The following is a 53,801-nucleotide window of genomic DNA, read 5'->3' on the forward strand; positions in this document are numbered from 1 at the left end:
CTCAATGCATCCACAGCCCGCATCCATGGCGAGGGTCATGTCGAAGCGGTCGAGCTTGCCGACGGCAGCCGCATCGAGGCCGATGCCGTGATCTTCGCCGCCGGCATCAGGCCCAACATTGCGCTCGCAAAGGACGCCGGCATCGCCGTCAATCGCGGCATCGTCGTCAACGATGAGATGCAGACGGCGTCACCAGATATCTACGCGCTCGGCGAATGCGCCGAGCATCGCGGCATCTGCTACGGCCTGGTCGAACCCGCCTACGAGCAGGCACGCGTGCTGGCGCGACACCTTGCCGGCCGTCCCGCGGCCTATCAGGGCAGCGTGGTCTCGACCAATCTGAAGGTGTCGGGCGTCAGCGTATTTTCCGCCGGCGACTTCATGGGCGGGGAGGGCAGCGAGAGCCTCGTGTTGTCAGACCGCAGGCGCGGCACCTACAAGAAGCTCGTCATCGCCGAGGGCCGGCTCACTGGCGCTCTGTTGATCGGCGATACCGTCGATGCGCTCTGGTATCTCGAACTGATCCGCAATCGCGAAAAGGTGGCGGCCATCCGCGCCGACATGATATTCGGCCGCGCGCTCGCGCGTCCCTCCAAAGCGGCTTGATAGAGGCGGCTTGATATGACGGCGATCGATCCCACGCTCCGCGCCACCAAGACGACCTGTCCGTATTGCGGCGTCGGCTGCGGCGTGCTGGCGACGCCAGACGGCAAGGGCGGCGCGGCGATCGCAGGCGATCCCGATCATCCTGCCAATTTCGGCCGGCTGTGCTCCAAGGGCTCGGCGCTCGGCGAGACCGTCGGGCTCGAAAGCCGGCTGCTCTATCCGATGATCCGCTGCAAGGGCGTGCTCGAACGCGTCGCCTGGAGCGATGCGCTCGATCACGTCGCCCACCGCATGAAGCACATCGTCGCGCGCGACGGCGCCGACGCGGTCGCATTCTATCTCTCGGGCCAACTGCTGACCGAGGACTATTACGTCGCCAACAAGCTGATGAAGGGCTTTGTCGGCACGGCCAACGTCGACACCAATTCGCGGCTCTGCATGTCGTCCTCGGTCGCCGGTCACCGCCGCGCCTTCGGCGCCGACACCGTACCCGGCTGCTACGAGGATCTCGACCAGGCCGATCTGCTGGTGTTCGTCGGCTCGAATGCCGCCTGGTGCCACCCCGTGCTGTTCCAGCGCATGTTGAAGAACCGTGGGGAGCGCGGCGCCCGCATGATCGTGATCGATCCGCGCCGCACCGACACCGCGACCGACGTCGATCTGTTCCTGGGTCTGAAGCCCGGCACCGACACGGCGCTGTTTTCCGGCCTGTTCGTTCACCTCGCCGACAATGGTGCGCTCGATCAGGACTACATCGCGCAAAACACGTCGGGCTTTGACGACGCTCTGGCGCGCGCCCGCAGCATTGCCGGCAGCGTCACCGCGACCGCACTGGCGACCGGCCTTTCCGAGCAGGACGTTGCCACCTTCTTCAAGATGTTCCGCGACACGCCCCGCGTCGTCACGCTGTACTCGCAAGGTGTCAACCAGTCGGCGCAGGGTACCGACAAGGTCAACGCGATCTTGAACTGCCATCTCGCAACGGGGCGCATCGGCAAGCCAGGTGCCTCGCCGTTTTCGCTCACCGGCCAGCCCAACGCGATGGGCGGCCGCGAGGTCGGCGGCCTCGCCAACCAGCTCGCCGCACACATGAACTTCACGCCGCCCGACATCGATCGCGTGCGGCGGTTCTGGAAAGCGCCGCGCATTGCCACCCATGAAGGGTTGAAGGCGGTGCAGCTGTTCGAAGCCATCAACCGCGGCGAGGTCAAGGCCCTCTGGGTGATGGGCACCAACCCCGCGGTCTCGCTGCCCGATGCCGACTTCGTGCGCGAGGCGCTGAAGAAGCTCGAGCTGTTCGTGGTCTCCGAGAACGTGCTCTCCAACGACACCGTCGAGGTCGGACCGCACGTGCTGCTGCCCGCGCTCGCCTGGGGCGAAAAGTCGGGCACCGTGACCAATTCCGAGCGCCGGATCTCGCGCCAGCGCTCGTTCCTGCCGGCGCCCGGCGAGGCGCGGCCGGACTGGTGGATCCTGAGCGAAACCGCAAAGCGCCTCGGCTTCGGCGACAGCTTTAATTACAAATCCGCAGCCGACATCTTTCGCGAGCACGCCGCGCTCTCCGCGTTCGAGAACGATGGCAGCCGCGACTTCGACATCGGCGCGCTGACCACGCTGTCGGATGAAGCCTTCGATGCCTTGAAGCCCGTGCAGTGGCCCGCACGCGAAGGAGAGGCGCCCGGCGAGCGCTTCTTCGCGGCGGGCGGGTTCTTCACCAATGACGGCAAGGGCCGCTTCGTCGCGCCGGAGATGCCGGCGCTGCGTGGCGAGACCGGACCGTCGCGGCCGCTGCGGCTCAACACCGGGCGCATCCGCGACCAGTGGCACACCATGACGCGCACGGGCCTCAGCCAGCGGCTCAGCGCGCATCTGCCCGAGCCGTTCGTCGAGATTCATCCCGATGACGCCAACAAATACAACGTCGTCCACGATGGCTATGCCCGCATCACCACCGACTACGGCCAGTGCACCCTCAAGGTCGTCGTCAGCGACCGGCAGCAGCGCGGCACGCTATTCGCGCCGATCCACTGGAGTGCGATGAACGCCTCGCACGGTCGCGTGGGGGCGCTGGTCGCACCGTTCACCGATCCGTTCTCGGGACAGCCGGAGTCCAAGGCGACACCGGCCGCGATCTCGCCCTATGAATACGTCTTCCGCGGCTTTGCGTTGTCGCGCAAGCAGCTGGAGCTGCCGCCGAACCTGATGTGGACCCGCGTCACTGTTGCCGGCGGCTTCGGCTATCTCTTCGCCGACAATGCGGATCTGTCGCGCTGGCCGGCCTGGCTCGAAGGCGTTGCCGGCGAGGACGTCGCCGACTATCGCGACTTCGGCGGCGGCGTTTATCGCGCAGCGTCGTTTGCGGGCGACCGCATCGAAACCTGCCTGTTCGTCGGCCCCGCGCATGACGCCGGCGACTGGGAGGTGGTGAAGAGCCTGTTCGTGGCCGACAATGTCACCGACGAGCAGCGGCGCATGCTGCTGTCCGGCAAGTCGAGCGAGGGCGCGGCTTCGACCGGCCCCGTCGTCTGCGCCTGCTTCGGCGTCGGCCGCGGCACCATCTGCGACACCATCGCCGCAGGCGCGCGCACGGCCGCCGAGATCGGCGCAAAGCTCAAGGCCGGCACCAATTGCGGCTCCTGTATCCCCGAGCTGAAGCGCCTGATCGCGACCACCGAGGTGGCACCGGCGATGCAGGCCAAGCGTGCGGGCGCGGCGGGGTAGGGGCGCTTTCTCGGTCGTCGCCGAATACTCCGCCGTCATCGCCCGGCTTGACCGGGCGATCCAGTACGCCGAGACGCCGGTGATCAAGCGGAGAGGCCACGGCGTACTGGATTCCCCGCCTTCGCGGGGAATGACAGCGAGGGCGGGGCGCTATGCCTCGGCCCAATCGACGTCCCCGCGATTGTGCCCTATGGTGCCGCGCTCTCCCATCAACAACGACAAAAAAACAATGATGTACCTGGAAACGCCGCCGCGCCTGATCGAGACCAGGCTCTTTTCCGCCATGCCAGACAAATTCCGCCGCAAAGGCGAGCGGACGGATTGGGCCGATGCCAACCGGCCGGGCGTGCCGACGGACTCCTTCATCGAAGGGCCGTCGTTCGACAGGGATGGCAATCTCTACATCGTCGACATTCCGTTCGGCCGGATCTTCCGCATTGCGCCCGACGGCGAGTGGTCGTTGGCGATTGAATATGAAGGCTGGCCGAACGGGCTGAAAATCGCGGCCGACGGCCGCATCCTGGTCGCCGACTACAGGCACGGCATCATGGAGTTCGACGCCAACGCGGGGCGCGTGGCGCCGGTGCTGACCTCGCGCAATTCGGAATCCTTCCGCGGCTGCAACGACCTGCATCTCGCGTCCAACGGCGATATCTATTTCACCGACCAGGGGCAGACCGGCCTGCATGACCCCAGCGGCCGTGTCTATCGCCTGACGCCAGGCGGCCGCCTGGATTGCCTGATCGACACCGGCATCAGTCCGAACGGTCTGGTGCTCGATCCAACCGAGACCGTGCTGTTCGTCGCGATGACGCGCGACAACGCGGTGTGGCGGTTGCCTTTCATGAAGGACGGCAGCGTGTCGAAGGTCGGCCGCTTCTGTTCGCTGTTCGGTACCAGCGGCCCCGATGGCTTGACCATGGATGCCAAGGGCCGTCTGTTCGTCGGCCACGCATCGCTCGGCCATGTCTTCGTGTTCGCGCCCAACGGCGAATTGATCGCGCGGGTGAAGTCGTGTGCCGGGCCGAACTGCACCAATGTCGCGATTGGTGGCGCGAACAAAGATCAGCTCTACATCACGGAATCTGCGACCGGTAGCGTACTGGTCGCTGACATCGGCGGATTGAACTCTTGAGCTCGATGGCGGTTGCCTGAGCGAACGAGTGGTATCGGAGCAAATATGAACACGAACCCCTTCGGCAAAACCGGCGCCAGCGTCTCTGTCATCGGGCAGGGCACCTGGTATCTCGACCACGGCGATCGCAAGCGCGCGATCGCGGCGCTTCAGCGCGGGCTCGATCTCGGCATGACCCACATCGACACTGCCGAGATGTATGGCGACGCCGAGCTCGTCATTGCCGATGCGATCGCGGGGCGACGCGACGAGGTGTTCCTCGTGTCAAAGGTGCTGCCGAGCAACGCCTCGCGCCGCGGAACCATCACCGCCTGTGAGCGCTCGCTGAAGCGGCTGAAGACGGATCGGCTCGACTGCTATCTGCTGCATTGGCGCGGCTCGTATCCGCTGGAGGACACTGTGGCCGCGTTCGAGGAACTGGTGAAGGCCGGCAAGATCAAATCCTGGGGTGTCTCCAATTTCGATGCCGATGATCTCGACGAGATGCTCGACGCTGCCGGCGAAGGCCGCATCGCCTGCAATCAGGTGCTCTATCATCTGAGGGAACGCGCGATCGAGCACGCGGTGATCCCGTGGTGCGAACAGCATGGTGTCGCCGTGGTCGCCTATTCGCCGTTCGGTCACGACGATTTTCCGGACGCGCGCAGCAAGGGCGGCGCCGTGCTGGCGCGCATCGCGGAGGCGCGTCGCGCGACGCCGCGCCAGGTCGCGCTGAGCTTCCTCACCCGTGCAACTACGGTGTTCGCGATCCCGAAGGCGTCGTCTTCGGAACACGCCGGTGAAAATGCCGCGGCCGGCGATCTCGTGCTGACGAAAGAGGAGATTGCGGCGCTCGATGCGGCGTTTCCACGCGGTCTGAAGCCGCGCGGTCCGCCCATGCTGTAGTGCACAAACGCCTATTCTTAATGGAGTCTTGACGCGCGCGGACGTGAGCGCATATCGGCATCCTGTTTTCGGAAGTTGTGAAAGCGGCGCAATTATCGTTTTTAACGATCATTCCCGATTCGCATTCCTAGGTTCCAGCCGTGACCCCGCCGCCCGCCGCAGCCGCAAGGCTCGACAGTATTCCCATGTCCATGCCGGAAAAGAAGCCGCAGGCGCGCCGCGCGCCGGCGCGCGTCGATCATCCCTTCAAGGGCATCGCGCTGGTGCTGCTGTCGACGATCTTTCTCGGCTGCTCCGATGTCACCGCGAAATATTTGTCGTCGAGCCTGCCGTCGATCGAGATCACCTGGATCCGCTTCGTAACGTTCGCGCTGATGTTCACGCCCGTAATGCTGCCGGGCTCGCCGCTTCATGCCATGCGCACCGAGCGCCTCGGCCTGCAGCTGATGCGCGGCGCGGCATTGCTCGGCTCTTCGCTGTTCTTCATCACCGGCCTGAGCTTCCTGCCGATCGCGGAAGCGTCCGCGACCGGGTTCGTCTCGCCACTGTTCGTCACCGCGCTCTCGATCGTGTTCCTGAGCGAGAAGGTGGGCATGCGCCGCTGGATCGCCACCGGGATCGGCTTGACGGGCGTGATGATCATCCTGCGCCCGGGCTCCAGCGCGTTTCACGCCGCCGCGTTCTTCCCGATCGTCTCGGCGTTCTGCTGGGCTGCGGCGCTGATCCTGACGCGCATGATGAGCGGGCGCGAAGCCGTCCTCACCACGATGGCCTATTCGGCGCTGACGGGCGTTGCGATCCTCTCTCTGATGGTACCGTTCGTCTGGGTCACGCCGACCTGGACCGCGATCGGGCTTGGCATCGTGATCGGCGTCGCCTCCACCGTCGGCCAGTGGATCATCGTCCTGGCCTATCGTTACGGCGATGCCTCGGTGCTGGCGCCGTTCTCCTACACGCAGTTGCTGTGGGTCAGCATTCTCGGCTTCTTCCTGTTCGGCGAAGTGCCTGATATCTGGACCGTCACCGGTGCAGCCTTCATCGTCGCCAGCGGCCTCTACATCGCCCATCGGGAGCGCATCCGTCGCGCCCAGCTCCTGATCATGGAAGAGCGTTCCCCGAACCCCTGACGCAAGTTCACGCGTCCGCTTCGTGCTATCAATGGCTCCAACAAGCCGGGAGGAGCCGAATGCGCGCTGCGATTTTCAGGAACGGTGAGATTGTCGTCGACCGGATGGCGGAGCCAAAGCCCGGCCCCGGCCAGGTGCTGGTCAAGACGCTCGCCTGCGGCATCTGCGGCTCCGACCTGCATGCGCGCCAGCACGCCCACCGCATGGTGGAGATGGCGCGGAAGACCGGCCGCAAGCCGATGGACCTCGCCCGCGACGTCGTGTTCGGCCATGAGTTCTGCTGCGAGATCGTCGATTTCGGCCCGGGCACTGTGCGCAAGCTCAAGCCGGGCACGCGCGTGTGCTCGCTGCCGGCCCTCGTGACGCCGCAGGGCATCGAGGGCATCGGCTATTCCAACGAAAATATTGGCGGCTATGCCGAGGCGATGCTACTGAGCGAAGCGCTGCTGCTCGAGGTACCCAACGGTCTCGCGCCGGAGCATGCCGCGCTCACCGAACCGCTCGCGGTCGGCGTTCACGCCGTCGCCAAGGCCAATATCCGAGGCGGCGAAGTGCCGCTCGTGATCGGCTGCGGCCCGGTCGGGCTCGCGGTGATTGCGGCGCTGAAGCTCAAGGGCCTGCATCCGATCGTCGCGGCCGACTATTCGCCGGCGCGGCGCGCGCTTGCGGCAAAACTCGGCGCCGATATCGTCGTGGATCCAAGGGTGTCGCAGCCCTATGCGATCTGGGCCGAGCATGCGCAAATGTCGGACGCGGAAAAGGCGGCGCGCCCGCCGTTCCAGGCGATGCTGCCCGCGCTGAAGCCCGCGATCATCTTCGAATGCGTCGGCGTGCCTGGTCTGTTGCAGCAGGTGTTCGAAGGCGCGCCGCGCGATGCCAGGATCGTCGTGGTCGGCGTCTGCATGGAGACCGACAGGAGCGAGCCCATGCTCGGCATCATGAAGGAGCTCAACGTTCAGTACGTGCTCGGCTACACGCCGGACGAATTCGCAGCTTCGCTGCGCCTGATCGCGGAAGGGAAGGTGGATGCGGCTGCGATGGTGACGGCCGAGATCGGCATCGATGGCGTCGCAAAGGCTTTCGCCGATCTCGCCAATCCTGAAGCGCACACCAAGATCATCGTGCAGCCGTGGCGATGATGCCTCACACCGGTAGCGCGATCGAATATTTCACCTGGCTGAGCGCGAAGCTCGACTCGATCGAGGCGATGCCGTCGAGCCGGGTCAGCTTGGTCTTGAGGAAGGTCTCGTAGGAGGCGAGGTCGGCTGCGACGACGCGCAAAAGATAGTCGCGGTTGCCGGTCATCAGGTAGCATTCCAGCACCTCGTCCCATTTCGAGATCGCGCGCGCGAAGCGGTTGAGGTCCTCCTCCTTCTGCCGCGCCAGCTTGATCGAGATGAAGACGCTGACATGCAGCCCCAGCGCCTTCTGGTCGACGGTCGCGATGTAGCGCGAGATGACGCCGCGTTCCTCGAGCAGTTTGACCCGGCGATGGCAGGGCGACACCGACAGCCCGACCTTATCGGCCAGCTCCTGCATGGTCAGCCGGCTGTCGTTCTGGAGGTAGCTGAGGATTTTTCGGTCGATGGCGTCGAGGGCGGGCATTGGGATGAACCTGTCGTTTTTACCGATCCGATTGGTAAGATATCCCAATATGGGCTGGTACTGCGCGAAAAATTGAGAAGTTTGGCGCTTCCGGCAGGGGTATCATCGGCACCTGTTTTCCGGGAGCATTGCCATGCCCGTTGATATCGCCCGCCTCGACACATTGACCGCGCTCGCCCGCAAGGCGCTGTGGCTGTCGTCATGGACCATCCATCACGCCAACCACGTCCGCGCGAACGCGGACGGCCTCAAGGTTGGGGGACATCAGGCCTCGTCGGCCTCGCTCGCAACCATCATGTCGGCGCTGTATTTCCACGTGCTGAAGCCCGAGGATCGCGTCGCGGTGAAGCCGCATGCGAGCCCGGTGTTCCACGCCATCCAGTATCTGTTCGGCCGGCAGAGCCGCGAGAAGCTGGAGAATTTCCGCGGCTTCAAGGGCGCGCAGTCCTATCCCTCGCGCACCAAGGACGTCGACGACGTCGATTTCTCCACGGGCTCGGTCGGCCTCGGCGTCGCGCAGACGCTGTTCGCCTCGCTGGTGCAGGACTACGTCAAGGCACATGGCTGGATGAAGGATCGCCGCGAAGGGCGGATGATTGCGCTGGTCGGCGACGCCGAGATGGACGAGGGCAACATCTTCGAGGCGCTGGCGGAAGGCTGGAAGCACGGCCTGCGCAACACCTGGTGGGTGGTCGACTACAACAGGCAGTCGCTGGACGCCGTCGTCCGCGAAGGCCTCTGGGAAAAGTTCGAGACCGTATTCCGCAATTTCGGCTGGGACGTGGTGATCGTGAAATACGGCCGCCTGATGCGCGAGGCCTTTGCCGAAGCTGGCGGCGAGGCGTTGAAGCGCTGGATCGACAATTGCCCGAACGCGCTCTACGCCGCCTTGTGTTTTCAGGGCGGCGCGGCGTTCCGCAAACATCTTCACGATGAGATCGGCGATCAGGGCCCCATCACCAAACTGATCGACAGGCGCGGCGACGACGAGCTGCTGGCGCTGATGTCGAACCTCGGCGGCCATGACATGGCGAGCATGCTGGACGCCTTCGAATCCATCGACCACGATCGCCCGGTCTGCTTCATCGCCTACACCATCAAGGGCGTCGGCCTGCCGTTCCAGGGCCACAAGGACAATCACGCCGGCCTGATGACGGTCGCGCAGATGGAGAAATATCGCGACAGCCAGAACATCCGGCCCGGACACGAGTGGGACAGATACGAGGGCCTCGCGCAAAGTTCCGCCGAGTTCGACGCCTTCCTTGCGCGCGTGCCGTTCAACCAGGACGGCCGCCGGCTCACCGCGCCTGTTATCGAGGTGCCGTCGCAGCTCGCCTTCAAGCCGGCGCCGCAGATGTCGACCCAGCAGGGTTTTGGGCTGGTGCTGAACGAGATCGCGCGCGGCGACAGCGAGCTTGCCAGGCGCATCGTGACGACGTCGCCTGACGTTACCGTCTCGACCAATCTCGGTCCGTGGGTGAACCGGCGCGGCCTGTTTGCGCGCGGCGAGAAGGCGGACTTATTCCGCAGCGAGAAAATTCCATCCACCTTCAACTGGGACTTCTCGCCCAAGGGCCAGCATCTCGAGCTCGGCATCGCAGAGATGAACCTGTTCATCATGCTCTCGGCGCTCGGCCTGTCGCACCAGATCAACGGCGAGCGGCTGCTGCCGGTCGGCACGCTCTACGATCCCTTCATCGAGCGCGGTCTCGATGCGCTGAACTATGCCTGCTACCAGGATGCACGCTTCATGGTGGCGGCAACGCCGTCGGGCATCACGCTGGCGCCCGAAGGCGGCGCGCACCAGTCGATCGCGACGCCCTTGATCGGCATGGCGCAGGACGGCCTCGCCTCGTTCGAGCCTGCCTTCGTCGACGAGCTCGCCGTGATCATGGGGTGGGGTTTCAACCATATGCAGCGCGATCCGGGCGAGGGCGGCTCGGTCTATTTGCGGCTCTCGACGCGCTCGATCGAGCAGGCGCAGCGGATCATGACGCCGGAGCTCGCGCAGGGCATCACCGACGGCGCCTATTGGCTGCGCAAGCCGGGCCCCAATGCCGAAGCCGTCATCGCCTATACCGGCGCCGTTGCGCCGGAAGCGATCGAGGCGACCGGCTTCATCGGCGAGAGCCGGCGCGACATCGGCCTGCTCGCGATCACGTCCGCGGATCGTCTGCATGCGGGGTGGACCGCCGCACGGAGATTGCGCCGTGATCGGCGCGGCGTGCAGCATCTCAGCCACATCGAAAAACTGCTCGCGCCGCTGCCGCGCGACTGCGGCATCGTGACCGTGATCGACGGACATCCGGCGGCGCTCGGCTGGCTCGGCAGCGTCCGTGGCCATCGCGTCGAGGCACTCGGCGTCGAGCAGTTCGGCCAGACCGGCACCATCGCCGATCTCTACCGCCACTACGGCATCGACGCCAACGCCATCATCGATGCGGCCGAAAGCCTCACCACCGGCGCGCCGGTGCTGCATCGGAAGATGGCGGTGTAGTTCGTCATCCCGGCCTAGCGCGCAATGGGCACTAGGCCGGGATGACATCGTGAGTGAGGCGAGACCTTGCCACCCCTCCGCCATCGGCTCATATAACCTCCGTCCGCCGCAATGCTGGCCCCGCATATGGCGGGTTCAATTGCCGGCGCTTTCGTGCAAGGATGCCTGCCGAAACGCCCCCTCCAAGCCCCCAAGAAGAGGTTCACTATGGTCAATCGCATGCAGTTCTACATCGACGGCGCCTGGGTCGATCCCGCCGTCAAGAAGTCCACCGCCGTGGTCAATCCGGCGACGGAAGAGGCGATGTACGAGGTTGCGCTGGGCTCCAAGGCCGACGTTGATAAAGCCGTTGCCGCCGCCAAGCGCGCGTTCGTGACGTTCTCGCAAACCAGCCGTGACGAGCGCGTCGCGCTGCTCTCGAAAGTCATCGAGATCTACAAGGGCCGCCTCAAGGAGATCGGCGCTGCGGTCTCCGACGAGATGGGCGCGCCGCTGCCGATGGCCGAAAAGCTCCAGGCCGGCGCCGGCCTTGGTCACCTCATGACCACGCTCGACGTGCTCAAGAACTATCATTTCGAGGAACCGGTCGGCACCGCCATGGTGCTGCGCGAGCCGGTCGGCGTGGTCGGCATGATCACGCCCTGGAACTGGCCGCTCAACCAGATCGCCTGCAAGGTCGCGCCCGCGCTCGCCGCCGGCTGCACCATGATCCTGAAGCCTTCGGAGTTCACCCCGACCTCGGCGCTGATCTTCGCGCAAATCCTGCATGAAGCCGGCGTGCCGAAGGGCGTATTCAATCTCGTCAACGGTCTCGGCCCCGAGGTCGGCGCCGCCATGAGCGAGCATCCCGACATCGACATGATCTCCTTCACCGGCTCGACCCGCGCCGGCATCGACGTGGCCAAGCGCGCCGCACCGACCGTGAAGCGCGTCAGCCAGGAACTCGGCGGCAAGTCGCCGAACGTCATTCTCGAAGGCGCCGACCTCACGAAGGCGGTGACCGGCGGCGTGATGCACATGTTCAACAACTCCGGCCAGTCCTGCAACGCGCCCTCGCGCATGATCGTGCCGGCCTCGAAGATGAAGGAAGTCGCCGCGATCGCGAAGGCGGTCGCCGACAAGACCAAGGCGGGCGATCCGCGCGCCGAAGGCACCACCATTGGTCCGGTGGTCAACCGCGGCCAGTGGGACAAGATCCAGGGCCTGATCAAGAAGGGCATCGATGAGGGCGCAACGCTCGTCGCCGGCGGCCCCGGCCTGCCCGAAGGCGTCAACAAGGGCTTCTATGTCCGTCCGACCATTTTCGCCGATGTCACCCCTGACATGACGATTGCGCGTGAAGAGATCTTCGGACCGGTGCTCACCATCATCGGCGCCAAGGACGAAGCCGAGGCCGTGCACATCGCCAACGACACGCCCTATGGGCTTGCCGGCTACGTCACGGGTGCTTCCGTCGAGGACGCCAAGCGCGTCGGCCGGCAGATCCGCGCCGGCAACGTCAATCTGCAGGGCGTGCCCAACGATCGCAGCGCACCGTTCGGCGGCTACAAGCAGTCCGGCAACGGCCGCGAGTGGGGCAAGTACGGCCTCGAGGACTTCCTAGAAGTGAAGGCAGTTGCGGGCTTCAACGCGGCGTAGGCTTTATCGCCTGAACCAACAAAACGCCGGAGCGGCCACCGCTCCGGCGTTTTTATTTTTTCGTAGCCCGCATGGAGCGAAGCGGAATGCGGGGACTGTCCCGGATTGCGCTTCGCTCCATCCGGGCTACGGGCTCGCAACGACGGAGGAAAAATTATCCCCCCACCGCGCCCTGCGTGTTCACATACAACGCGTAGATCGACTGGCTCGCCGCCATGAACAGGCGGTTGCGCCTGACGCCGCCGAAGCAGAGGTTGGCGCAACGTTCGGGCAGTGCGATGCGGCCGATCATGACGCCGTCGGGGGCGAACACCACCACGCCGTCGAGCTCGGGATCGCCCATGCCCCAGCCGCACCAGAGATTGCCGTCGATGTCGCAGCGCATGCCGTCCGGCGTGCCCGGGCCTGCGTCGATGAAGACGCGCTTGTTCGAGATCGTGGTGCCATCCGCCGAGACGTCATAGGCGAGGATCTTGCGGTTCGGCACGCCGCGCGATTCCACCACATAAAGAATTTTCTCGTCCGGCGAGAAGCACAGCCCGTTCGGACCCAGCACGCCTTCGGCGACGATGGTCGCATTACCGGTTGTGGGATCGAGCCGGTAGACATTCGGATCAATGTCCGGCTCGGCCTTGTAGCCCTCGTAATTGCCTAGCAGGCCGAAGGTTGGATCGGTGAACCAGACCGCGCCGTCGGACTTCACCACGACGTCGTTCGGCGAGTTGAGTTTATTGCCGCCGAACGAGTCCATCAGCACGGTGATGCTGCCGTCATATTCGGTGCGGGTCACGCGGCGCCCACCATGCTCGCAGGTGACGAGCCGACCCTGGCGATCCCTGGTGTTGCCGTTGGCGAAATTGGAGGGCTTGCGGAACACCGAGACTGCGCCGGTCTCCTCTTCCCATTTGACGATGCGCTGGTTCGGAATGTCGCTGCACAGGAGATAGCGACCATCGCCGAACCACACCGGACCCTCGGCCCAGCGCAGGCCGGTCGTCAGCCGCTCCACCGCCGAGAGTTTTAGCCAGTATTTTTCGAAGCGGGGATCGAGTGCCTTTATCGCCGGATCGGGATAGTAGCTCGCCGGCCGCCAGCCTGGCCGCTCCTGGGGATGGGACGATGCCTCATTCATGTCGGTTCTCTCGTTTCGTTCCCTCTGGACAATCCTGCTATCATTAGAGACATGTGACCGCAAATTGGTTGCCAAAGGCGAGGAAAGACATGCCGCGTATCTTGATGACGGGAGCTTCGGGCGGGATCGGAACGCGCCTGCGGAAACTGCTGCCGCCGATCTATCCGGACCTGCTGCTCTCTGATATCCGCCCGCCGAAGGACCTCGGCGCGAACGAGGAATTCAAGGCGGCGGATCTCTCTGACCTGGCGCAGTGCGAGGCGATCTGCGAGGGCGTCGACGGCATCATCCATTTCGGCGGCTATTCGGTCGAAGGTCCCTGGAACGACATCCTCCAGGCCAACATCATCGGCGGCTACAATCTGTTCGAGGCAGCGTATCGCAAGGGCGTCAAGCGCGTGGTGTTCGCCTCCTCGAACCATGCCGTCGGATTCTATCCGCGCCACCACAAGATCGGCACCGATGTGACCCCGCGCCCCGACGGCCGCTATGGCGTCAGCAAGGTGTTCGGCGAAGCGGTCGGCGCGCTCTATGCCGACAAGCATGGCCTGAAGGTGACTTGCCTTCGCATTGGCAATTTCGGCGACGTGCCGCTGGACCTTCGCCGGATCTCGATCTGGCTGAAGCCGGAAGATCTGGTGCAGCTCTGCCAGATCGGGCTCGAGCATCCCGACATTCATTTCGAGATCTTCTACGGCGTGTCCCTGAACGAGCGTGCCTGGTGGGACAACCACCGCGCCTACGAGTTCGGCTACCGTCCGACGGGGCGCTCCGAGGACCACGTGGCGCATGCGATGGCAGAGCAGGCCAAGCTGAAGCCCGATCCGATCGGCGATCACTATCAGGGCGGCGCGTTCTGCAGCAACGAGTTCGACGGCGACACAAGCCGCATCATCGATTGGAATAAGCGGTAGGAGCGCATTCGCAAATCTAGGGCGTCGGAAACGACGCCCTAGACAACGCGTTTGCCGGCCTGGGCCGCGATGGGCCGCTGCACAAAGTACATCAGGATCAGGGAAATCACCGCCGTCGTCACGACGACGTATCCCAGCCGGTCGAAGTGCCGGAGCGTACCGTCGGGATCCTGCGCGATCAGCGCGGCGGCGAGCACGGAGCCGAGCCCGCCGGAGAGCTGCTGCAGCGACGCGCCGACCGCGCTGAAGGAGCCGCGTTGCGCCGGCTCGGGGATTGCGGAAATCAGCGCCTGCGATGGGATCATGCGGGAGAAGATGCCGACGAACATCAGGACGTTGACCAGGATCGCGACCGTCAGGCTCACCTCGCCGAGATGGGTGTAGATCAGCACCATGACGATGGACATCGCGCTGCCGAAGACGAAGGTCGGGTATTTGCCGAAGGCATCGCTCGCGCGTCCCACCAGCGGGCCGATGACAATGCTGAACAGCCCGGAGACGAGATAGATCGTCGGCAGATGCACGATGTCGATGCCGAGATTGTGCACGGTGTAGGCGCTGCCGAACGGCATCAGCATGTAGCCGCCGGTCGCCAGCAGGGTCGTCACCGAGAACGCCATCCAATAACGCGGCTGAGAGACCGTTGCGATCAGATGCCGGAACGGGTTTCGATCCTGCTTCAGCCCGAGATGGCCGTTCACCGGCTTCATCAGGAGCATCACGGCGATCATCCCGATCACCGACAGGCCGACCAGCGCGCCGAACGCGACGTGCCAGTTCCACTGGTTGGCGAGGAAAAGGCCGGCTGGGATGCCCAGCACCTGGCTTGCAGCGAAGGCGGTTTGCACGAAACCCATGACGCGGCCGCGCAATTGCAGCGTGAACAGATCGGTGACGATGGCGAGCACGACCGAGCCGATCACGCCGCCGAACAGGCCGGTCACGATCCGCCCCAGCAGCAACAGATGATAGTTGGGCGCGATCGCGCACAGCGCCGTGCCGAGGGTGAAGCCGGCGTAGAAGAACAACAGCAGCCGTTTGCGGTCGAACCGGTCGGCGAAGCCGGCCGCCAGGATGCCGGAAATTCCCGCGCTGAACGCATAGGCCGAGACCGCCACGCCGAACTGAGCGGCCGAAATATCGAGCGCCGGCATCATGATGGCGCCGAGCGGCGACATGATCATGAAATCGATGATGATCGTGAACTGGACCAGCGCCAGCAGCGCAACGAGGATCGTCTGGTAGCGCGTAAAGCCGCGGGATCGCTCCTGCGGCTCGACGATCGGCTCGGTCAGGGTTTGTTCGGTCATGGCATTTCATTCGGGAGGGAATACGGGGAAGAACGTGCGATTCGCGGCTGGACGCCGGTCCTATCTATTTCCGACGGCGCGCTATTTCGATAGGTTGACAAACGGTTTTGATGTCCATCACGACGCGGTGGCCCCCGGTTCATTGAGGACGAGCGCATGCGGGGGCCGAGCTTTGGCTTGGCCGCCCTGCCCATTGATCCAGGTCAACCTTGCCTTCGGCATTTGGTTCTCGATCTGCGCGATCGCATTTCGGCAGCCGGTGCCGCGATCACGGTTCGATTGCGGCGGCGAGAGTCAGAACAATGAAAATCAAATTGCCAGCCGTCGTACTGCTCGCGCTGATCATGTCGGCCCCGGCGCGAGCCGCGATGCTCAGCGACGCCGAGGCGACGTTTCTCGACCAGCTCGTCACCGCGTCCGCGGTGCTCGAACAACGATGCGTCGGCTACGAGGTCAATGGTGCCGGCAGTGTCCAGCTCGGCGCCCGACTTCTCGGCAGCACGGATGCCGCGATGGCGATGATCGACGCCTATGCGGCAGCCATCAAGGCCCGCGACGGCGAAAACTACGATGCCGGTAAATTCCGCATCGAGGTGTCCGACGCGGCCGCCAAAACGTTCAGGCGCATCCGAGCGCAGTTGATCAACGACCCGAAAGCGGCCTGCGCCGACTATGGTGATACCAGCGTGGAGCGCGGCCTGCTAAGACGGTACTGAACCTGCGACTTGGCTTGCCATGGCCTGACGGGCGCACGCGCTAGCGCTCGGCCTCACCCGCAATCCGCGCCAGATAATCCTTCTTGCTGAACTGCATATGATCGACGCAGAGCTGGGCCAGCGCCCAGCTGTCGCGGCCTTTCAACAGCTCGATCATCAGCTCGTGCTGGCGCCGTGATTGCGCCAGGCCGTCTCGGTCGGCGAGATTCTTGGCGCGCATCGGCAGCGTCAGGTTCATGTAGTCCTGCAGCGAGCGCACCAGATACGGATTTCCGCAGGCCGAGAACAGCGCGAGGTGGAAGGCGTCATTGGCTTCATGGATGCCACGCAGGTCCTGCAAATCCGCTCGCGCGCAATATTGCCGCTGCAATGCGGAGAGCTCGTCGATCAGGCCTTGCTGTGCGGGCAGGGGGATCATCAGCGCCGCCTGCCGGGTCAGCATCTCCCGGACCTCGTAGATCTGCCGGACCTCTTCGGCCGAATAGAACCGCACGGTGGCGCCGACATTCTTCTCACGGCGGACGATGCCGCGGCGCTCGGCATCCACCAGCGCCTGGCGCACGAAGTGCCGCGAGGTGCCGTAAGCCGACATCAGCGCGTCCTCGGTCAGGCGCGCGCCGGGCGCGAGGCGGCCGAAGATGATGTCCTCTTCGAGCCGCGCGACGATGTCGTCCGGATCGTCGCGCCGGACCATCGTGGCATCTGCGGTGTGAGTGTCGGACATGCCCTCGGCCTCCCGGCGCTCGGCCGGTCCGTCCTGTGGAGCAGGGAAGGCTTGGATTGTCAATAATCTGGTCATCACCGGGGCGTCGACGGCCAAAATAGCAGGTTTGACGTCTGCCTTATTGACAATCAAGGGGCAGGCTGTACGACAATGACCCGGTAATGGGAGCGGTATGATGACGAGTGGGTTGCGCAAAGGGCTGACAAGCTATGGCGATGCCGGCTTCTCGCTGTTCCTGCGCAAGGCGTTCATCAAGGCCATGGGCTATTCCGACGACGCGCTGGAGCGCCCGATCGTCGGCATCACCAACACCTATAGCGACTACAATCCCTGCCACGGCAACGTCCCGCAGATCATCGAGGCCGCCAAGCGCGGCGTGATGCTGTCGGGCGCGATGCCGTTCGTGTTCCCGACTATCTCGATCGCCGAGAGCTTTGCGCATCCGACCTCGATGTATCTGCGCAATCTGATGGCGATGGACACCGAGGAGATGATCCGCGCCCAGCCGATGGATTCGGTGATCGTCATCGGCGGCTGCGACAAGACACTGCCGGCGCAGGTGATGGCCGCAATCAGCGCCGATCTGCCGACGGTGGTCATTCCCGTTGGCCCCATGGTGGTTGGTCATCACAAGGGCGAGGTGCTGGGCGCTTGCACCGATTGCCGCCGTCTCTGGGGCAAGTATCGCGCCGGCGAAATGGATGACATTGAGATCGAGGCGGTCAACGGCCGTCTCGCGCCGTCGGTTGGCACCTGCATGGTGATGGGCACGGCCTCCACCATGGCCTGCATGATCGAGGCCATGGGTCTGTCGCTGCCGATGAGCGCGACGATCCCCGCGCCGCATGCGGAGCGCTTTCGGCTTGCCGAGGCGAGCGGCAGGGTGGCCGCCGAGATGGCCAAGACCAAGGGTCCGAAGCCGAGCGAGGTGCTGACGCCTGCATCTTTTAGGAATGCCCAAGTCGTGCTCCAGGCGATCGGCGGCTCGACCAACGGCCTGATTCATTTGACCGCGATGGCACATCGCTCGCCGCACCGGCTCGACCTCGGCGTGTTCGACCAGATCGGCCGCGAGGTGCCGGTGCTGATCGATCTCAAGCCGTCCGGCGAGCATTACATGGAGCATTTCCATCACGCCGGCGGCGTGCCGAAACTGCTGGCGCAGCTTGGTGACCTCGTCGATCTCGACGCGAAGACCATCACGGGCGAGAGCCTGCGCGATGTCGCCGCCAACGCGGAACACGTACCCGGCCAGGACGTGATCCGCGCGCGCGACAATCCGATCAAGAAGGAAGGCGGCCTCGCCGTCCTGCACGGTAACCTCGCCCCGCGCGGCGCGGTGATCAAGCAGTCAGCTGCAAGCCCAAAACTGTTGCAGCACACCGGACGTGCCGTGGTGTTCGAATCCGTCGAGGATATGACGCTGCGGGTTGACGATCCCGATCTCGACGTCACCGCCGATGATGTGCTGGTGCTGCGCAATGCCGGGCCCAAGGGCGCGCCCGGCATGCCCGAGGCGGGCTATCTGCCGATCCCGAAGAAGCTCGCGCGTGGCGGCACCAAGGACATGGTGCGCATTTCCGACGCGCGCATGAGCGGCACCGCGTTCGGCACCATCGTGCTGCACATCACGCCGGAATCCGCCGTCGGCGGGCCGCTGGCGCTGGTGAAGAACGGCGACATGATCCGGCTCGACGTCGCCAAGCGCAGCATCGAGCTGCTGGTCGATGCGGCCGAGCTGGAACGGCGCCATGCCTTATTGAACCCGGCAGCCGCTCCCGACGAGGCGCGGCGCGGCTATGCCTGGCTGTTCAACGAGACCATCATGCAGGCCGACGAGGGCTGCGATTTCGATTTTATGCAGAGAACTGGGAAGAAGACGGGATAAGGGGTGACCAACCACCCGAACGAACGCTTAGACCGCTAAAGCGGCGAGCGATAAAACAGGGGGAAACGATGATTGCACGATCCATGCTTGGGCTGGTGGCAACGGCCGCTGTTCTCTTCGTAACGAGCGCGTCGGCACAGGAGGTGAAGCATTATCGCTTTGCCTACGACCAGCCGCGCAATACCGGCTACTCCATCGCGGGCGACCTCTTTGCCGAAAAGCTCAAGGAATTGAGCAAAGGCACCATGATCATCGACCAGTATCCGGGCGCGCAGCTCGGGCAGGAGCCGCAGGTGCTCCAGCTCGTGAAAGCGGGCGACGTCGAATTTGCGATCATCTCCTCGGCGAACACCGCGACGATCTCGCCGCAAGCGGGCGTGATGTCGTTGCACTTCCTCTTCCGCGACGAGAACCACGTGGTCAAGGGTCTGGCCGATCCAAAAGTGTTCGCAGCGCTCAAGACCATGATCGACGAGACCACGCAGGGCCTGCATGTGATCGCGACCGGTTCGCAGGGCGTGCGCCACATGTACTCCAAGAAGGAGATCCATAACGTCGGTGACATCAAGGGCCTGAAGATCCGGGTGCAGGCGACCGCGACCGAGGACACCATGTTCCCGGCCTACGGCGCCCAAACCGTGCACATGCCGTTCGGGAGCGTCTACACGAGCTTGCAGACCGGCGTCGTCGACGTCGCCGAGAACAGCATCAACGTCTACCTCGTTAACAAGCACTACGAGGTCGCGCCGGTCCTGAACATCACCGAGCACGAAGCCAACAACGCGCTGGTGTTCATCTCCGACAAGCTCTGGCAGAGCCTGTCGGCGGAGCAGAAGGGCTGGGTGCAGGCGGCGGGGAACGAGGTCAGCTCCAAGGAGCCGCAGAAGGCCTTCGACCTCGAACGCACCGCGGCGGAGAAGCTCAAGAAGATGGGCGTGAAGATCGTCGACAACGTCGACAAGAAGAGCTTCACGGCGGTCGCCGATCCCTATCTCGACAAGCTCGCCAAGGAGCTCGGCCCGCACGCCGAGAAGATCAAGGATTTGATCCGCTCGATCAATTGACGTGATGCCGAAAGACGGTGCGCTCCCTCTCCCGCCTGCGGGAGAGGGTAGGGGAGAGGGTGTCTCCGCGGAGAGACTCCCGATGAGGAGAGAGCCCTCACCCGGCGCTTCGCGCCGACCTCTCCCGCAAGCGGGAGAGGTTCAGAAAACCCGCAGCCGGGAGCAACAATGCCCATCGCCGAAAAACTGCTGGTGCAACGCCAACGCCACCTCAAATGGCGCGGGCTCGACTGGCTCGAGCTCGCGCTGATGATCCTCTGCGGCGTGCTCTGCTTCGGCTTCTCGCTGTCGGTGACCGCCGACATCGTCACCCGCACCATCGGCCATCCCTGGCTCTGGCTCCAGGAAGTGACCTCGACATTGTTCATCTACGCCATCTTCGTCGGCACAGCGGCTGCGACGCGGCGCAACGACCACCTCTATCTCACCGCGATCTCCGAGGCGATGCACGCCACGCCGCGTCTGATCGTCGAGATCATCATCCGGATCGTGGTGCTTGGCGTCGCCTTCTGCTTGATCGTGTACGGCTATCAGAACTATCTTCGCGGCTTCGGCAGTTTTCGCCTGCCGTCGGGCACGCCGATCGCCTCGCTCTACGCGATCATTCCGCTGTCGGGCGTGCTGATCGGCCTGTTCACCATCGAACAGCTCGTCAACGGCGTGCGCAACGGCTTTGACCACCCCGAGCCGCCCGAAGAGGATGACGGGGCGCCTGTCATCACCGACGCGCAGATGAGGGCGCAGCCGTGAGCGCACCCATCGTTCTGGCGTTGATGACGGTCTGCTTCCTGTCCTTCGGCTATCTCGGCGTGCCCGTGCCGTTCTCGCTGATGGCCGGCGTCTTCATCGGCGCGCTGCTGTCGGACGTCTCGCTCGCCGCGATCATCCAGAAGATCTTCGACGGCGTCGATTCCGAGGCGCTGCTGGCGATCCCGTTTTTCCTGCTGGTCGGCGAGCTCATGAACTCGGCCAATGTGGTGGTCCGGATAGCCAACCTCTCTGTGTCACTGGTCGGGCATATCAGGGGCGGACTGTCCCAGGTCGTGGTCGTCTTCAGCATGTTCTTCTCGGAAATGTCGGGCTCGACCACCGCCGACGTCGCCGTGATGAGCCGCGCGCTGGGCGGCCCGATGAAGCGCGAGGGCTACGAGCCCGCCTTCATCGCCGCGATCATCGCATCCGCATCGACGATTGCGGCGCTGGTGCCGCCGAGTATCACCGCGGTGGTCTATGGCGCCGTCGGCAACGTCTCGATCGCCGGCCTGTTCATGGCAGGCGTCGTGCCGGGCCTGATGATCGGCTTCGGGTTGATGATCTATTGCTATTTCTTCGGCCCGTCCGGCCTGCGCAAGCCGCGCGCGCCGCTGCGGCAGGTGGTGTTCGCGGCCGGCGATGCGGCGCTACCGCTGATGATCCCATTGATCCTGTTAGGAGGCATTCTGACCGGCTGGTTCACGCCGACGGAAGCCGGCGTCGTTGCGGTGGTCTGGATTGTCGCGGTCGTGATCCCCGCGCTCAACCGCGGCCATATCAGGAAGATTCCGTACGATTTCTGCCTTGCGGGCCTGATCTTCTCGCTGCCGCTGATCACGATCGGCGCCGCCAATGCGTTCGGCTGGATGCTCGCCTATTTGCGCGGTGCAAGCTACATCGCCGAAGTCATCACCTCGATCGCCGGCAACGATCCGCATTTGATCATGCTGCTGATGGTGCTGCTGTTCACGATCGTCGGCGATTTCATCGAGCCGGTGCCGACCATCATCATCTTCATGCCGCTGGTCAACACGCTGACGGAAGCCGGCGACATCAACGCCGTTCACATGGGCGTGGTGCTTATCGCGACGCTCGCCTTCGGCCTGATCACGCCGCCGTATGGCCTAGTGCTGCTGATGGCGTCGAAATTCGTCGGCGTCAGTTTCGCAAAGGCGCTACGCGCCGCGTTGCCGATCTATCTGGTGTTCCTCGGGACGATCGCGTTTGCGATCTATTTCCCGAGCGTGGTGCTGTGGCTGCCGCGGCAAGTGCTGCCGGAATCGGTCGGCTGCTTCAAGTCGCCGGCGGGGACTGGATACATCTGTCCCAAGTAAGCCTGCTTGAGTGAACGCTACTTGCTCTTGCTGGTGAATTTCTTCACAGCGGTTCGAAACTCCTCCGTGTTCATTGCCATGATGATTTTGTGCTCCTCGGCGTCGAGCTGCTGCTTCACCGGCGTCGTGGCGGCCTGGTAGACCAGCGATTTGGTGCCGGCAATCGCGGCGATCGGGTTCTGCGCCAGCCGCTCGGCGAGAGTTCGCGTTGCCGCCTTCAGCTCGGCGGCGGGAACGACCTTCGCAACCAGGCCCCATTCATGGGCCTGCTGCGCGGTAAAATTATCCTCAGCCAGGAAAATCTGCAGCGCGCGGCGGGAGCCGACCGTGTTGACGATGCCGACCGTAGATCCGCCATCCGGCGACACCCCGATCTTGGCATAAGCCGGCGTGAATTTGGCATCCTCCGCGGCGATGCAGAGATCGGTGACGAAGGCGAGGCCCATGCCGGCGCCGGCCGCCGAGCCGTGCACGCTCGACAGCGAGACCTTCGGCATGCGCCGGATGATCTCGATGAAGGCATGATAGTGCTTCAATAGCTCGCCGACGACAGGCGTCACCGTATTGGCCTCGGCCGCGGCACCGATCGTCTGCAGATCGCCGCCGGCCGAGAAGGCGCGGCCTTCGCCCTCAATCACCAAAACCTTGATGCCATCCTCGCCCTCGATGTAAGCCGCAAGCTGTTCGAGTTTTTGTGCAATCGCCAGATTGATCGAATTGAACGCGGCGGGCCGGTTGAGCGTGATGGTCGCGATCGGGCCATCGATCCGCAACAAGGCGGGATCGTCGGGCTGAGAGATGGGAGCTGGCATCTTGGAATCCCCGGCATGAGATCGTTCGTGCGACTAAATCGCAGAAGGCAAGGGGTGACAATCCCCGCCGGCCGCCCTTGCGCAAGCCGGAACGATAGGTTCAAATGGGCCTGCCTTCGTCAGGGACGGACACGAGCGCCGGCTCCTCCTGGGCAAGCAAGCCAAAATCAGCGAGAGAGGAGACGACATGGGTGACGCTCGTGTCTTGCGGAAATGGGCTGTCCAATGACCGATGGCCCGGTGATCATTGTCGGTGCCGGCCATGGCGGCTACCAGGTCGCGGCATCCCTGCGCCAGGCGGGCTTTTCCGCTGCGATCTGCCTGATCAACGACGAGGCGCATCTGCCCTATCAGCGGCCGCCGCTGTCCAAGGCCTATATCAAGGGCGTGGCCGGGCCGGAGAGCCTGACGTTCCGGCCGGAGAAATTCTACCAGGACCAGACCATCGAGCTGGTCGCGGGCCGCGCCGTGTCGATCGACCGCGCGGGGCGCAAGGTGCTGCTCGCCTCGGGCGAAACGCTGCCCTACGGCCACCTCGTGCTGGCGACCGGCGCCCGCAACCGGCTGCTCGATCTGCCCAATGCCAACCTTCCGGACGTGAAATATCTGCGCATCCTCGACGACAGCGAGGCGCTGCGGCAGATCATGCCGTCGAAGACGCGGATCGTGGTGATCGGCGCGGGCTTTATCGGCCTCGAATTCGCGGCCACCGCGCGGATCAAGGGGCTAGAGGTCGACGTGCTCGAACTCGCCCCGCGCGTAATGGCGCGCGCGGTGACGGCGGAGGTCTCGGAGTATTTTCAGGCGCGGCATCGCGAGGCCGGCATCCGCATTCACCTCGGCGTGCAGGCAACGTCCATCGAGGCGGAGGACGGCAAGGTCACCGGCGTCTCCTTGAGTGACGGAAGGCATTTGCCGGCGGATCTCGTTGTGGTCGGCGTCGGCGTGCTGCCGAACATCGAGCTTGCGGCGGAGGCGGGGCTGCCGGTCGCGGCCGGTATCATTGTCGACGAATATCTCGCGACGGCCGATCCCGATATCTCGGCGATCGGCGATTGCGCGCTGTTCAAGAGCCCGCGCTTCGGCGGATCGCAGCGGCTGGAATCGGTGCAGAATGCCACTGATCACGCGCGCTGCCTCGCGGCGCGGCTGACTGGCGACCGGAAGGCCTATGACAGCCATCCCTGGTTCTGGAGCGACCAGGGCGAGGACAAGCTCCAGATCGCGGGCCTCACCACCGGCTACGACCGCGTCGTGCTGCGCGGCGATCCCGCCAGGAAGGCGTTCTCGGCGTTCTGCTACAAGGGCGATAGCCTGCTCGGCATCGAATCCATCAACCGCGCCGGCGACCACATGTTCGGCCGCCGCCTGTTCGGCCTGGATCGCTCGATCACCCCGGAGCAGGCCGCCGATGAAAGCTTTGACCTGAAGGGCGCGCTGGGGTGAGTCTCTTCTCCCTCGCCCCGCTTGCGGGGAGAGGGTCGGGGTGAGGGGGACTCTCCACGGGGACGGCGACAGTTGGACTCGCGGAGACTCCCCCTCACCCGGATTGCTTTGCAATCCGACCTCTCCCCGCAAGCGGGGCGAGGTGAAGAAAGCGCGCGGCCTACATCACCGCGCCGACTTCCGCGGCCGTCGGCATCGACGGCCCGGCGCCCATGCGCTGCACGGAGATCGAGGCGGCGGCATTGGCGAAGGCGAGTGCCGCGCGCAAGTCGACGCCGTCGGCGAGTTGCGCCGCGAGCGCTCCCACAAAACAATCGCCTGCGCCTGTGGTGTCGATCGCCTTCACCACGCGGCCTTGCACCGAAATCTCCTCGCGTCCCGCGAGCGCCAGCACGCCGCGCTTGCCGAGGGTCACGCAGATGGTCTGATCCTCCCGCGCCTGAAGTTTTCGCGCGACGTCGAGGATCCGCGCGGCCTCGTTACTGTCGAACAACTCCACGCCGGCGAGGAGGCCGAGCTCGGTCTCGTTCAGCACGAGAATGTCGATGAGCGCGAGCAATTCGCTCGACATGGTTTGTGCCGGAGCTGGATTGAGCAGCGTCGTAGCGCCGGCGTCGCGAGCCCGCCGGAAGAACGCGGCGATCGTCGGCAGCGGGATCTCGAATTGGCTGACCGCGACATCGCCCTTCGCCAGCGGGACGGCCGCGACGTCATCGACACTGACGAGCGCATTGCTGCCGGGAATGACGACGATGGTGTTGTCGGCCTCCGCCACCGTGATGATGGCGGTGCCGGTGTGCGCCTCGGTGGTCTCATCGACAAAATCGAGATCGATGCCTTGCGCACCCAGGAACGTCCTCAGCTCACCGCCGAATGAATCCTTGCCGAGCCGCCCGATCAACGTGGTCCGCGCGCCAAGCCGCGATGCCGCGACCGCCTGGTTGGCGCCCTTGCCACCCGGAAAATACAGCACCTGCTTGCCGGCGACGGTCTCGCCGACCTTCGGATGGCGATCGGCTGTCGCCACCACATCCATGTTGATGCTGCCGGCGACGAAGACGCGCCCCATAAGAAACCTCAGATGAGAGACCTCGGCGAACGCTAGACCCTGACCTCGAACTCGTGCCTGACCTTGGCGATGTCGACAAGCGTCGGCAGGCCGGCTTCGTTGCCGAGACGCTGGATCTTGAAGGTCGAGGCTGCCCGGGCAAAATCGAAATGCTCGCGCCAGCTTTTGCCGGGATGGGCGAGATAAGAATAGACATAGGCGCCGTGAAAGACGTCGCCGGCGCCGTTGGTGTCGATCACGCGCTCGCGCGGAATCGGCATCGCCGGCATCACCTGCACCGTTCCAGTCTCGTCGTACCAGAGCAGGCCCTTCTCGCCCATGGTGATGCCGCCGATCTTGCAGCCGCGGCTCTTGAGATAGTCCAGCATCTTCTCCGGCGTCAGGTCCATCTGCTCGCACAGGCGCTCGGCGACGATCGCGACGTCGATGAATTCCAATAGCTCATGCGTGTTGGTGCGAAGGCCGCCACCGTCGAGCGAGGTCAGAATGCCGGCCTCGCGGCAGACTTTTGCGTAGTGGATCGCGGCATCGGGCTGATGGCCGTCGACATGCAGCGCGCGGCAGCCGCCGAGATTGAGCATCGGGAACGGATGGATGTGGTCGTCGTCGCGGCAGCGGACGATGGCGCGCTTGCCGTCCTTTGGCATGATGAAGGACAGCGAGGACTGGTTGACCTTCCGCCCATGCAGCGAGATCGCGTATTTCGCGCACATGTCCATGAACATGCGGCCGAGCCAGTCATTGGCCGCGGTCGCGATCAGATCGGGCACGATGCCGAGCTTGGCGCAGCAGAACGCCGCGGTCACCGCATTGCCGCCGAAGGAAACCGCGTAGTCGGAGGCCACGTGCTTCTCGTCGCCGGTCGGCATGTGGTCGGTGATGAAGACGACGTCGATATAGGTCTGTCCGATGAAGAGAGCCTGCATTGCTTGTCCGTGATGCGCTTTGTGGTCCCGGCCGGCGCGCTTACTGTAACACCGGTTCCGCCGCGGGACCGCTGAAATTATTCGCAAAACCGCCGCCCGGAGTGCTTGAGGTCGGCATGCGGCCGGAATACGACCATCACCGGACAATGCCAAGCCCGGACAAACGCCGTCTCTCGGTCCACGGTTCCGGGCCGTTCAACAGGGGGTAGCATGATCACCGGCCTCGATCACGTCGTCGCACTGGTCAGGGATATCGGTGCGGCCAGGGCGGCCTATCAGACGCTGCTCGGGCGCGCGCCGGCCTGGCAGAATTCGGGCGAGGGCGCAGATCGGGTGCTGTTCACTCTCGCCAACATGACGATCGAATTGATGGCGCCGAACGGCTTCAGCGTGACCGCCGACCGCATGCGCGCGTTGCTCGGCGACCAGGAAGGCGTGCTCGCCAGCCTGTGCTTTCGTGTCGCGGACATGAGCAAAATGCACCGGCGGCTGGAGCGGGTGGCGCTCAAGCCGGATCCGGTTGCCGAGGTCGAAAGCAGCGACGCGGAGAGCGGCGCGGTCCTGCACTGGAAGCGGACGCGCGCCGCCACGGAGCTCACGCGCGGCGTGCGCATGTTTTTCCTCGAACTGGCTGATGAGCGTCCGCTTTCGCCGGCGACCGATATCGGGCCGATCGATGCACTCGACCACGTCGTGATCACCACGGAGGACTCCGATCGTGCCGCCGCGCTGTATGGCGCGCGGCTCGGGCTCGATCTGGCGCTCGACCGCTCCCACCAGGATTGGGGCCAGCTGATGTTCTTCCGCTGCGGCGATCTCGTCGTCGAGCTGGTGCGCCGCCCTGTTGCGGGCGGCGATCCCCTGCATGACCGCCTCTGGGGCCTGAGCTGGCGGGTGACCGACATCGACGCCACGCGCGCCCGCCTGATCGCCGCCGGCCTCGACGTCAGCGAAGTGCGCAACGGCCGCAAGCCGGGCACGCGGGTGATGACGGTCAGGACCGGCACCTGCGGCATCCAGACGGTCCTGCTGGAGCGCTCGCCGAAGCCGGTGGATTGATCTCCGCTCTCTTCGTGTCCCGGACGCGCTGCAGCGCGCAGCGCTGCTGCGCAGAGCCGGGACCCAGAAGGCGGCGACCTCTCATTGATATGGGCCCCGGCTCTGCAGCGCACCGCTGAAGAAGCGCTGCGCTGCGTCCGGGGCACGAGATCGTTCTCAAACCGCCGCGCGCGTGTTACATGCGTCTTGAAGCATCCAGCGAGCACCCGGTTTGGCGAAAGCAGCGGCAAAGCGAACTCTGAAATGGCAGCGCGATCCCGAGGGGATGCGGCTGCGCATTCTCGAAGCCGCCAAGCAGGAATTCTCGGCGCACGGGCTCGCCGGTGCGCGCGTCGACCGCATCGCGGCCAACGCCGGCGCCAACAAGCGGATGCTGTATTATCACGTCGGCAACAAGGACGAGCTCTATCTCGCGGTGCTCGAAGGCGCCTACGACAAGATCCGCAGCGAGGAGCGCGGGCTCGATCTCGAGCATCTCGATCCGCCCGAGGCGATCCGCCGCCTGATCGAGTTCACCTGGAATTATTTCCTGCGCAATCCTGAATTCCTGTCGCTGCTCCAGACCGAAAATCTCGCCCGTGCAAAGCACCTGAAGCGCTCGACCAAGGTCAAGTCGATGCACTCGCCCTTCGTCGAAATGATCGGCACCGTGGTGCGGCGCGGTGTGTCCGGCGGCGACTTCAAGGTCGCGGTCGATCCTGTCCAGCTCTACATCTCGATCGCGGGGCTGTGCTTCTTCTATCTCTCGAACTCGGCGACGCTCAGCGTGATCTTCGGTCGCGATCTGCTGGCCAAGGACGCCAAGGACGAGCGGCTAGACCACATGGTCGGCCTCGTGCTGGCAGCGCTGACCGGACAGTCGGCCGCACTGTTAGCTATGACCAAGACGCCGAAATCGCGCGCCGCTGTGGTGCAGACGGTTTAGCGCGACTTCGTCGTATCGCTGCTTGCGATAATGGAAATTGTGGAGTCGGACTGCACCCCCAACGTCGTCCTGGCGAAGGCCAGGACCCATACCGCGTGATCCATCGATCGCGCGTGGTGCCAATCCCGAACGACCAGCCTTCGCCAAACTTCACCCTGTGGTTATGGGTCCTGGCCTTCGCCAGGACGACACCGAATGTTTGGAGGGACGGCACGTTCCGCCGCGATCCCCCGCCCAAACCTTGCGGAACCCCCGCCCAAAACGTCGCAGGAAAACCGCTGGACAGTATTTACCCAACGGGTTAATTTCTCGCCCAACGAACAAGACGACCGGGAGTGAGACGTGGCTGAGCTGAAGCCGCAGAGTGCGGTGTCCAAGATGCTGAATGCGGCCTGGATCCGGCCGTTTTTGTTCCTGGTGTTCATCGTCGTGGCCTGGGATCTCGCGATCCGGCTGTTCAAGATTCCCGCCTATCAGATCCCGTCGCCGGGCGATGTCATTGCGGTGCTGCGCACCGATTGGCCGGAACTGCTGCGCCAGTCCTGGCCGACGACTTATGCGACCGTCTGCGGCTTCGCGCTCTCGGCGCTGTTCGGTATCCCCATCGCGATGCTGATCGCGGGATCCAAGACCGTGGAGAGCTACGTCTATCCCCTGCTGGTGTTTTCTCAGTCCGTGCCGAAGATCGCGATCGCGCCGCTGTTCGTGGTGTGGTTCGGCTTCGGCATCATTCCCAAAGTCATTTCCGCGTTCCTGCTCGGCTTCTTCCCCGTGGTGGTCTCCGCCGTGCAGGGCTTCAAATCGGTCGATCCAGATATGGTCGATCTCGCCCGCGCCATGCAGGGCAGCCGCTTCCAGGTGTTTTGCGCGGTGAACCTGCCGCATGCGCTACCGGCGATCTTCTCCGGCCTCAAAGTGTCGGTGACGCTGGCCGTGGTCGGCGCCGTCGTCGGCGAGTTCGTCGGCTCCAATTCCGGCATCGGCTATGTGATGCAGCGCTCGATCGGCACCTTCGACCTGCCGACGATGTTCGCAGCGCTCGTGATCCTCGCGCTGCTCGGCGTCATCCTGTTCTGGATCGTGGACCGGATCGAGAAGCTGGTCATTCCCTGGCATGTCAGCCAGCGCGAGGACGTGATTTTCGCCTCTTGACGACAACCAAAGCAACGAACGGCCGCCAACGGCCGACGCAAACAACGACAAGGGAGAGTGACGATGAAGCGATGGATAGGAGCTGTCTCGGCGGCGCTGATGGTGTTCGCGGCCATGCCGGCGCAAGCGGCCGACAAGGTCGTGCTGATGCTGAACTGGTACGTCTATGGCGAGCACGCACCGTTCTATTACGGCAAGGCCAAGGGCATCTACGCCGCCGAAGGCATCGACCTCGAGATCCAGGAAGGCCGCGGCTCGGCCGCGACCACGCAGGCGGTGGCCGCCAAGACCGCCGATTTCGGCTATGTCGACGTGCCCACCATGATGCGCGCCGCGATCAAGGGTGCGCCAGTGGTTGCGACCGGCGTGCTGCTCCAGACCAGCCCGATGTCCGCGATGGGCTTCGTCGACAAGAACATCAGGAAGCCCGAGGATATCAAGGGCAAGACGGTCGCGATCACGCCGGCCGATTCCATGACCCAGATCTGGCCGCTGTTCCTGAAGAAGACCGGCCTCAAGGAAAGCGACTTCCAGACGGTGGCGGGCGATGGCCAGACCAAGCTCAACGCCGTCATCAACGGCCAGGCCGATCTCTTGCTCGGCTACGTCATGGACCAGTCGATGAAGATCAAGGACGCCACCGGCAAGGACGTCTATCCGATCAAGTTCGCCGACTACGGCATCAACATGGTCTCGTCGGGCATCATCGCCAACACTGATTATGTGAAGGCCAATGCCGACCTCGTCCGCCGCTTCATGTCGGCGACGACCAAGGCGGTCGAAGCCGCCGAGAAGGAGCCGAAGGCCGCGGCGCAATCGATCCTCGATGCCAACCCCAAGGGCGGCAAGATCGACACGCTGACGCAGGGCTTTGAGCTGACCATTCCGCTGTACCGGACGCCTGAGACCAAGAGCAAGCGCCCGTTCCAGGTCGCCGACCAGAACATGACGGATTCGGTCAATCTGATGGTCGAATATGGCGGGCTCGATGCCAAGGCCAAGGAGAACCCGAAGGCGTTCTACACCAACGACTATCTGCCGAAGAGCGGTTCGTGAAACCTGCGACGAACATGAGTGAAACCCTGCAACCGGCCGCGCATCTGAGACTGGTGAGCGACCGGGCTGCCGGCGATGCGTCGGGCATCAAGCTTTCAGGCGTGTCGAAGACCTACCGGACGCGCGACGGCGATGTGCCGTCGTTGCGGCCGCTCGACTTCCATATCAATGACGGCGAGTTCTTCGTCGTGGTCGGCCCATCCGGCTGCGGCAAGTCCACGCTGCTCAAGCTGATCTCGGGACTGCTGCCGCCGACCACGGGCGAGATCCTGGTCGAGGGCGAGAAGGTGACGGCGCCGCACGGCAATGTCGGCATCGTGTTCCAGAACGCGCTGCTGCTGCCGTGGCGCAACATCCTGTCCAACGTCATGCTGCCGATCGACATGAAGCGGCTGCCGCGCCAGACATATCTCGACCGCGCCAAGGCGCTGTTGAAGCTGGTTGGGCTCGAAGGCTTCGAGAAGAAGCTGCCCTGGCAGCTCTCCGGCGGCATGCAGCAGCGCGCCTCGATCTGCCGCGCCCTGGTGCATGATCCCAGGATCATGCTGATGGACGAGCCGTTCGGCGCGCTCGATGCGCTGACGCGCGAGCGCATGAATGTCGAGCTGATGCGGATCCAGCGCGAGACCAGGAAGACGGTGCTGTTGATCACGCACTCGATCCCCGAGGCCGTGTTCCTCGCCGATCGCGTGCTGGTGATGACCGAGCGGCCCGGCGCGATCGCCGCGATCTACGACGTGCCGCTGCCGCGGCCCCGTTCGCTGGACGTGATGGCCGATCCTGTTTTCACCGAACTGGTGCAGCGGATCCGCAAGCATTTCTTCTCGCAAGGGACGTTGGACTGAAGCCATGTCACCGCGCCTGAAGCTGCGAGACATCGCCTTCTTCGAACGTCCCGTGCAGTTCGCGCGGCCGTTCCGCTTTGGCGCGATCACGATCAACGCGACTCCGCAGCTGTTCGTGCGGGTCGGGATCGAGGTCGAGGGCAGGGGAAGTGCTGTCGGTGCGAGTGCCGAGCTGCTGGTGCCAAAATGGTTCGACAAGCGGCCGGAGCTTTCGCCGGCCCAGACCGTCGATGACTTGCGCCGCTCGCTGGAGATCGCGCGGGGGCTTTATCTCGCGCGAACCGGATTTTTGACGGCATTCGATCTGCATGCATCGTGCATCGGTGCCCAGGTCGCGACCTGTGCGAAAAAGAACATTCCGGCGCTTGCCGCGGCTTGCGGACCCGCCGAAATCGACAAAGCGATCCTCGATGCGCTGCTCCGCGCTGCCGAGACCAATTTCTTCGACGGCATGGCCGGCAATGTCGCCGGCATCGACGCGCGGCTTTCGCCCGACCTGAAGGAAACGGATATCACGGCCTTTCTATCCGGCCGGAAGCCGCTGGCGCGCGTTGCCATCAGGCATACCGTCGGTCTCGACGACACCGTTGAAGGCGAGGGCGGAGTTGCAGATCCCCACGAGAACTCCGGTGCAAGATACTTCAAGCTGAAGCTGTCGGGGGACCCCGTCGCCGACGCGGCGCGGCTGACGCGCATTGGCAAGGAGCTCGATGCGCTGGAGCGTGACTACAAAGTTACGCTCGATGCCAACGAGCAATATGCCGATCTCGCGGCGTTGCATGCGCTGATCGACCGGCTCGACCATGATCCTGCGCTGCGATCGATTTTATCCAGGCTGCTCTATCTCGAGCAGCCGATGCCGCGCGATGTCACGAGGCAGTCGCCGCTCGGCTCGCTCGCGGCGCGCGGCTTCATCATCGATGAAGCCGACGATTCCTACGGCGCGTTTCCTGCGGCGCGGGCGCTTGGCTATCACGGCATCTCCTCGAAATCCTGCAAAGGGCTTTACAAATCCATCGTCAACGCGACGCGCGCGGCGAAATGGAGCGCGGCCGGCGAAAGATTCTTCGTGACCGGCGAGGACCTCACCTGCCAGGCGGGCCTCGCCGTGCAGCAGGACCTCGCGCTCGGCGCCTTCATCGGCATCACCCATGCCGAACGTAACGGCCATCATTACGTCGATGGCTTCGGTGATACGCCCGCCGCGGAGGCCCAGGCTTTCGCCGTCGCGCATCCCGATCTCTACGCGGATGCCGGGCAGGGCATCCGCCTCTCCATTCACAACGGCGATCTCCTCACGGGATCGCTCAACCAAGCGGGCTTCGCGACGTCAGTCCATCCGGACTGGTCGGCGCTTCGTCCGCTCGAACAGCCAAAATCACTCTGGGAGCAATCGGCATGACCACCCAACGCCTCGGCCTCATCATGAACGGCGTCACCGGCCGCATGGGCCTCAACCAACATCTGATCCGCTCGATCGTCGCGATCCGCGAGCAGGGCGGCGTCCGCTTGAAGAACGGCGACCGCGTGATGCCGAATCCGATCCTGGTCGGCCGCAGCGCCGAGAAGGTCGAGGCGCTTGCCAAGCGCTACAACATCACGCGCTGGACCACCAATCTCGATGCGGCCCTCGCCGACAAGAACGACACCATGTTCTTCGACGCCGCAACTACGCAAGCGCGCCCCGGGCTGTTGACCCAGGCCATCAATGCCGGCAAGCACGTCTATTGCGAGAAGCCGATCGCGACCAATTTCGAGGCGGCGCTCGAGGTCGTCAAGCTCGCCAATTCCAAGGGCATCAAGCACGGCACGGTGCAGGACAAGCTGTTCCTGCCCGGCCTGAAGAAGATCGCCTTCCTGCGCGACTCCGGCTTCTTCGGCCGCATCCTCTCGGTGCGCGGCGAGTTCGGCTATTGGGTGTTCGAAGGCGGCTGGCAGGAGGCGCAGCGGCCGTCATGGAATTACCGCGACGAGGACGGCGGCGGCATCATCCTCGACATGGTCTGTCACTGGCGCTACGTGCTCGACAATCTCTTTGGCGAAGTCGAGAGCGTGAGCTGCATCGGCAACACCGACATCCCCGAGCGTTTCGACGAGCAGGGCAAGAAGTACAAGGCGACCGCCGACGACTCCGCTTATGCCACGTTCCAGCTCAAGGGCGGCGCCATCGCCCACATCAACATGTCCTGGGTGACGCGCGTCTATCGCGATGATCTCGTCACCTTCCAGGTCGACGGCACGCTCGGCTCGGCCGTCGCCGGCCTTTCCGACTGCATGATCCAGGCGCGGCAGGCGACGCCCCGACCGGTGTGGAATCCCGACGAGAAGCGGCTGCACGATTTCTACAGCGACTGGCAGAAGCTGCCTGACAACGTCACCTACGACAACGGCTTCAAAGAGCAGTGGGAGATGTTCATCCGCCATGTCTACGAGGATGCGCCCTACAAGTTCACGCTGCTCGAAGGCGTCAAGGGCGTGCAGCTCGCCGAATGCGCGCTGAAGAGCTGGAAGGAGCGGCGATGGATCGACGTCGCCCCGATCAAGGTCTGAGGTCTATCGGATAATCATCGATGTTGTTGAGCCGTCATTGCGAGCGAAGCGAAGCAATCCAGAAACCCTCCGCGGACACAGTCTGGATTGCTTCGTCGCTTCGCTCCTCGCAATGACGGGGAGAGGTCTGAAATCATGAACAAGCCCGTCCAGCCGATGTTGTCGTTGTCGCTCAAACTGCCGAAGGTCGATCGCTCGATCGAGACTTACCGGCTCGCGGCCTCGCGAACGTTTCCCGCAAAGCTCGAGGGTCCGCTCAACCGCATCGCGTTCTCGGCCGTGCATACCGTGACCGATCCCTTCGCCGACAACGACCCGTGGCTCTCCGCTGCCGTCGACTGGGACAAGACCATCGCCTTTCGCGAGCACGTCTGGGATCTCGGTCTCGGCGTGGCGGAAGCCATGGATACCGCGCAGCGCGGCATGGGGCTGGACTGGCCGACCTCGCTGGAGCTGATCACGCGCTCGGTGTCCGCCGCCAAGCGCCGCAACGCGCTGGTGTTTTCCGGAGCGGGCACGGACCATCTCGCGGTCGAGGACGCCAAAGATCTCGACGACGTGATCCGCGCCTATGAGGAGCAGGTATCGGCGGTCGAGAAGGTCGGCGGCCGCATCATTTTGATGGCGTCACGCGCGCTGGCGAAGCTTGGTCGCAACGCCGACGACTACGCCAAGGTCTATGATCGTGTGCTGTCGCAGGTCCGCGAGCCCGTGATCATCCACTGGCTCGGCGACATGTTCGATCCGGCGCTGACGGGATATTGGGGCACCAACGATCTCGACAAGGCGATGGATATTGCGGTCGCCATCATCAACGGCAACGCCGCCAAGGTGGACGGTGTCAAGGTTTCGCTGCTCGACAAGCAGCGCGAGATCGACATGCGCCGTCGTCTCGACAAGCGCATCAAGATGTACACCGGCGACGATTTCAATTATGCGGAGCTGATCGCCGGAGACGGGCAGGGCTTCTCGCACGCGCTGCTCGGCATTTTTGATGCGATCGCGCCGGCGGCGTCTTACGCCTTGTCGCGGCTGGCTGCTGGTGATGAGGCAGGCTTCCACGACGTGCTGGGTCCGACCGTGCCGCTGTCGCGGCACATCTTCAGGGCGCCGACCCGGTTCTACAAGACCGGTGTCGTCTTCATGGCCTATCTCAACGGCCACCAGGACCACTTCACCATGGTGGGCGGGCAGGAGAGCACGCGCTCGACGCTGCATCTGGCCGAGCTGTTCCGGCTGGCCGACAAGGCCGGGCTGCTCGCCGATCCGGAGTTGGCAACGCGGCGGATGAAGGCGGTGCTCTCAACGCGCGGAATCGAATCCTGATGCGTGATTTTTCGTCTGACCACCGCTGGCTGTCGCTCAACACGGCGACAATCCGCAAGCAGGGTGACCTCGTCGAAATCGTCGACGCCTGTGCCAGGCACGGCATCCGCGCCATCGACCCCTGGCGCGACCAGGTCGCTTCCGTCGGCCTCGATCGCGCCGCGCGTGCGGTGCGCGATGCCGGTCTCGACCTGTCGGGCTATTGCCGTGGCGGCATGTTCACGTCGGACGCATCGCGGCGTGGCGAGGTGCGCGACGACAACCGGCGCTGCGTCGATGAAGCCAAGGCGCTGGGAGCCCCCTGCATCGTTCTCGTCGTCGGCGGCCTGCCGCAATATTCGCGGCCGGGCAGCGGGGCATCGAAGGACATCGCCGGCGCGCGGACGCAGGTCGAGGATGCCTTGGCCGAGATGCTCGACTATGCGAGGCAGGCAAGACTTCCGCTGGCAATCGAACCGCTGCATCCGGCCTATGCGGCCGATCGCGCCTGCGTCAATACGACGAAGCAGGCGCTCGACATCTGCGACCGGCTCGATCCTAGTCGCAGCGGCATGCTCGGCGTCGCACTCGACGTCTATCACATCTGGTGGGATCCGGAGCTGATGGGCCAGATCGCGCGCGCGGGCCGGGATCGCCTGCTTGCCTTCCATGTCTGCGACTGGCTGGTGCCGACCAGGGACATTCTCAACGACCGCGGGATGATGGGCGACGGCGTGATCGACATCAAATCGGTGCGCGAAGCGGTCGAAGCGCAGGGCTTTTCCGGCTATTCGGAGATCGAAATCTTCTCCAACGACTGGTGGAGTAAATCCATCGATGAGGTGCTGCAAACCTGCATCGCGCGGCACAAGACGGTGGTTTAGCTTTAACGAACGCTGGTCTCACGGGCTTGCTACCTGCTGCAGCCTGTTGAAGCGCGCCTTCTGCTCGGTGCTCCGCACAAACTCCTGCAGAGCAGCGAACTAGTTGGGAGCAGTACCAACGAGAGGTGGACAGCCTTCAGCTTTCAGGCAGAATATCACCACCCCGATGCCGCAGCCGCGCCACAGTCTGCGCCAGATCGGATGAGGTAATTGGTGGCATCAACGATCGGCAGGCACGGCGGATGTACCCTGCCTGACGATCTTGAATGGCCCCGACGTGCAATCGTCGGGGCCATTGTGCGTGGCAAGGCTGGCCACTTTTGCCAAAGGCCTCGGCGTGGTCGGACGCGGCTGATTTTATTGCGGTTGTAAGGAAAGACCGCACGAACGCGGTCTTGCAGTCCAATGGGCCGGGACCAAATAGTTTTGGGATCAAATTTTTTGTCCGGTCCGGTCTGGTCACGAGCTAACCACATCCAGGAAGGGCCGCTCACTATTAAAATTTCAGTCCTAAATAATTTCAGTCCTAAATGGAACGCGCCGGCGACCTATCGTCCGATGCGCGCTTTGCTGATGTGTGCCTAGAGCGCAGACCGAAGGGCTGTCATTCTGCGCAGCCCTTGTTGCTGCCCCGCATCGTTCGCCTTGCTATTCGGTGAAAAGTCAAACGATTGCGCTATCATCGATGACCGTCAAACATCGGGCTGTCACTCGTCAATTCAATCTGCGAAGCTGTGACAACCCAAATGCGCTTGTAAGCAAACAAGCGTGAAGGGAGGGTTCGCAATGGAGAAGGTGCGACGCTTGCGTGCGATAAGTTCGCTGTGCCGGCAACAGGCCGCGTACAACAGCATAAATGGAAGCTGCTCGCAGAAGCAGAATACTGGGATCACCTGGCCCATCTTGAGCTGTCTTCCTACTTCCAACAATGCAACGCCATTAGCTCGAATGAGATAGAGCGGCCTCGATCAATCACAAACACGAATGACGCTGGACCGAAGGCGATTTCGGCCACGTGAGGACGGAGCAAGGCTGTCGTTTGCATTCCGCCACCGCACGTCTCACAGAGAGAAGTGGCCTGGACACGCATGTTCTCGTCGAGCTGTGAAGCAGGGCAGGGCGATTGCGGTCACACCACGTCGTTCGGCTGCTGCGCAAATGGCCACGAGAGAATGCCGAGAGAACGCGACCTCGTCCTCACGGGCTTGCGACCTGTTCCAGCGCGTTGAAGCGTGCCTTCTGCTCGCTGCTCAGCGTGGCATAGAACTCGTCAAGAGTCGGTTCGACCAGCTTGGCGGCCGTCAGCATGGCTTCGAGCCGGTGCTGCATCGCTTCCAGCCGTCCGACCGGCGTCAGCGGTACATCGTTCGGGCAGGCCGCCTGCAGGTGATCGACGCCCTTGGCCGTCGCTTCGCTGAGGCGGTCGAGCGCTTCCTTCTGCTTGCCTGCGGGGTGCAGCACTGCCTCGATCCTTTGGATCGGTAACTGGGTCAAGCCGGACTTCGGATCGCCGCAGCCGTCGGCAGTGGTTTGGGCACTGGCTTGCTGCGGCAGGGAGCGCTCGCCGACATTGGGGCCGAGCGCGTTGAAGCGCGCCTGCTGCTCGTCACTGAGTGAGTTGTAAAAATTCTCCAGTGCCGGCCGCACGATCTTGACGGCTTCCAGCGTCGCGCTGATGCGGTTCATCATTGCGCGCAGGCGGCCGGGTGGAGTCAGTGCATACGTCTCTGCGCAGGAATCCTTGAACACACCGGCAGCGTTGGCCGCCGCGGTCTTCAGCTCGTCGAGCAGCGTGCGTTGCTCCGGTGTCGGCCGTACCGCCCGCGCGATATCGGCAAGCGGCCAGGCGGTGACGCCCTTGTCCGGTGTGCCGCACAATTGCCGCAGCGTCTGGGGGCTCACGCTGGCGCCTCGAGGAGCGCGGGAGCCTCCGCCGGCTTGCGGATAGTCATACGGGTTGGTGCTGGCATAGGCGGAATAGGGGCTGTCACCACCCCAGAACACGGTGTCGACGAAGTCGTCATACGCGTACGCCCAATAGCCGGGCTCGTAGGCATAGGACCAGAAGGTGTAGTCAAAAATGTCGGAATAGGCGTAGGGCCAGAACACCGGCCCAAGCCATGCCACGAAGGCCGCGGGATGGCGGTGGCGCCAGGCCTGCCGGGGCGCCCAGCCGCTCTGGCGGGTGATGAGAGCCGCCTGGGTTTGCGAAGTGGCCTGCTCGCGGAAACGCTCGGCAAATCGCCCGCGCCCGGCGGCTCGCCCTGCGGCAGCCGCTGCAGCAGTTGCCGCGGGAGCCTGTCCCAGCCGCTGCTGGCGCGCCAGATTGGTTTGCTGCACACGCTGCTCACGCTGGAGCAAGCGGTTTTGCGTCTGGAGCATTCGTTGTTGCTGGCGTTGCGCCCGCGCACCTTCAGGCTTTTGCGACTGCAATTGCTGCACGCGCTGCTGCAGCCGATCGATTCGGGTCTGGCGCTCCGCGGTCTGGCGCGACAGCACCTCGCGCTGCCGCTGCTGCACCACCTGCTGGCGCTGCTGGATCTGCAGGTGATGCTGTTGCGCGCGTTGATCGATCTGCTCCCGTCGCGACAGCCGCTCGCGCGCGGCTGGCGGTCCGCTGGGGCGCAAGGGGGCGGCGATGTGCGGCGTCGGCCGCGGCCCCATGGCCGGACGTTGCGGTGCAGGCGGCGCCCGATGGAATTCAGGTCGCGGCGCCGCCACGTGCGGGGCAGTCCGCGGCGGTGCAGCGAAGTGGGGGGCCGGACGCTGGGGCGGTGAGGCGAGGTGCGGCGCCGGATGCGGCGCCATGGCCGGTCGCTGCGGCATGGAAGGTGGATGGAATGCGGGGGCGGCGGGTCGCACCATGGCCGGCGGCGCCGGCGGACGGGCCATGGCAGGCGGTGCGGCTGGCCGAACTGCCGGCGCTGCGGCCGGCCCGGGTGGTCCACCCCTTCCGTGTCCCTGAGCGGACGCGCTGACGCTCGCCGCCAGCATCGAGGCACCAACCAAAAAGGCCGTCAGGCAAACGCCATGCGGAAGCATGCTCGTCGCTCCCAGCTCGATATCGCCCACAATTCTCAACGCACAGGTGGCGGAATCGTTCGTCGTTGGTCGCAGCCGGCAATTGCGATCTTCCGACGCAGGCAGGCTCTAGGAGAAATCCTGCGTCAGGATCGTCGCGAACTGCTCCAGTGCCCCGTCGACCTGAGCGCTGGTGATCACCAGCGGCGGGGCGATGCGGATGGTGTGCTCATGGGTGTCCTTGGCGAGGATGCCCTTGCCCTGGAGCGCCTCGCAGTAGCGGCGCGCGCGGCCGGCTTCGGGATGCAGCTCGACCGCCAGCATCAGGCCGCGACCGCGCACGTCGCGGATCGTGTTGGCGCGGATGGCTTTCAAGCCTTCGAGAAAGCGCGCGCCTTGCGTGGCTGCGTTCTCGATCATGCCTTCTTCCACCAGCACGCGCAGTGCCGCGCGCGCGACCGCGCAGGCGAGCGGGTTGCCGCCGAAGGTTGAGCCGTGTTGCCCGGGTCGCAAAGTCCCGAGCACGTCGTTGTTCGAGAGCACAGCCGACACCGGATAGAAGCCGCCGGACAAGGCCTTGCCGAGCAGCGTCACGTCAGCCTCGATGCCTTCGTGCTGTTCGGCAAGCAGCTTGCCGGTGCGGCCGAGCCCGGTCTGGATCTCGTCGAGCACCAGCATGACGTTGTTGGCCGTGCAGAGCTTGCGCACCCCCGTGAAATAGCCGGGTGGAGGAATGATGACACCGGCTTCGCCCTGGATCGGCTCGACCAGAAAGGCGACGGTGTTTTGCGTGATCGCTTCTTCCAGCGCCGCGGCGTCGCCGAACGGGATAATCTTGAAGCCCGGCGCGAACGGCCCAAAATGGGCGCGGGTCTCGGGCTCGGTTGAAAAACCGACGATGCCCAGCGTGCGCCCGTGGAAATTGTTGGTGCAGACGATGATCTCGGCCTGGCCGTCCGGCACGCCTTTCACCTCGTAGCCCCATTTCCGCACCGACTTGATCGCGCTTTCGACCGCCTCGGCGCCGCTGTTCATCGGCAGCACCTTGTGCGAGCCGGTCAACGCCGCGATCTCTTCGTAGAACGGGGCGAGCTGGTCGTTGTGAAAGGCGCGCGAGGTCAATGTAAGCCGGCTCGCCTGTTCGACCATCGCGGCCAGGATTTTCGGGTGGCAGTGGCCCTGGTTGAGAGCCGAATAAGCCGAGAGGCAATCGAGATAACGGTTGCCCTCGGTATCCCACACCCAGACACCTTCGCCGCGCGACAGGACGACCCCGATCGGCTCGTAGTTGCGAGCGCCAAAGCGTGCTTCGGTTGCGAGGAAATCGATGACCGAGGAGCTCATCTTCGTCACTCCATTGCTGCTTCGGCATTGGCCGTCGGCGAGGCGCGCGCTCCCGTCGATTTGCCTCCCCTTGTCAAATGGTTATGCGGATCCATAAGGCAATCTTCCGCCGACAGCCCTCTACTGTGCATGGGGTTGTTTTCGATATCTTTGTTTCCGGCCTCAGTCGATCGCGCACGGCACGCTCAAAAAGCCGCGGAACCGCACCCGTCCACCCCTGACCGGCTGTCCGCTCACGGCATAGTTCGGGAAGCGCGCCAAGAAGCGTGAGACCGCGATGGCGCCTTCCAGCCGCGCCAGCGCCATGCCGGCGCATTGATGCGCACCGGTGGCGAAGGCGAGATGCCGGTTCGGAGTGCGCGCGATGTCGAATCTCTCGGGGTCGGGAAACTGCGCCGGATCGCGGTTGGCAGCTCCGATGCACAGCGTGATCGACGTGCCGGCATCGAGCATGACGCCGCCGAGCTCGACCCGCTCCGTGGTCATGCGGTTGCCGAGCTGGTTCGAGCTCTCGTAGCGCAGCGTCTCTTCGACCGCAGTTTTGATGAGGTCGGGGTGGTCGATCAGCCGCCGCTTCTGATCCGGATTGCGGTCGAGCGCCACGAGGCCGTTGCCGATCAAATTGGTGGTGGTCTCGTGGCCGGCATTGAGCAGGAAGATGCAGTTGTGCAGCAGCTCCTTCTCGGTCAGCCGCTCGCCGTTGTCTTCACCCTGTATCAGGCGCGTCAGCACGTCGCGCTCGGGATTGCCGGGCCTTTCGCGCCGGCGCGCGACCAGCGTTCGGAGGTAGCCGAGGAAATCCGTCACCGCGTTGTTGCCGCGGGCAGCGACTTTAGGTGACACCACTGGTTCGAGGGCACCGAGGATTGCCAGCGACCAGTCGCGCAGCGGCGCGCGCTCGTCATGGGGCACGTCGAGCAGATTGCCGATCACCTCGATGGGGATCGAGGCGGCGAAGTCCTCGATCAGCTCGCAGCTGCCCTTGGTGGCGATGGCATCGAGCAGACCGTCGACCAGCTTGATGATATCAGGCTCCATCCCGGCGATTGCGCGCGGCGACAGCGCGCCCATGATCAGGCGCCGCACGCGGGTATGCGCCGGCGGATCGTTGAAGACGAGGCTCGTGGTGTGATGCTCGTAGAGCGGGGTGTCGCCGTATTTCGGCGCAAACTCGCGCTTCTTGTCCGAGTTGAACGATTTTGTGTTCTTGTAGGTCGTGACGAGATCGTCATAGCGGGTCAGGAACACGGTGCCGTTGCGCAGGCGCTTGACCGGCTCGTTCTCCCGCAGTGCACGATAGGTCGGGTAGGGATTGTCGTAGAATTCCGGCGTCAGCTTCTCCAGATCGAAACTGGCCGCCAGTTCGTTCGCACTTGCGTTCATGCCGCCATACTTGCCGGTTGAGTCCGATATGCTGTATTCGCTCTTTTGAGCGGCTCGGTTCACCGTCTACAGTCGAGCTGCGATTTGCAAGCCGACCGGACAGGAAAATGCACGCCCGCGGTGACGCTGCCGACACGGCCGCCGACTCCAGCACTCAGTGGACCGACGATATCTTCGCGACCCTGCAACGCTTCGACGTCCGGCAGGTGCCCTACGTGCCCGACGCCGGCCATTCGAGGCTGATCCAGCGCGTGCTGGGCTCGTCCACGATGCGCGGCATTCCGCTGACGACGGAGGAGGAGGGCGTGGCGCTTCTGGCCGGCGCCTGGACTGGCGGACAGCGCGGCGCGCTGTTGATGCAGTCGAGCGGCGTCGGCAATTGCATCAACATGCTGTCGCTGATCCCGATCCTGCGCTTTCCCTTCCTCACCCTGGTGACCATGCGTGGCGAGTGGGGCGAGTTCAATCCGTGGCAGGTGCCGATGGGATCGACCACGCAGGGCGTGTTCGAGCTCTCGGGTGTCAAGGTGCTGCGGGCTTCGACCGCAGCCGAGGTGCCGGCCGTGCTCGAGGCGGCGGCCGCGCAGGCCTATAACGCCCTCACGCCCACTGCCGTCCTGCTGTCGCAGCGCCTGATCGGCGCCAAGGTTTTCACCAAATGAGCAAGGCCAATCTCCTCGACCGCCGTCAGGTGGTGTCCACGCTTCTCGCGGACCGCAAGGATGTGGTTGCGATCGGCGGCCTCGGAGCCTCCACCAACGACATGTGCGCGGCCGGCGACCATGCCCGGAATTTCTACCTCTGGGGCGGCATGGGCGGGGCGGCGATGATCGGGTTGGGCCTCGCTCTGGCGCAGCCAAAGTTGCCGGTGCTGGTCATCACAGGCGACGGCGAGATGCTGATGGGCATGGGCAGCCTTGCCACCATCGGCCTCCAGAAGCCGTCCAACCTCTCGATCGCGGTGCTCGACAATGAAGCCTATGGCGAGACCGGCGGTCAGACCAGCCACACCGCCGCGGCCGCCGACCTCGTCGGCGTCGCCAAGGCCTGCGGCATCGGGGATAGCCGGTCCGTGACGACCATGGTCGGGGTCGAGGCCTTCGCCAAAGCCGTCCACGACGTCTCCGCCGGGCCGCGCTTTGCCAACGTGAAGATCGACAGCGCCAATCTGGAGCGGATTTTGCCGAGCCGGGATGGGACTTACATTCTCAACCGGATTCGCGGCGACCTCGGTTTCCAGCCAATCTAGGCGCTCCCGTCCTGCACGGGGACCGTGTGGGCGAGGTCAATTTCCACTGGAATTACAACGCACTCAGGTTGCGATGCAGCATAGTGCTTGACTTTTGCGTGGGTGAGTGCTTACTCACTAGCATGAGCTCATTGCGTATGACGAGCGACCTGAGGCGTCAATTGATCCTCGGCGCCGCAAAGCGTTGCTTTGCCCGACACGGCTATACCGGCACCACGACCAAGAGCGTGGCGGCCGCCGCTGCCATTTCCGAGGCGCTGCTGTTCAAGCATTTCCCGTCCAAGGCCGCGCTTTACGCCGAAATCCTCAGCGACGAATGCGAGGCGGACCCGGCGCTCATGGAGCTGCTCGAACGTGAGCCGTCGACGGCCACGTTGGTCGAAGTGATCCGCGGCATGGTCGGGCATTTCATGCACATCGCCGACGGGCCCGACCAGGAAGAAGCCCAGCGCCTGCGATTGATGGCCACGAGTCATTTGGATGATGGCGAATTCGCTCGTTTGCTATATGCCAAGATCGAGACGCTGATCGGGGCGGCCTTCGTCGCCTCGCTCAAACGTGCGGTTGCCGCGAGGGACGCGCGGCCATACAACGGCGAACCGCTCAACCTGTTCTGGTTTGCACATCACACCGTGATGACGGCTGCGCTGACCAGGCTGCCGGCCACGCCGTGTCTCGCTTACGGCAAGGCGAACGACCTCGAGCGGCAGCTGTGTGAGTTTCTCCTGAGGGGTATCGGACTTAACGACGCCGCAATTGTTTCGCATTTGGGCCGCGATCAGGCCGGTTGTGTGGGCAAGACGGCGATTGCAGAGAGTGCATGACATGAACATCGTCACCGAACACAAGATTTCGGGCGAACCGATCGACAACAAGGCTCCCAAGCGTCCGGTCCGGCCGGTGCTCTGGTTCATCATCGTCGGCGCGCTTCTGGCGGTGCTCGTCGGTGGCCTCGTCTGGTTCAATTATTTCCGCGGCCAGATGATCAAGCAGTTCTTCGCCAACAACAAGCCGCCGCCGGTCGCGGTCAGCGCCGCCGAGGCGAAGTCCGAGGTGGTGCCGAACCTGCTGACCGCGGTCGGCGGGTTGTCCGCCGTGCACCAGGTCGACGTCAGCGCCGACGTCAACGGCCGCGTCACCGAGATCAAGTTCGAGCCAGGCACGCATGTCGAGGCCGGCACGCCGCTGGTGCAGATGTTCGACGCGCCGGAGCAGGGCGACCTCGCCAACTACAAGGCGCAGTCCACCGTCGCGCAGCTGTCGCTCGACCGCGCCAAGCAACTGGCGTCGCGCCAGTTCGGCCCGCAGGCAACCGTCGACACCGCGCAGGCCGCGTACGATCAGGCGCTGGCGGGTATCGCCAAGACCGAAGCGTTGATCTCGCAGAAGCTGGTCCGCGCGCCGTTCGCCGGCGATCTCGGCGTCCGCAAGGTCGAAGTCGGCCAGTATCTGACAGCCGGCACGGCCATCGTTTCGCTGACGGATCTGTCGGAGCTGTGGGCCAACTTCACGGTGACGGAAAAGGACTCGGGCAATCTCAAGGTCAGTCAGCCGGTTCGGCTGAAGGTCGACGCCTATCCGGGCCGCACCTTCGACGCCAAGATCACCACGATCGAACCGCAGATCTCGGCCGACACCCGCAACATCCGCGTGCAGGCAACCATCTCCAATCCGGAAAAGATCCTGAAGCCCGGCATGTTCGTGACCACCACGGTGGTGCTGCCGGACAAGCCGGCCGTGGTCACCGTGCCGGAGACGGCGGTCGACTACACGCTGTACGGCGACTCGGTGTTCGTGATCACCGAGAAGAAGGAAGCCGACGGCAAGACCAGCCTGAGCGCGGTGCGCACTTTCGTGCAGACCGGCAGCCGGGTCGAAGGCCGCGTCGAAATCGTCAAAGGCGTGAAGCCGGGCGACAAGGTCGTCGCCGTCGGCCAGCTCAAGCTGCAATCGGGCGCGGCGGTGTCGATTTCGACCGACCCGGCTCCGCAGATCCCGGCGCAGCCACCGCGCTACTGACATCGTACACGTTGCAGCATGATCCGGCACGGCCGGGTCATGCGCTTTGCAAGTCAAAGAAATCGAGATCGCCGCGATGCGCTTTACTGATATTTTCATCAAACGCCCGGTCCTGTCGGTCGTCGTCAGCCTGCTGATCCTGCTGATCGGTTTGCGCGCGGCGACGACGCTGCCGATCCGGCAATATCCGAAGCTGTCGAACACGGTCATCAACATCACGACCGTCTATCCGGGCGCGTCCGCGGACCTGATCCAGGGCTTCATCACCACGCCGATCGAGCAGGCGGTCGCTTCCGCCGAAGGTGTCGACTACATCACCTCGTCCTCGGTGCTCGGCACCTCGACGATCCAGGTCTACATCAAGCTGAACTTCGATCCGAACCAGGCGCTGACCGAGGTTCTGGCCAAGACGAACTCGGTCAAATATTTGATCCCGAAGGAATCCAACGACCCGATCGTCACCAAGACCACGGGCCAGACCACGGCCGTGATGTATCTCGGGTTCTCCTCCGAAGAGCTGTCGGGCTCGGCGATCTCGGACTATCTGACGCGCGTTGTGCAACCGGTGCTGTCGACCGTCGATGGCGTGGCCTCCGCCGACATTCTCGGCGGCCAGACCTTTGCGATGCGGCTGTGGCTTGATCCCCTGAAGATGGCGGGCCGCAACGTGTCGCCTGCGGATGTCGCGACCGCGATCACCGCCAACAACTTCCAGTCAGCGGCGGGGCAGACCAAGGGCTATCTCATCGTCTCGAACGTATCGACGAATACGGGCCTGACCGACGTCAACCAGTTCAAGAAGATGATCGTCAAGGCCAAGGACGGCGGCTTCGTGCGGATGGAGGACATCGCCACCGTCGAGCTTGCGGCCCAGAGCACGGACGCGAGCGTCGCCTTCAACGGCGAGCACGCGATCTTCATCGGTGTGCAGGCAACGCCGCAGGGCAACCCGCTGACGCTGGTCAAAGGCGTGCGGGCGCTGTTCCCCGAGTTGGAGCGCAATCTGCCGCCGTCGATGAAGATGAAGGTCGCCTACGATTCGACCAAGTTCATCCAATCCTCGATCGACGAGGTCGAGAAGACGCTGGGTGAAGCCGTGATCATCGTGATCGTGGTGATCTTCCTGTTCCTGGCGTCGTTCCGTTCGGTCATCATTCCAGTCGTCACCATCCCGCTGTCGATGATCGGCGTCTGCACGCTGATGCTGGCGCTGGGCTTCAGCTTCAACCTGTTGACCCTGCTCGCGATGGTGCTCGCGATCGGCCTCGTGGTCGACGACGCCATTGTCGTGGTGGAAAACATCCATCGCCATCTGGAGGAAGGGAAAACGCCGGTCCAGGCGTCTCTGGAAGGCGCGCGCGAAATCGTGGGTCCCGTCGTCTCGATGACAATCACGCTCGCGGCCGTGTACGCGCCGATCGGTTTCCTCGGCGGCCTGACCGGCTCGCTGTTTCGCGAATTCGCCTTCACGCTGGCGGGCTCGGTGATTGTGTCCGGCGTGATCGCGCTGACGCTGTCGCCGATGATGTGCTCGGTGTTGCTGAAGAACACCGAAGAGGGTCGCTTCGCCAAGGCGGTCAACAAGGTGTTTGGTGCGCTGACGCGGTGGTATGGGCGCAGGCTCGACCGCTCGCTCGACTACAAGGCCATCACCGGCCTGTTTGCGGTGACCATCCTCGGGCTCGTCGGCTTCCTCTACATGCACACGTCGAAGGAGCTGGCGCCCGAAGAAGACCAGGGCATCGTGTTCGCGGTGACCAAGGCGCCGAAATACGCCAACATCGACTACGTCGACTTTTACGGCGAGAAGCTCGACAAGGAATTCCAGAAATTCCCCGAGACCGATCTGCGCTTCGTGCTGAACGGCATCAACGGCCCGCAGGGCGGTATCGCCGGCATGCTGCTGAAGCCGTGGGAGGACCGCAAGCGTTCGTCGATCCAGCTGAAGTCGCTGGTGCAGGCCGAGCTTTCCAAGATTGAGGGCGTGCAGGCGTTCGCGTTCAACCTGCCGCCGCTGCCGGGCGGCCCCGGCGGCCTGCCGGTGCAGATGGTGATCAACTCCACCGCCAGCTTCCAGACTGTCTACGAGCAGATGGAGAAGCTGAAGGCTGCCGCCCGCAAGAGCGGAATGTTCATCGTTTCCGACAGCGATCTTGCCTACAACCAGCCGAACGTGAAGGTGACGATCAACCGCACCAAGGCGCAGGATCTCGGCGTCAACATGCAGAACCTCGGCAGCACGCTCGCCGTGCTGCTCGGCGGCAACTACATCAATCGCTTCAACCTCGAGGGCCGTTCCTATCAAGTCATCCCGCAGGTGCCGCGCGGTCAGCGGCTCTCGCCGGAATCGCTCGCCGGCTACTACGTGACGACCAACACCGGCCAGCAGCTTCCGCTGTCGACGGTGGTGTCGATCGAGACCAAGACCGAGCCGAATTCGCTGACACATTACAATCAGCTCAATTCGGCGACCTTCTCAGCGGTACCGATGCCCGGCGTGACCGTCGGTGCGGCGGTGGACTTCCTCGAGAGCGAGGCCAAAAACCTGCCGCAAGGTTTCAGCCATGATTATCTCGCGGACAGCAGGCAATATGTGCAGGAAGGCAACCAGCTCGCGATCACCTTCGGCTTCGCGCTGATCATCATCTTCCTGGTGCTGGCGGCGCAGTTCGAGAGCTTGCGCGATCCGCTGGTCATCATGATTTCGGTGCCAATGGCGATCGTTGGCGCGCTGATCCCGCTGTTCTTCGGCGTGGCGACCATGAACATCTACACCCAGGTCGGCCTGCTGACCTTGGTGGGCCTGATCACCAAGCACGGCATCCTGATGGTGGAGTTCGCCAACGAGCTCCAGATCAACGAACGGCTCGATCGCCGCTCCGCCATCGAAATGTCGGCCCGCATTCGTCTGAGGCCGATCCTGATGACCACGGCCGCGATGGTGACGGGCCTTATCCCGCTCCTGACCGCGACCGGCGCAGGCGCGGCGAGCCGCTTCTCGATCGGTCTGGTGGTCGTCGCCGGAATGTCGATCGGCACGCTGTTCACGCTGTTCGTGCTGCCGGCGGTCTACGTGGTGCTGGCGACCGACCATCGCGCGGCGGCCGATTCCGAGCGGAACAAACAGGTCAACGATCTCGACCTTGGCTCCAAGGCGCTACGGCCGACCTGAGGCCGCAGGTAAGCCAACCCGAGGGCGGCAGCGGCTAATCCGTTGCCGCCCTTTTTCTATTGCCCCGGTTGCTTCGGCTAGCTTTTCCCCGCTCGCGAGAGACAAGGTCCCGTCTTCTTGCTAGGTTCGGCGGGATGAGCCTTTCCCTCCACCCTGACACCCCGCAAGCCAGGACGCTGCCAAGCGCGGCGCCGGTTGCCGTCGCGTCGGGCACGACGCCAGGGCAGGGGATCAGGAGCCGGCTCTTCACCAAATATGTGGCGCTGTTCGTGGCTGTCGTCGCGATCGCGCTGCTGGCCAACGGGCTGTTCGAGGTCCTCTTCTATTATCGCGAGCACAAGGCCGCGCTGATCCGGGTCCAGCATGAACAGGCCGAGGCAGCCGCGGCCAAGATTGGTCAGTTCGTCAAGGAGATCGAGAGCCAGCTCGGCTGGACCACGCAGCTGCCCTGGTCGGCGGGTTCGATCGAGCAGCGCCGCTTCGATGCGCTGCGGCTGCTGCGCCAGGTCCCCGCGGTTACCGAGCTCGCCCAGGTCGATGCGACCGGCAGGGAGCGGCTGCGGGTCTCGCGGCTCGCCATGGACGCGATCGACAGCGGCATCGACCTGTCGGACGATCCGAAGTTCACCGAGGCGGTCGCGCACAAGGTTTTTTACGGTCCGGTCTATTTCCGCAGGGAATCCGAGCCGTACATGACCCTGGCGCAGGCCGGGTCGCGCAAGGATGCCGGCGTCAGTATCGCGGAGGTCAATCTCAAGCTGATCTGGGACGTGGTATCCCAGATCAAGGTCGGCGAGCACGGACACGCCTACGTGGTCGGTCCGGAGGGACGCCTGATCGCGCACCCCGATATCAGCTTGGTCCTGCGCAATACCGACATGTCTGGTCTCAGCCAGGTGCACGCCGCGCTTGCCGGGGGCACCGCCTCGTTCGACGCGCTTTCCGAAGCGCGCAATCTCCAAGGACAGAAGGTGCTGACCGCGTCGGCGCCGATTGCGCCGCTGCACTGGACCATGTTCGTCGAGCTCCCGGTCGAGGAAGCCTATGCGGCGCTCTATGCCGCGTTGGAACGGCTTGCATTCGTGCTGCTCGCGGCGTCGATCTTCGCGGTGCTTGCCGGGATATTCCTGGCGCGCCGCATGGTCGGGCCGATCCAGGCGCTGCGGCGCGGCGCCGAGCGCATCGGCAGCGGCGATTTCTCCCAGCGCATCTCGATCCGAACCGGAGACGAGCTGGAGGGGCTCGCGGACCAGTTCAACGACATGGGCGAGCGTCTGCAGGAATCCTATGCGGACCTGGAGAAGAAGGTCGAGGTGAGAACGGCCGAGTTGACCGAGTCGCTCGAGCAACAAACGGCTACGTCGGAAGTGTTGCAGGTCATCAGCTCGTCCCCGGGCGAACTCGCGCCGGTGTTCCACAAGATGCTCGAGAATGCCACACGCGTCTGTGGCGCGAGTTTCGGCGTGATGAATTTGTGGGACGGCGAGAGTTTCACGATTGCTGCGGATTACAATGTGCCGCCCGCGTTCGCGGCTTCGCGGAAAGATATGGCAATCCGTCCGCATCCGGAGAGCGCGCTTGCTGAGGTCGTCAGGACACGTCAGGTTGTTCACGTGCACGATGTGCAACAAACTCCGGCGTATCTTGCCGGGGGGCCGACCATTCGTGGAATCTCCGACGTCGCCGGCGCCCGCACGATCGTCATCGTGCCCATGATGAGGGACAGCGAGCTGATCGGAACCGTCGCGGTCTATCGCAAAGAGGTCCGGCCGTTCACCGACAAGCAAATCGCGTTGGTTGAGAACTTCACGAAGCAAGCCGTCATCGCAATCGAGAATACGCGGCTTCTGAACGAGTTGCGCAAGCGTACGACGGAGCTGTCGCAATCCCTCGACGATCTTCGCACCGCGCAGGACCGTCTGATCCAGACCGAGAAGCTCGCGTCCCTCGGCCAGCTCACGGCGGGGATCGCGCACGAGATCAAGAACCCGCTCAATTTCGTCAACAATTTCTCGGCGGTGTCGACCGAGCTGATCGACGAGCTCAACGAGGCCTTGCAAGCGGCCTCGCTCGACGGCAAGACGAAGGAGGAGGTCGAGGAGCTGACCGGCATGCTCAAGAGCAACCTCGAAAAAGTGGTGCAGCATGGCAAGCGCGCCGATTCCATCGTCAGGAACATGCTGCTGCATTCGCGCGAGGGCTCCGGCGAGCATCGCCCCAGCGATATCAACGCGATCCTGGAGGAGAGCCTTAATCTCGCCTATCACGGCGCACGTGCCGAACGGCCCGGCTTCAATGTCACGATCGAGCGCGGCTTCGACCCCGCCGCAGGCATGGTCGATATCTATCCGCAGGAAATCACGCGCGTCTTCCTCAATCTGATCTCGAACGGCTTCTACGCCACCGCCAAGCGCAAGGAGAGCGACGCAGGCGCCTTCGAGCCCACGCTACGCGCGGCTACCAAAACTCTCGGCGAGAGGGTCGAGATCCGCATTCGCGACAACGGCACCGGGATCCCTTCCGATGTGAAGGAGAAGATGTTCAATCCCTTCTTCACCACCAAGCCGGCCGGCGAGGGCACCGGCCTTGGCCTTTCCATGAGCCATGACATCGTCGTGAATCAGCACGGCGGCACGATCGACGTGAACACCGAGCCCGGCGTATTCACCGAGTTCATCATCACCCTGCCGCGCATGATGGCGGCGGGCGACACTTCCGGAGGCAAGACTTGAACGTTTACATCCTGGTCGTCGATGACGAGCCCGACGTCGAGGCGCTGTTCCGGCAGCAGTTCCGGCGCGATTTGCGCGCCGGCCGCTTCCAGATGGAATTCGCGCCGTCCGCGCCCGATGCGCTGAAGCTCGCTGCCGAGGTTCGCGATCCCTCGTTGATCCTGATCCTGTCCGACATCAACATGCCCGGCATGAGCGGACTCGACATGCTGCCGAAGGTGCGTCTTGCGCATCCGGACGTTCCCGTCATCATGATCACCGCCTATGGCGACGCCGAGACGCGCCGGAAGGCTATCGAGCGCGGCGCAGTCGGACTTCTCACCAAGCCGATCGATTTCGCGCTGCTGCGGCAGGAAATCGACACGAGGCTCGGGCAAGCCGCATGACCGCGACCATCCTCTTCGTCGACGACGAGCCGGATCTCGAGGCGTTGGTCCTGCAAAAATTCCGCAGGCAGATTCGCGATGGGTCGGTGACCATCATGTTCGCGCGCGACGGCCTCGAAGCGCTGCAGTCGCTCGAGCAGAACCCCCATGTCGACATGGTGGTCTCCGACATCAACATGCCCAGGATGGACGGGCTGTCGCTGCTGGCGAAACTCCAGGAAGCCGAAGACAAGAAGTCCACCATCATCGTGTCTGCCTATGGCGACATGAGCAATATCCGCACTGCGATGAACCGCGGTGCGTTCGACTTCCTGACCAAACCGATCGACTTCGCCGACCTCGAGATGACGATCCAGAAGACCATCCGCCACATCGAAATGCTGCGTGAGGTGCGAGGCCGCCAGGCGGAGGCGGAGCGCGCCCATGCCGCGCTCTCGCGTCATTTCTCGCCCGAGCTCGCCAAGCGTCTGGCGGCCAGCGGTGAGAGCGAGGGAATCGAAGTGCAGTGGCGCGATGTCGCGACCATCTTCACGGACATTACCGGCTTCACCTCGCTGGTCGAGAGTGCGCCTCCGGAGACGCTGGGCGCGCTTCTCAACGAGTATGTCGGCGGCATGACCGAGGTCGTCTTCGCGCACGAGGGGACTGTCGCCAAGATCATCGGCGATGCGATCCAGGTGCTCTTCAACGCACCCGGCGATCAGCCCGATTATGCGACCCGCGCGGTCGCCTGCGCACATGATCTCGACGCCTGGGCCGAGGATTTTTCCGCGCGCTGGAAGGTGAGAGGCGTGAATTTCGGCACCACCCGTATCGGCATTCACGCCGGGCCGGCACTGGTCGGAAATTTTGGCGGCAACCGGTTTTTCGACTACACCGCGTATGGAGATTCCATCAACATCGCGGCACGGCTGGAAGCCGCGAACAAGCATCTGGGCACGCGGATTTGCGTCAGTGACGGCATCGCCGAGACGGCTGAGAATTTTCGAGGTCGTCCCGTCGGCGAGCTGATGCTGCGTGGACGCAGCGAACCGTTGCGCGCGTTCGAGCCGCTGGCTCCGGCCCAATTCGCTGCGCCGGAAACGGCGCTGTATTCCAAGGCTTTTGCCAAGATGGAGGCCGGTGATGCCGCCGCCATGCCGGCCTTCGCCGCACTCGTCGGCATGCATGCCGACGATTCCCTGGCCGGCTTTCACCTGAAGCGCCTGCTTAACGGCGACAAGGGCATTCGCATGCAACTGGAATAGGAGTCCGACATGGTTGGTGAATTTAGCGCCGGAAACTACCGTTTCATTCCGTCCGTATTCCAGTACTCGGCCGGTGCGGCCGCAGACGATGGCTATGAGATCGAGCGCGTCCGCTTCGACCTGCTGGTGCCGCTCGCGGAAGGGTTTGCGCTTGCCGCGAAGTATATTCAGGCGGCGGGGCGGCCGCTGACGGCGTTCTGCGCCTGCGAACTGCGCTCGCCCGCGGCCTTCAGCGAGGAAGGCTTTCGCGCGTTCAACCTGCACTATGTGAAGACGCTGTCCGAATGGGGCATCTTCGACGGCACCACCAATCCGGTCGCGCGCAGCAATGTCTGTCCCGAGATCGATCCACCGGCCAAGCCGTCATTCTATGCGTTCTCCTTCACGCGGCCGACAGGCTCGAAGACGCCGAGCTTCGTGATATCAGGCGGCGCCGAGGCGCGCGAGGGCAGTGGGACCTATGTCGAGCGCACCGTGCGCTACCGCGACCTCAGCTTGGAAGGCCTTCGCGAGAAGGTGCGCTTCACGACGACGTCCCAGATGGAGAACAGGATGACGTCCTTCGGCTTCGGTTGGAAGGACACGACCGGCGTGCAGGCCTATTCCGTGCACGACTTCCACCACACGCTGGTCGACGAGCTCGTCCGCCGCGGGGCGTTGCGGTCCGGCCTGACCTGGCACTATGCCCGGCCGCCGGTGGTCGATCTCGAATACGAGATGGATTGCCGCCGTGTGATGCGCGAGGTCGTGATCTAGCTAGACTAAGGACCGGTGAGATCAGGCTCGTTTGCTGCAACGGGGGAGGTGTGCTCCCTCCCCCGCTTGCGGGGGGGGGTTGGGGAGAGGGTATTTCCGCAATCGAGAACCCCCAAGAGGAGAGAGCCCTCACCCGGCGCATTGCGCCGGCCTCTCCCGCAAGCGAGGGCTTTGCTTAATTGGCCGAGCGGGAGTGAGGCTCGATATGGGGTATTTTTTTGTGCGGCCTCGGATGGCGCGCGAACGCAGACGGTCTTGTTTTCGTGGCCGATCGATGGCCTTGGGCTGTGGCGGTCACACCACACCTCCCGCGGGACACTGGGCGGATTCAAACGGTCGTCGCAACACCAGGAGTTTGGAGGTTGCGATGAACGTTGTAAGGCGCAGATCGGCGCGGTCAGGACGAGCCCCATT

The 53,801-nt window shown here is 64.0% G+C and carries 43 protein-coding genes (1 of these 43 cut by a window edge); 33 read left to right on the forward strand and 10 right to left on the reverse strand.

Annotated elements, in window-relative coordinates; genetic code table 11:
- The 6 genes from ABIB90_RS29070 to ABIB90_RS29095 form a co-directional block, all read left to right on the forward strand.
- Positions 1-606, forward strand: partial view of an NAD(P)/FAD-dependent oxidoreductase gene (locus ABIB90_RS29070; protein ID WP_354201812.1) — the 3' portion only. 612 nt of this gene lie to the left of the window's left edge; only the last 606 of its 1,218 coding nucleotides appear in the window; its start codon lies off the left edge, out of view; its stop codon occupies positions 604-606.
- Between the two features lie 15 nt (positions 607-621).
- The gene (locus ABIB90_RS29075) at positions 622-3,327 is read left to right on the forward strand and encodes a nitrate reductase (protein ID WP_354201813.1); all 2,706 of its coding nucleotides are present in this window, start codon (positions 622-624) and stop codon (positions 3,325-3,327) included.
- A 232-nt stretch (positions 3,328-3,559) separates the two neighbouring features.
- Complete coding sequence (locus tag ABIB90_RS29080; RefSeq protein ID WP_354201840.1) at positions 3,560-4,462, forward strand: SMP-30/gluconolactonase/LRE family protein; 903 nt, start codon at positions 3,560-3,562, stop codon at positions 4,460-4,462.
- Between the two features lie 45 nt (positions 4,463-4,507).
- Complete coding sequence (locus ABIB90_RS29085; protein WP_354201814.1) at positions 4,508-5,347, forward strand: aldo/keto reductase; 840 nt, start codon at positions 4,508-4,510, stop codon at positions 5,345-5,347.
- Between the two features lie 185 nt (positions 5,348-5,532).
- Entirely contained in the window at positions 5,533-6,474 is a 942-nt protein-coding gene (locus ABIB90_RS29090) for a DMT family transporter (RefSeq protein WP_354201815.1), read from the forward strand.
- Positions 6,475-6,533: 59 nt separating this feature from the next.
- Positions 6,534-7,613: a zinc-binding dehydrogenase gene (locus tag ABIB90_RS29095; RefSeq protein WP_354163131.1), complete on the forward strand. Its 1,080-nt coding sequence runs from the start codon at positions 6,534-6,536 to the stop codon at positions 7,611-7,613.
- A gap of 4 nt (positions 7,614-7,617) precedes the next feature.
- On the opposite strand, the gene ABIB90_RS29100 is transcribed toward ABIB90_RS29095, so the two are convergent.
- Positions 7,618-8,079 (reverse strand): Lrp/AsnC family transcriptional regulator, encoded by a 462-nt coding sequence (locus ABIB90_RS29100; RefSeq protein ID WP_007593935.1) that lies wholly within the window; start codon positions 8,077-8,079, stop codon positions 7,618-7,620.
- 133 nt (positions 8,080-8,212) lie between these two features.
- Here ABIB90_RS29100 and ABIB90_RS29105 point away from each other — a divergent pair, with 133 nt between their 5' ends.
- Positions 8,213-10,576: a thiamine pyrophosphate-binding protein gene (locus ABIB90_RS29105; protein WP_354201816.1), complete on the forward strand. Its 2,364-nt coding sequence runs from the start codon at positions 8,213-8,215 to the stop codon at positions 10,574-10,576.
- Between the two features lie 207 nt (positions 10,577-10,783).
- Positions 10,784-12,214 (forward strand): aldehyde dehydrogenase family protein, encoded by a 1,431-nt coding sequence (locus ABIB90_RS29110; RefSeq protein ID WP_354127748.1) that lies wholly within the window; start codon positions 10,784-10,786, stop codon positions 12,212-12,214.
- Positions 12,215-12,368: 154 nt separating this feature from the next.
- Here ABIB90_RS29110 and ABIB90_RS29115 read toward each other — a convergent pair whose 3' ends face one another.
- Positions 12,369-13,346 carry an SMP-30/gluconolactonase/LRE family protein gene (locus tag ABIB90_RS29115; protein ID WP_354201817.1) on the reverse strand — a complete coding sequence of 326 codons (978 nt, stop codon included), beginning with the start codon at positions 13,344-13,346 and terminating at the stop codon, positions 12,369-12,371.
- 89 nt (positions 13,347-13,435) lie between these two features.
- On the opposite strand from ABIB90_RS29115, the gene ABIB90_RS29120 reads away from it, so the two are divergent.
- Complete coding sequence (locus ABIB90_RS29120) at positions 13,436-14,260, forward strand: NAD-dependent epimerase/dehydratase family protein (protein WP_354201818.1); 825 nt, start codon at positions 13,436-13,438, stop codon at positions 14,258-14,260.
- A 38-nt stretch (positions 14,261-14,298) separates the two neighbouring features.
- Here ABIB90_RS29120 and ABIB90_RS29125 read toward each other — a convergent pair whose 3' ends face one another.
- Complete coding sequence (locus tag ABIB90_RS29125; RefSeq protein WP_354163119.1) at positions 14,299-15,570, reverse strand: MFS transporter; 1,272 nt, start codon at positions 15,568-15,570, stop codon at positions 14,299-14,301.
- A 302-nt stretch (positions 15,571-15,872) separates the two neighbouring features.
- Between ABIB90_RS29125 and ABIB90_RS29130 the strand changes: the two genes are divergently transcribed.
- Positions 15,873-16,286, forward strand: coding sequence for a hypothetical protein (locus ABIB90_RS29130; RefSeq protein ID WP_007593923.1), 414 nt, complete (start codon positions 15,873-15,875; stop codon positions 16,284-16,286).
- A 40-nt stretch (positions 16,287-16,326) separates the two neighbouring features.
- Here the strand turns inward: ABIB90_RS29130 and ABIB90_RS29135 are convergent, their stop codons facing one another.
- Positions 16,327-17,010, reverse strand: a complete 684-nt coding sequence (locus ABIB90_RS29135) for a GntR family transcriptional regulator (protein WP_354127743.1) — start codon at positions 17,008-17,010, stop codon at positions 16,327-16,329.
- Between the two features lie 175 nt (positions 17,011-17,185).
- Here ABIB90_RS29135 and ABIB90_RS29140 point away from each other — a divergent pair, with 175 nt between their 5' ends.
- From ABIB90_RS29140 to ABIB90_RS29155, 4 genes are all read left to right on the forward strand, one after another.
- Positions 17,186-18,898, forward strand: coding sequence for an IlvD/Edd family dehydratase (locus tag ABIB90_RS29140; protein WP_354201819.1), 1,713 nt, complete (start codon positions 17,186-17,188; stop codon positions 18,896-18,898).
- 68 nt (positions 18,899-18,966) lie between these two features.
- On the forward strand, positions 18,967-19,962 hold the full coding sequence (locus ABIB90_RS29145; protein ID WP_354201820.1) for a TRAP transporter substrate-binding protein: 996 nt from the start codon (positions 18,967-18,969) through the stop codon (positions 19,960-19,962).
- Between the two features lie 168 nt (positions 19,963-20,130).
- Positions 20,131-20,712, forward strand: a complete 582-nt coding sequence (locus ABIB90_RS29150; protein WP_354201821.1) for a TRAP transporter small permease — start codon at positions 20,131-20,133, stop codon at positions 20,710-20,712.
- On the forward strand, positions 20,709-22,049 hold the full coding sequence (locus ABIB90_RS29155; protein WP_354201822.1) for a TRAP transporter large permease: 1,341 nt from the start codon (positions 20,709-20,711) through the stop codon (positions 22,047-22,049). The genes ABIB90_RS29150 and ABIB90_RS29155 overlap by 4 nt, the downstream gene beginning before the upstream one ends.
- A gap of 17 nt (positions 22,050-22,066) precedes the next feature.
- On the opposite strand, the gene ABIB90_RS29160 is transcribed toward ABIB90_RS29155, so the two are convergent.
- On the reverse strand, positions 22,067-22,861 hold the full coding sequence (locus ABIB90_RS29160; protein ID WP_354201823.1) for an enoyl-CoA hydratase/isomerase family protein: 795 nt from the start codon (positions 22,859-22,861) through the stop codon (positions 22,067-22,069).
- 225 nt (positions 22,862-23,086) lie between these two features.
- Here ABIB90_RS29160 and ABIB90_RS29165 point away from each other — a divergent pair, with 225 nt between their 5' ends.
- Complete coding sequence (locus tag ABIB90_RS29165; RefSeq protein WP_354163103.1) at positions 23,087-24,307, forward strand: NAD(P)/FAD-dependent oxidoreductase; 1,221 nt, start codon at positions 23,087-23,089, stop codon at positions 24,305-24,307.
- Positions 24,308-24,467: 160 nt separating this feature from the next.
- On the opposite strand, the gene rbsK is transcribed toward ABIB90_RS29165, so the two are convergent.
- Both rbsK and ABIB90_RS29175 read right to left on the reverse strand, forming a co-directional pair.
- Positions 24,468-25,376, reverse strand: coding sequence for a ribokinase (rbsK, locus tag ABIB90_RS29170; RefSeq protein ID WP_354201824.1), 909 nt, complete (start codon positions 25,374-25,376; stop codon positions 24,468-24,470).
- Between the two features lie 32 nt (positions 25,377-25,408).
- Positions 25,409-26,302: a sugar kinase gene (locus tag ABIB90_RS29175; protein ID WP_007593904.1), complete on the reverse strand. Its 894-nt coding sequence runs from the start codon at positions 26,300-26,302 to the stop codon at positions 25,409-25,411.
- Positions 26,303-26,512: 210 nt separating this feature from the next.
- Between ABIB90_RS29175 and ABIB90_RS29180 the strand changes: the two genes are divergently transcribed.
- The 9 genes from ABIB90_RS29180 (at position 26,513) to ABIB90_RS29220 (ending at position 36,078) form a co-directional block, all read left to right on the forward strand.
- Entirely contained in the window at positions 26,513-27,361 is an 849-nt protein-coding gene (locus ABIB90_RS29180) for a VOC family protein (protein WP_354163096.1), read from the forward strand.
- A 265-nt stretch (positions 27,362-27,626) separates the two neighbouring features.
- A complete protein-coding gene (locus ABIB90_RS29185; RefSeq protein ID WP_007593902.1) occupies positions 27,627-28,286 on the forward strand; it encodes a TetR/AcrR family transcriptional regulator in 660 nt (219 codons plus the stop codon).
- 342 nt (positions 28,287-28,628) lie between these two features.
- On the forward strand, positions 28,629-29,438 hold the full coding sequence (locus tag ABIB90_RS29190; RefSeq protein ID WP_007593901.1) for an ABC transporter permease: 810 nt from the start codon (positions 28,629-28,631) through the stop codon (positions 29,436-29,438).
- A gap of 63 nt (positions 29,439-29,501) precedes the next feature.
- Entirely contained in the window at positions 29,502-30,494 is a 993-nt protein-coding gene (locus ABIB90_RS29195; protein ID WP_354163092.1) for an ABC transporter substrate-binding protein, read from the forward strand.
- Between the two features lie 14 nt (positions 30,495-30,508).
- Entirely contained in the window at positions 30,509-31,339 is an 831-nt protein-coding gene (locus ABIB90_RS29200; protein WP_502916994.1) for an ABC transporter ATP-binding protein, read from the forward strand.
- A gap of 4 nt (positions 31,340-31,343) precedes the next feature.
- The gene (locus ABIB90_RS29205) at positions 31,344-32,741 is read left to right on the forward strand and encodes a beta/alpha barrel domain-containing protein (protein ID WP_354201825.1); all 1,398 of its coding nucleotides are present in this window, start codon (positions 31,344-31,346) and stop codon (positions 32,739-32,741) included.
- Positions 32,738-33,889, forward strand: a complete 1,152-nt coding sequence (locus ABIB90_RS29210; protein WP_354201826.1) for a Gfo/Idh/MocA family protein — start codon at positions 32,738-32,740, stop codon at positions 33,887-33,889. The genes ABIB90_RS29205 and ABIB90_RS29210 overlap by 4 nt, the downstream gene beginning before the upstream one ends.
- 135 nt (positions 33,890-34,024) lie before the next feature.
- Complete coding sequence (locus ABIB90_RS29215; RefSeq protein ID WP_354201827.1) at positions 34,025-35,215, forward strand: dihydrodipicolinate synthase family protein; 1,191 nt, start codon at positions 34,025-34,027, stop codon at positions 35,213-35,215.
- On the forward strand, positions 35,215-36,078 hold the full coding sequence (locus tag ABIB90_RS29220; RefSeq protein WP_354201828.1) for a sugar phosphate isomerase/epimerase family protein: 864 nt from the start codon (positions 35,215-35,217) through the stop codon (positions 36,076-36,078). Before ABIB90_RS29215 ends, ABIB90_RS29220 begins: the two co-directional genes overlap by 1 nt.
- Positions 36,079-37,275: 1,197 nt before the next feature.
- Here ABIB90_RS29220 and ABIB90_RS29225 read toward each other — a convergent pair.
- From ABIB90_RS29225 to ABIB90_RS29235, 3 genes are all read right to left on the reverse strand, one after another.
- Positions 37,276-38,886 (reverse strand): Spy/CpxP family protein refolding chaperone, encoded by a 1,611-nt coding sequence (locus ABIB90_RS29225; protein ID WP_354201829.1) that lies wholly within the window; start codon positions 38,884-38,886, stop codon positions 37,276-37,278.
- Positions 38,887-39,228: 342 nt separating this feature from the next.
- Entirely contained in the window at positions 39,229-40,443 is a 1,215-nt protein-coding gene (rocD, locus tag ABIB90_RS29230) for an ornithine--oxo-acid transaminase (RefSeq protein ID WP_354201830.1), read from the reverse strand.
- A gap of 162 nt (positions 40,444-40,605) precedes the next feature.
- Entirely contained in the window at positions 40,606-41,826 is a 1,221-nt protein-coding gene (locus tag ABIB90_RS29235) for a cytochrome P450 (protein WP_354163070.1), read from the reverse strand.
- A 107-nt stretch (positions 41,827-41,933) separates the two neighbouring features.
- Here ABIB90_RS29235 and ABIB90_RS29240 point away from each other — a divergent pair, with 107 nt between their 5' ends.
- From ABIB90_RS29240 to cnbZ, 9 genes are all read left to right on the forward strand, one after another.
- Positions 41,934-42,488 carry a phosphonopyruvate decarboxylase gene (locus tag ABIB90_RS29240; protein WP_354201831.1) on the forward strand — a complete coding sequence of 185 codons (555 nt, stop codon included), beginning with the start codon at positions 41,934-41,936 and terminating at the stop codon, positions 42,486-42,488.
- Entirely contained in the window at positions 42,485-43,075 is a 591-nt protein-coding gene (locus ABIB90_RS29245; RefSeq protein ID WP_354163064.1) for a thiamine pyrophosphate-dependent enzyme, read from the forward strand. Before ABIB90_RS29240 ends, ABIB90_RS29245 begins: the two co-directional genes overlap by 4 nt.
- Before the next feature lie 122 nt (positions 43,076-43,197).
- Positions 43,198-43,899: a TetR/AcrR family transcriptional regulator gene (locus tag ABIB90_RS29250; RefSeq protein ID WP_007593882.1), complete on the forward strand. Its 702-nt coding sequence runs from the start codon at positions 43,198-43,200 to the stop codon at positions 43,897-43,899.
- A gap of 1 nt (position 43,900) precedes the next feature.
- Complete coding sequence (locus ABIB90_RS29255; protein ID WP_354163061.1) at positions 43,901-45,094, forward strand: efflux RND transporter periplasmic adaptor subunit; 1,194 nt, start codon at positions 43,901-43,903, stop codon at positions 45,092-45,094.
- Between the two features lie 76 nt (positions 45,095-45,170).
- Positions 45,171-48,266: a MexW/MexI family multidrug efflux RND transporter permease subunit gene (locus ABIB90_RS29260; protein WP_007593878.1), complete on the forward strand. Its 3,096-nt coding sequence runs from the start codon at positions 45,171-45,173 to the stop codon at positions 48,264-48,266.
- 134 nt (positions 48,267-48,400) lie between these two features.
- Positions 48,401-50,998 (forward strand): ATP-binding protein, encoded by a 2,598-nt coding sequence (locus ABIB90_RS29265; RefSeq protein WP_354201832.1) that lies wholly within the window; start codon positions 48,401-48,403, stop codon positions 50,996-50,998.
- Positions 50,995-51,384 carry a response regulator gene (locus ABIB90_RS29270; RefSeq protein WP_007593876.1) on the forward strand — a complete coding sequence of 130 codons (390 nt, stop codon included), beginning with the start codon at positions 50,995-50,997 and terminating at the stop codon, positions 51,382-51,384. The genes ABIB90_RS29265 and ABIB90_RS29270 overlap by 4 nt, the downstream gene beginning before the upstream one ends.
- Complete coding sequence (locus tag ABIB90_RS29275; protein WP_007593875.1) at positions 51,381-52,631, forward strand: adenylate/guanylate cyclase domain-containing protein; 1,251 nt, start codon at positions 51,381-51,383, stop codon at positions 52,629-52,631. The genes ABIB90_RS29270 and ABIB90_RS29275 overlap by 4 nt, the downstream gene beginning before the upstream one ends.
- Before the next feature lie 9 nt (positions 52,632-52,640).
- Complete coding sequence (gene cnbZ / locus ABIB90_RS29280) at positions 52,641-53,387, forward strand: 2-amino-5-chloromuconate deaminase CnbZ (protein WP_354201833.1); 747 nt, start codon at positions 52,641-52,643, stop codon at positions 53,385-53,387.
- The last annotated feature ends 414 nt before the right edge of the window (positions 53,388-53,801 follow it).

The sequence above is a fragment of the Bradyrhizobium sp. JR4.1 genome (assembly GCF_040548605.1).
GTDB lineage: Bacteria > Pseudomonadota > Alphaproteobacteria > Rhizobiales > Xanthobacteraceae > Bradyrhizobium > Bradyrhizobium canariense.

Coding starts and splice junctions, on each gene's coding strand:
- ABIB90_RS29075 (WP_354201813.1), top strand. CDS start 622: ATGACGGCGATCGATCCCACGCTCCGCGCCACCAAGACGACCTGTCCG.
- ABIB90_RS29080 (WP_354201840.1), top strand. CDS start 3,560: ATGTACCTGGAAACGCCGCCGCGCCTGATCGAGACCAGGCTCTTTTCC.
- ABIB90_RS29085 (WP_354201814.1), top strand. CDS start 4,508: ATGAACACGAACCCCTTCGGCAAAACCGGCGCCAGCGTCTCTGTCATC.
- ABIB90_RS29090 (WP_354201815.1), top strand. CDS start 5,533: ATGTCCATGCCGGAAAAGAAGCCGCAGGCGCGCCGCGCGCCGGCGCGC.
- ABIB90_RS29095 (WP_354163131.1), top strand. CDS start 6,534: ATGCGCGCTGCGATTTTCAGGAACGGTGAGATTGTCGTCGACCGGATG.
- ABIB90_RS29100 (WP_007593935.1), bottom strand. CDS start 8,079: ATGCCCGCCCTCGACGCCATCGACCGAAAAATCCTCAGCTACCTCCAG.
- ABIB90_RS29105 (WP_354201816.1), top strand. CDS start 8,213: ATGCCCGTTGATATCGCCCGCCTCGACACATTGACCGCGCTCGCCCGC.
- ABIB90_RS29110 (WP_354127748.1), top strand. CDS start 10,784: ATGGTCAATCGCATGCAGTTCTACATCGACGGCGCCTGGGTCGATCCC.
- ABIB90_RS29115 (WP_354201817.1), bottom strand. CDS start 13,346: ATGAATGAGGCATCGTCCCATCCCCAGGAGCGGCCAGGCTGGCGGCCG.
- ABIB90_RS29120 (WP_354201818.1), top strand. CDS start 13,436: ATGCCGCGTATCTTGATGACGGGAGCTTCGGGCGGGATCGGAACGCGC.
- ABIB90_RS29125 (WP_354163119.1), bottom strand. CDS start 15,570: ATGACCGAACAAACCCTGACCGAGCCGATCGTCGAGCCGCAGGAGCGA.
- ABIB90_RS29130 (WP_007593923.1), top strand. CDS start 15,873: ATGAAAATCAAATTGCCAGCCGTCGTACTGCTCGCGCTGATCATGTCG.
- ABIB90_RS29135 (WP_354127743.1), bottom strand. CDS start 17,010: ATGTCCGACACTCACACCGCAGATGCCACGATGGTCCGGCGCGACGAT.
- ABIB90_RS29140 (WP_354201819.1), top strand. CDS start 17,186: ATGACGAGTGGGTTGCGCAAAGGGCTGACAAGCTATGGCGATGCCGGC.
- ABIB90_RS29145 (WP_354201820.1), top strand. CDS start 18,967: ATGATTGCACGATCCATGCTTGGGCTGGTGGCAACGGCCGCTGTTCTC.
- ABIB90_RS29150 (WP_354201821.1), top strand. CDS start 20,131: ATGCCCATCGCCGAAAAACTGCTGGTGCAACGCCAACGCCACCTCAAA.
- ABIB90_RS29160 (WP_354201823.1), bottom strand. CDS start 22,861: ATGCCAGCTCCCATCTCTCAGCCCGACGATCCCGCCTTGTTGCGGATC.
- ABIB90_RS29165 (WP_354163103.1), top strand. CDS start 23,087: ATGACCGATGGCCCGGTGATCATTGTCGGTGCCGGCCATGGCGGCTAC.
- rbsK (WP_354201824.1), bottom strand. CDS start 25,376: ATGGGGCGCGTCTTCGTCGCCGGCAGCATCAACATGGATGTGGTGGCG.
- ABIB90_RS29175 (WP_007593904.1), bottom strand. CDS start 26,302: ATGCAGGCTCTCTTCATCGGACAGACCTATATCGACGTCGTCTTCATC.
- ABIB90_RS29180 (WP_354163096.1), top strand. CDS start 26,513: ATGATCACCGGCCTCGATCACGTCGTCGCACTGGTCAGGGATATCGGT.
- ABIB90_RS29185 (WP_007593902.1), top strand. CDS start 27,627: ATGCGGCTGCGCATTCTCGAAGCCGCCAAGCAGGAATTCTCGGCGCAC.
- ABIB90_RS29195 (WP_354163092.1), top strand. CDS start 29,502: ATGAAGCGATGGATAGGAGCTGTCTCGGCGGCGCTGATGGTGTTCGCG.
- ABIB90_RS29200 (WP_502916994.1), top strand. CDS start 30,509: ATGAGTGAAACCCTGCAACCGGCCGCGCATCTGAGACTGGTGAGCGAC.
- ABIB90_RS29205 (WP_354201825.1), top strand. CDS start 31,344: ATGTCACCGCGCCTGAAGCTGCGAGACATCGCCTTCTTCGAACGTCCC.
- ABIB90_RS29210 (WP_354201826.1), top strand. CDS start 32,738: ATGACCACCCAACGCCTCGGCCTCATCATGAACGGCGTCACCGGCCGC.
- ABIB90_RS29215 (WP_354201827.1), top strand. CDS start 34,025: ATGAACAAGCCCGTCCAGCCGATGTTGTCGTTGTCGCTCAAACTGCCG.
- ABIB90_RS29220 (WP_354201828.1), top strand. CDS start 35,215: ATGCGTGATTTTTCGTCTGACCACCGCTGGCTGTCGCTCAACACGGCG.
- ABIB90_RS29225 (WP_354201829.1), bottom strand. CDS start 38,886: ATGGCGCCGCATCCGGCGCCGCACCTCGCCTCACCGCCCCAGCGTCCG.
- rocD (WP_354201830.1), bottom strand. CDS start 40,443: ATGAGCTCCTCGGTCATCGATTTCCTCGCAACCGAAGCACGCTTTGGC.
- ABIB90_RS29235 (WP_354163070.1), bottom strand. CDS start 41,826: ATGAACGCAAGTGCGAACGAACTGGCGGCCAGTTTCGATCTGGAGAAG.
- ABIB90_RS29240 (WP_354201831.1), top strand. CDS start 41,934: ATGCACGCCCGCGGTGACGCTGCCGACACGGCCGCCGACTCCAGCACT.
- ABIB90_RS29245 (WP_354163064.1), top strand. CDS start 42,485: ATGAGCAAGGCCAATCTCCTCGACCGCCGTCAGGTGGTGTCCACGCTT.
- ABIB90_RS29250 (WP_007593882.1), top strand. CDS start 43,198: ATGAGCTCATTGCGTATGACGAGCGACCTGAGGCGTCAATTGATCCTC.
- ABIB90_RS29255 (WP_354163061.1), top strand. CDS start 43,901: ATGAACATCGTCACCGAACACAAGATTTCGGGCGAACCGATCGACAAC.
- ABIB90_RS29260 (WP_007593878.1), top strand. CDS start 45,171: ATGCGCTTTACTGATATTTTCATCAAACGCCCGGTCCTGTCGGTCGTC.
- ABIB90_RS29265 (WP_354201832.1), top strand. CDS start 48,401: ATGAGCCTTTCCCTCCACCCTGACACCCCGCAAGCCAGGACGCTGCCA.
- ABIB90_RS29275 (WP_007593875.1), top strand. CDS start 51,381: ATGACCGCGACCATCCTCTTCGTCGACGACGAGCCGGATCTCGAGGCG.
- cnbZ (WP_354201833.1), top strand. CDS start 52,641: ATGGTTGGTGAATTTAGCGCCGGAAACTACCGTTTCATTCCGTCCGTA.